Source organism: Acinetobacter sp. SM34 (genome assembly GCF_022012365.1).
Classification (GTDB): domain Bacteria; phylum Pseudomonadota; class Gammaproteobacteria; order Pseudomonadales; family Moraxellaceae; genus Acinetobacter.
Genome location: NZ_JAKLTP010000007.1, coordinates 1 through 56,320 on the forward strand (window position 1 = coordinate 1; position 56,320 = coordinate 56,320).

The 56,320-nt window shown below is 40.1% G+C and carries 60 protein-coding genes, 4 pseudogenes and 1 riboswitch; of the genes and pseudogenes, 39 read left to right on the forward strand and 25 right to left on the reverse strand.

All coding sequences use genetic code 11. The annotated features are described in order from the left end of the window. Positions 1 to 110 precede the first annotated feature (110 nt). Positions 111 to 687, forward strand: a pseudogene (locus LZZ98_RS07440) (DUF4256 domain-containing protein). Between the two features lie 53 nt (positions 688 to 740). Here LZZ98_RS07440 and LZZ98_RS07445 read toward each other — a convergent pair. The 7 genes from LZZ98_RS07445 to LZZ98_RS07475 all read right to left on the reverse strand — a co-directional run bounded on the left by LZZ98_RS07445 (position 741) and on the right by LZZ98_RS07475 (position 7,743). Beyond that, positions 741 to 1,232: a transglycosylase SLT domain-containing protein gene (locus LZZ98_RS07445; RefSeq protein WP_442862695.1), complete on the reverse strand. Its 492-nt coding sequence runs from the start codon at positions 1,230 to 1,232 to the stop codon at positions 741 to 743. 311 nt (positions 1,233 to 1,543) lie between these two features. Continuing rightward, positions 1,544 to 2,086 carry a type 1 glutamine amidotransferase domain-containing protein gene (locus LZZ98_RS07450; protein WP_237787295.1) on the reverse strand — a complete coding sequence of 181 codons (543 nt, stop codon included), beginning with the start codon at positions 2,084 to 2,086 and terminating at the stop codon, positions 1,544 to 1,546. Between the two features lie 391 nt (positions 2,087 to 2,477). Continuing rightward, entirely contained in the window at positions 2,478 to 2,963 is a 486-nt protein-coding gene (locus LZZ98_RS07455) for a GNAT family N-acetyltransferase (RefSeq protein WP_237787296.1), read from the reverse strand. Positions 2,964 to 3,056: 93 nt separating this feature from the next. Next, positions 3,057 to 4,256: an acyl-CoA dehydrogenase family protein gene (locus LZZ98_RS07460; protein WP_237787297.1), complete on the reverse strand. Its 1,200-nt coding sequence runs from the start codon at positions 4,254 to 4,256 to the stop codon at positions 3,057 to 3,059. Between the two features lie 25 nt (positions 4,257 to 4,281). Beyond that, entirely contained in the window at positions 4,282 to 5,568 is a 1,287-nt protein-coding gene (locus LZZ98_RS07465) for an acyl-CoA dehydrogenase family protein (protein WP_237787423.1), read from the reverse strand. 233 nt (positions 5,569 to 5,801) lie between these two features. Continuing rightward, on the reverse strand, positions 5,802 to 7,175 hold the full coding sequence (locus LZZ98_RS07470) for an ABC1 kinase family protein (RefSeq protein ID WP_237787298.1): 1,374 nt from the start codon (positions 7,173 to 7,175) through the stop codon (positions 5,802 to 5,804). A 262-nt stretch (positions 7,176 to 7,437) separates the two neighbouring features. Then, complete coding sequence (locus LZZ98_RS07475) at positions 7,438 to 7,743, reverse strand: hypothetical protein (protein ID WP_237787299.1); 306 nt, start codon at positions 7,741 to 7,743, stop codon at positions 7,438 to 7,440. A gap of 202 nt (positions 7,744 to 7,945) precedes the next feature. Here LZZ98_RS07475 and LZZ98_RS07480 point away from each other — a divergent pair, with 202 nt between their 5' ends. The 5 genes from LZZ98_RS07480 to LZZ98_RS07500 all read left to right on the forward strand — a co-directional run bounded on the left by LZZ98_RS07480 (position 7,946) and on the right by LZZ98_RS07500 (position 12,956). After that, complete coding sequence (locus tag LZZ98_RS07480) at positions 7,946 to 8,311, forward strand: lysozyme inhibitor LprI family protein (protein ID WP_237787300.1); 366 nt, start codon at positions 7,946 to 7,948, stop codon at positions 8,309 to 8,311. Positions 8,312 to 8,414: 103 nt separating this feature from the next. Beyond that, entirely contained in the window at positions 8,415 to 9,425 is a 1,011-nt protein-coding gene (gene prmB / locus LZZ98_RS07485; protein ID WP_237787301.1) for a 50S ribosomal protein L3 N(5)-glutamine methyltransferase, read from the forward strand. A 12-nt stretch (positions 9,426 to 9,437) separates the two neighbouring features. After that, positions 9,438 to 10,532: a chorismate synthase gene (gene aroC / locus LZZ98_RS07490; RefSeq protein WP_237787302.1), complete on the forward strand. Its 1,095-nt coding sequence runs from the start codon at positions 9,438 to 9,440 to the stop codon at positions 10,530 to 10,532. Positions 10,533 to 10,727: 195 nt separating this feature from the next. Then, on the forward strand, positions 10,728 to 11,297 hold the full coding sequence (locus tag LZZ98_RS07495) for a GNAT family N-acetyltransferase (protein ID WP_442862696.1): 570 nt from the start codon (positions 10,728 to 10,730) through the stop codon (positions 11,295 to 11,297). 176 nt (positions 11,298 to 11,473) lie between these two features. Continuing rightward, positions 11,474 to 11,563: riboswitch (glycine riboswitch) on the forward strand. Between the two features lie 148 nt (positions 11,564 to 11,711). Then, a complete protein-coding gene (locus tag LZZ98_RS07500; protein WP_237787303.1) occupies positions 11,712 to 12,956 on the forward strand; it encodes a D-amino acid dehydrogenase in 1,245 nt (414 codons plus the stop codon). Positions 12,957 to 13,034: 78 nt separating this feature from the next. Here LZZ98_RS07500 and LZZ98_RS07505 read toward each other — a convergent pair whose 3' ends face one another. Both LZZ98_RS07505 and LZZ98_RS07510 read right to left on the reverse strand, forming a co-directional pair. Further along, on the reverse strand, positions 13,035 to 13,583 hold the full coding sequence (locus LZZ98_RS07505) for a hypothetical protein (protein WP_237787304.1): 549 nt from the start codon (positions 13,581 to 13,583) through the stop codon (positions 13,035 to 13,037). Next, positions 13,576 to 14,226: an A1S_1983 family putative colistin resistance protein gene (locus LZZ98_RS07510; protein ID WP_237787305.1), complete on the reverse strand. Its 651-nt coding sequence runs from the start codon at positions 14,224 to 14,226 to the stop codon at positions 13,576 to 13,578. Before LZZ98_RS07510 ends, LZZ98_RS07505 begins: the two co-directional genes overlap by 8 nt. Before the next feature lie 99 nt (positions 14,227 to 14,325). On the opposite strand from LZZ98_RS07510, the gene ispF reads away from it, so the two are divergent. Next, positions 14,326 to 14,817, forward strand: coding sequence for a 2-C-methyl-D-erythritol 2,4-cyclodiphosphate synthase (gene ispF / locus LZZ98_RS07515; RefSeq protein ID WP_237787306.1), 492 nt, complete (start codon positions 14,326 to 14,328; stop codon positions 14,815 to 14,817). Here the strand turns inward: ispF and LZZ98_RS07520 are convergent. The 3 genes from LZZ98_RS07520 to LZZ98_RS07530 form a co-directional block, all read right to left on the reverse strand. Next, positions 14,805 to 15,329, reverse strand: a complete 525-nt coding sequence (locus LZZ98_RS07520) for a protein tyrosine phosphatase family protein (RefSeq protein ID WP_237787307.1) — start codon at positions 15,327 to 15,329, stop codon at positions 14,805 to 14,807. The two genes, ispF and LZZ98_RS07520, sit on opposite strands and share 13 nt — an antisense overlap. Positions 15,330 to 15,391: 62 nt before the next feature. After that, the gene (locus LZZ98_RS07525; protein ID WP_237787308.1) at positions 15,392 to 16,483 is read right to left on the reverse strand and encodes a 3-deoxy-7-phosphoheptulonate synthase; all 1,092 of its coding nucleotides are present in this window, start codon (positions 16,481 to 16,483) and stop codon (positions 15,392 to 15,394) included. Between the two features lie 126 nt (positions 16,484 to 16,609). Beyond that, positions 16,610 to 17,500, reverse strand: coding sequence for a sulfite exporter TauE/SafE family protein (locus LZZ98_RS07530; RefSeq protein WP_237787309.1), 891 nt, complete (start codon positions 17,498 to 17,500; stop codon positions 16,610 to 16,612). 852 nt (positions 17,501 to 18,352) lie between these two features. Here LZZ98_RS07530 and lpxB point away from each other — a divergent pair. Beyond that, positions 18,353 to 19,543, forward strand: a complete 1,191-nt coding sequence (gene lpxB, locus LZZ98_RS07535; RefSeq protein WP_237787310.1) for a lipid-A-disaccharide synthase — start codon at positions 18,353 to 18,355, stop codon at positions 19,541 to 19,543. A 1-nt stretch (position 19,544) separates the two neighbouring features. On the opposite strand, the gene LZZ98_RS07540 is transcribed toward lpxB, so the two are convergent. Then, the gene (locus LZZ98_RS07540; protein ID WP_237787311.1) at positions 19,545 to 20,471 is read right to left on the reverse strand and encodes an AraC family transcriptional regulator; all 927 of its coding nucleotides are present in this window, start codon (positions 20,469 to 20,471) and stop codon (positions 19,545 to 19,547) included. A 194-nt stretch (positions 20,472 to 20,665) separates the two neighbouring features. Here LZZ98_RS07540 and LZZ98_RS07545 point away from each other — a divergent pair, with 194 nt between their 5' ends. Further along, on the forward strand, positions 20,666 to 21,874 hold the full coding sequence (locus LZZ98_RS07545; RefSeq protein ID WP_237787312.1) for an alkane 1-monooxygenase: 1,209 nt from the start codon (positions 20,666 to 20,668) through the stop codon (positions 21,872 to 21,874). Positions 21,875 to 21,977: 103 nt separating this feature from the next. Here the strand turns inward: LZZ98_RS07545 and LZZ98_RS07550 are convergent. Further along, a pseudogene (locus tag LZZ98_RS07550) lies at positions 21,978 to 22,850 on the reverse strand (IS30 family transposase); the annotation flags it as partial. Positions 22,851 to 23,512: 662 nt separating this feature from the next. Here LZZ98_RS07550 and LZZ98_RS07555 point away from each other — a divergent pair. The 11 genes from LZZ98_RS07555 (at position 23,513) to LZZ98_RS07600 (ending at position 31,700) form a co-directional block, all read left to right on the forward strand. Beyond that, complete coding sequence (locus LZZ98_RS07555; RefSeq protein WP_237787313.1) at positions 23,513 to 23,755, forward strand: hypothetical protein; 243 nt, start codon at positions 23,513 to 23,515, stop codon at positions 23,753 to 23,755. Positions 23,756 to 24,037: 282 nt separating this feature from the next. Next, the gene (locus LZZ98_RS15605) at positions 24,038 to 24,154 is read left to right on the forward strand and encodes a hypothetical protein (protein WP_442862699.1); all 117 of its coding nucleotides are present in this window, start codon (positions 24,038 to 24,040) and stop codon (positions 24,152 to 24,154) included. A 402-nt stretch (positions 24,155 to 24,556) separates the two neighbouring features. Next, entirely contained in the window at positions 24,557 to 25,021 is a 465-nt protein-coding gene (locus LZZ98_RS07560; RefSeq protein WP_237787314.1) for a MarR family winged helix-turn-helix transcriptional regulator, read from the forward strand. Between the two features lie 462 nt (positions 25,022 to 25,483). Then, positions 25,484 to 25,951 carry a Cys-tRNA(Pro) deacylase gene (ybaK, locus tag LZZ98_RS07565; protein WP_237787315.1) on the forward strand — a complete coding sequence of 156 codons (468 nt, stop codon included), beginning with the start codon at positions 25,484 to 25,486 and terminating at the stop codon, positions 25,949 to 25,951. 300 nt (positions 25,952 to 26,251) lie between these two features. Then, positions 26,252 to 26,416 carry a hypothetical protein gene (locus LZZ98_RS07570; RefSeq protein ID WP_237787316.1) on the forward strand — a complete coding sequence of 55 codons (165 nt, stop codon included), beginning with the start codon at positions 26,252 to 26,254 and terminating at the stop codon, positions 26,414 to 26,416. 269 nt (positions 26,417 to 26,685) lie between these two features. Beyond that, positions 26,686 to 27,927 carry an MFS transporter gene (locus tag LZZ98_RS07575; RefSeq protein ID WP_237787317.1) on the forward strand — a complete coding sequence of 414 codons (1,242 nt, stop codon included), beginning with the start codon at positions 26,686 to 26,688 and terminating at the stop codon, positions 27,925 to 27,927. 207 nt (positions 27,928 to 28,134) lie between these two features. After that, positions 28,135 to 28,746, forward strand: a complete 612-nt coding sequence (locus tag LZZ98_RS07580) for a 2'-5' RNA ligase family protein (protein ID WP_237787318.1) — start codon at positions 28,135 to 28,137, stop codon at positions 28,744 to 28,746. Then, positions 28,743 to 29,261, forward strand: coding sequence for a bifunctional adenosylcobinamide kinase/adenosylcobinamide-phosphate guanylyltransferase (gene cobU / locus LZZ98_RS07585; protein WP_237787319.1), 519 nt, complete (start codon positions 28,743 to 28,745; stop codon positions 29,259 to 29,261). The genes LZZ98_RS07580 and cobU overlap by 4 nt, the downstream gene beginning before the upstream one ends. Beyond that, entirely contained in the window at positions 29,261 to 30,313 is a 1,053-nt protein-coding gene (cobT, locus tag LZZ98_RS07590; RefSeq protein ID WP_237787320.1) for a nicotinate-nucleotide--dimethylbenzimidazole phosphoribosyltransferase, read from the forward strand. Before cobU ends, cobT begins: the two co-directional genes overlap by 1 nt. Positions 30,314 to 30,331: 18 nt before the next feature. Continuing rightward, on the forward strand, positions 30,332 to 30,943 hold the full coding sequence (locus LZZ98_RS07595) for a histidine phosphatase family protein (protein WP_237787321.1): 612 nt from the start codon (positions 30,332 to 30,334) through the stop codon (positions 30,941 to 30,943). Between the two features lies 1 nt (position 30,944). Continuing rightward, the gene (locus LZZ98_RS07600) at positions 30,945 to 31,700 is read left to right on the forward strand and encodes an adenosylcobinamide-GDP ribazoletransferase (protein ID WP_237787322.1); all 756 of its coding nucleotides are present in this window, start codon (positions 30,945 to 30,947) and stop codon (positions 31,698 to 31,700) included. A gap of 49 nt (positions 31,701 to 31,749) precedes the next feature. Here the strand turns inward: LZZ98_RS07600 and LZZ98_RS07605 are convergent, their stop codons facing one another. Together LZZ98_RS07605 and LZZ98_RS07610 are read right to left on the reverse strand one after the other, a co-directional pair. Then, positions 31,750 to 32,442 (reverse strand): LrgB family protein, encoded by a 693-nt coding sequence (locus tag LZZ98_RS07605; RefSeq protein WP_237787323.1) that lies wholly within the window; start codon positions 32,440 to 32,442, stop codon positions 31,750 to 31,752. A gap of 1 nt (position 32,443) precedes the next feature. Then, positions 32,444 to 32,869 carry a CidA/LrgA family protein gene (locus LZZ98_RS07610; protein ID WP_442862697.1) on the reverse strand — a complete coding sequence of 142 codons (426 nt, stop codon included), beginning with the start codon at positions 32,867 to 32,869 and terminating at the stop codon, positions 32,444 to 32,446. Positions 32,870 to 32,973: 104 nt separating this feature from the next. On the opposite strand from LZZ98_RS07610, the gene LZZ98_RS07615 reads away from it, so the two are divergent. Beyond that, on the forward strand, positions 32,974 to 33,873 hold the full coding sequence (locus tag LZZ98_RS07615; RefSeq protein WP_237787325.1) for a LysR family transcriptional regulator: 900 nt from the start codon (positions 32,974 to 32,976) through the stop codon (positions 33,871 to 33,873). Positions 33,874 to 34,115: 242 nt separating this feature from the next. Then, positions 34,116 to 34,598 carry a winged helix-turn-helix transcriptional regulator gene (locus LZZ98_RS07620; RefSeq protein ID WP_237787326.1) on the forward strand — a complete coding sequence of 161 codons (483 nt, stop codon included), beginning with the start codon at positions 34,116 to 34,118 and terminating at the stop codon, positions 34,596 to 34,598. 15 nt (positions 34,599 to 34,613) lie between these two features. On the opposite strand, the gene LZZ98_RS07625 is transcribed toward LZZ98_RS07620, so the two are convergent. From LZZ98_RS07625 to tusD, 4 genes are read right to left on the reverse strand one after another with little or no spacing between them, the layout of a single operon-like run. Next, positions 34,614 to 34,925 (reverse strand): TusE/DsrC/DsvC family sulfur relay protein, encoded by a 312-nt coding sequence (locus LZZ98_RS07625; RefSeq protein WP_237787426.1) that lies wholly within the window; start codon positions 34,923 to 34,925, stop codon positions 34,614 to 34,616. Between the two features lie 13 nt (positions 34,926 to 34,938). Then, entirely contained in the window at positions 34,939 to 35,223 is a 285-nt protein-coding gene (locus LZZ98_RS07630; protein WP_237787327.1) for a DsrH/TusB family sulfur relay protein, read from the reverse strand. A 20-nt stretch (positions 35,224 to 35,243) separates the two neighbouring features. Further along, positions 35,244 to 35,594 carry a hypothetical protein gene (locus tag LZZ98_RS07635; RefSeq protein WP_237787328.1) on the reverse strand — a complete coding sequence of 117 codons (351 nt, stop codon included), beginning with the start codon at positions 35,592 to 35,594 and terminating at the stop codon, positions 35,244 to 35,246. Positions 35,595 to 35,637: 43 nt separating this feature from the next. Then, positions 35,638 to 36,006, reverse strand: coding sequence for a sulfurtransferase complex subunit TusD (tusD, locus tag LZZ98_RS07640; protein WP_237787329.1), 369 nt, complete (start codon positions 36,004 to 36,006; stop codon positions 35,638 to 35,640). A gap of 71 nt (positions 36,007 to 36,077) precedes the next feature. Here tusD and LZZ98_RS07645 point away from each other — a divergent pair, with 71 nt between their 5' ends. From LZZ98_RS07645 to LZZ98_RS07680, 8 genes are all read left to right on the forward strand, one after another. Beyond that, positions 36,078 to 37,085 (forward strand): SDR family NAD(P)-dependent oxidoreductase, encoded by a 1,008-nt coding sequence (locus tag LZZ98_RS07645; RefSeq protein ID WP_237787330.1) that lies wholly within the window; start codon positions 36,078 to 36,080, stop codon positions 37,083 to 37,085. Between the two features lie 118 nt (positions 37,086 to 37,203). Next, the gene (fumC, locus tag LZZ98_RS07650) at positions 37,204 to 38,598 is read left to right on the forward strand and encodes a class II fumarate hydratase (protein WP_237787427.1); all 1,395 of its coding nucleotides are present in this window, start codon (positions 37,204 to 37,206) and stop codon (positions 38,596 to 38,598) included. 199 nt (positions 38,599 to 38,797) lie between these two features. Then, positions 38,798 to 38,998 (forward strand): hypothetical protein, encoded by a 201-nt coding sequence (locus tag LZZ98_RS07655; protein ID WP_086175719.1) that lies wholly within the window; start codon positions 38,798 to 38,800, stop codon positions 38,996 to 38,998. A gap of 156 nt (positions 38,999 to 39,154) precedes the next feature. Beyond that, positions 39,155 to 39,295: a hypothetical protein gene (locus LZZ98_RS07660; protein ID WP_171264022.1), complete on the forward strand. Its 141-nt coding sequence runs from the start codon at positions 39,155 to 39,157 to the stop codon at positions 39,293 to 39,295. A gap of 216 nt (positions 39,296 to 39,511) precedes the next feature. Then, positions 39,512 to 39,871 carry a DUF3147 family protein gene (locus LZZ98_RS07665; RefSeq protein WP_237787331.1) on the forward strand — a complete coding sequence of 120 codons (360 nt, stop codon included), beginning with the start codon at positions 39,512 to 39,514 and terminating at the stop codon, positions 39,869 to 39,871. A gap of 724 nt (positions 39,872 to 40,595) precedes the next feature. Then, positions 40,596 to 41,735, forward strand: a complete 1,140-nt coding sequence (locus LZZ98_RS07670) for a GGDEF domain-containing protein (RefSeq protein WP_237787332.1) — start codon at positions 40,596 to 40,598, stop codon at positions 41,733 to 41,735. A gap of 259 nt (positions 41,736 to 41,994) precedes the next feature. Continuing rightward, on the forward strand, positions 41,995 to 42,486 hold the full coding sequence (locus LZZ98_RS07675; RefSeq protein WP_237787333.1) for a hypothetical protein: 492 nt from the start codon (positions 41,995 to 41,997) through the stop codon (positions 42,484 to 42,486). A gap of 281 nt (positions 42,487 to 42,767) precedes the next feature. Further along, a complete protein-coding gene (locus tag LZZ98_RS07680; protein WP_237787334.1) occupies positions 42,768 to 43,370 on the forward strand; it encodes a nitroreductase family protein in 603 nt (200 codons plus the stop codon). A 220-nt stretch (positions 43,371 to 43,590) separates the two neighbouring features. Here LZZ98_RS07680 and LZZ98_RS07685 read toward each other — a convergent pair whose 3' ends face one another. After that, complete coding sequence (locus tag LZZ98_RS07685; protein WP_237787335.1) at positions 43,591 to 44,796, reverse strand: MFS transporter; 1,206 nt, start codon at positions 44,794 to 44,796, stop codon at positions 43,591 to 43,593. Beyond that, the gene (locus LZZ98_RS07690; protein WP_237787336.1) at positions 44,789 to 45,232 is read right to left on the reverse strand and encodes a MarR family winged helix-turn-helix transcriptional regulator; all 444 of its coding nucleotides are present in this window, start codon (positions 45,230 to 45,232) and stop codon (positions 44,789 to 44,791) included. Before LZZ98_RS07690 ends, LZZ98_RS07685 begins: the two co-directional genes overlap by 8 nt. Positions 45,233 to 45,515: 283 nt before the next feature. On the opposite strand from LZZ98_RS07690, the gene LZZ98_RS07695 reads away from it, so the two are divergent. Genes LZZ98_RS07695 through LZZ98_RS07705 form a run of 3 tightly spaced genes read left to right on the forward strand, consistent with a single transcriptional unit; the run spans position 45,516 to position 48,079 of the window. Then, complete coding sequence (locus tag LZZ98_RS07695; RefSeq protein WP_237787337.1) at positions 45,516 to 46,955, forward strand: cytochrome ubiquinol oxidase subunit I; 1,440 nt, start codon at positions 45,516 to 45,518, stop codon at positions 46,953 to 46,955. Continuing rightward, positions 46,952 to 47,956 (forward strand): cytochrome d ubiquinol oxidase subunit II, encoded by a 1,005-nt coding sequence (gene cydB / locus LZZ98_RS07700; RefSeq protein WP_237787338.1) that lies wholly within the window; start codon positions 46,952 to 46,954, stop codon positions 47,954 to 47,956. The genes LZZ98_RS07695 and cydB overlap by 4 nt, the downstream gene beginning before the upstream one ends. Positions 47,957 to 47,965: 9 nt before the next feature. Continuing rightward, positions 47,966 to 48,079, forward strand: coding sequence for a DUF2474 domain-containing protein (locus tag LZZ98_RS07705; RefSeq protein ID WP_237787339.1), 114 nt, complete (start codon positions 47,966 to 47,968; stop codon positions 48,077 to 48,079). 125 nt (positions 48,080 to 48,204) lie between these two features. Here the strand turns inward: LZZ98_RS07705 and LZZ98_RS07710 are convergent. Both LZZ98_RS07710 and LZZ98_RS07715 read right to left on the reverse strand, forming a co-directional pair. Further along, a pseudogene (locus LZZ98_RS07710) lies at positions 48,205 to 48,758 on the reverse strand (thermonuclease family protein). A gap of 360 nt (positions 48,759 to 49,118) precedes the next feature. After that, entirely contained in the window at positions 49,119 to 50,036 is a 918-nt protein-coding gene (locus tag LZZ98_RS07715; RefSeq protein ID WP_237787340.1) for a LysR family transcriptional regulator, read from the reverse strand. Positions 50,037 to 50,129: 93 nt separating this feature from the next. On the opposite strand from LZZ98_RS07715, the gene LZZ98_RS07720 reads away from it, so the two are divergent. The 6 genes from LZZ98_RS07720 to LZZ98_RS07745 all read left to right on the forward strand — a co-directional run bounded on the left by LZZ98_RS07720 (position 50,130) and on the right by LZZ98_RS07745 (position 55,686). Then, entirely contained in the window at positions 50,130 to 51,377 is a 1,248-nt protein-coding gene (locus LZZ98_RS07720) for an acyl-CoA dehydrogenase family protein (protein ID WP_237787341.1), read from the forward strand. 134 nt (positions 51,378 to 51,511) lie between these two features. Then, positions 51,512 to 52,633, forward strand: a complete 1,122-nt coding sequence (locus LZZ98_RS07725) for a phosphotransferase family protein (RefSeq protein ID WP_237787342.1) — start codon at positions 51,512 to 51,514, stop codon at positions 52,631 to 52,633. After that, on the forward strand, positions 52,630 to 53,328 hold the full coding sequence (locus LZZ98_RS07730) for a histidine phosphatase family protein (protein ID WP_237787343.1): 699 nt from the start codon (positions 52,630 to 52,632) through the stop codon (positions 53,326 to 53,328). Before LZZ98_RS07725 ends, LZZ98_RS07730 begins: the two co-directional genes overlap by 4 nt. A 28-nt stretch (positions 53,329 to 53,356) precedes the next feature. Beyond that, complete coding sequence (locus tag LZZ98_RS07735; RefSeq protein WP_237787344.1) at positions 53,357 to 54,100, forward strand: SDR family oxidoreductase; 744 nt, start codon at positions 53,357 to 53,359, stop codon at positions 54,098 to 54,100. 251 nt (positions 54,101 to 54,351) lie between these two features. Beyond that, on the forward strand, positions 54,352 to 55,062 hold the full coding sequence (locus LZZ98_RS07740; RefSeq protein ID WP_237787345.1) for an SGNH/GDSL hydrolase family protein: 711 nt from the start codon (positions 54,352 to 54,354) through the stop codon (positions 55,060 to 55,062). A gap of 30 nt (positions 55,063 to 55,092) precedes the next feature. Continuing rightward, a complete protein-coding gene (locus LZZ98_RS07745; RefSeq protein WP_237787346.1) occupies positions 55,093 to 55,686 on the forward strand; it encodes a uracil-DNA glycosylase family protein in 594 nt (197 codons plus the stop codon). A gap of 10 nt (positions 55,687 to 55,696) precedes the next feature. Here the strand turns inward: LZZ98_RS07745 and LZZ98_RS07750 are convergent. After that, a pseudogene (locus LZZ98_RS07750) lies at positions 55,697 to 56,162 on the reverse strand (pyridoxamine 5'-phosphate oxidase family protein). Positions 56,163 to 56,320 lie beyond the last annotated feature (158 nt).

Consider the following 56,320-nt stretch of genomic DNA (forward strand, 5'->3'; position numbering starts at 1 on the left):
AAAAAAGCAAAAAATACCTTATAGGTACAATTTCTTATTATTTTGAAACTTGTTATTGATGAAAGAAATAATGCACAATATTTTAAAATAAAAAATAGAAGAGGTTTAAAATGAAAGAAGATAAGCCAAAAGACAAATTATTAAATGAACAACAATCTGCAAATTTTTTAAATATTTTAAAAGAAAGATTTGAACAAAATATGGAGAGGCATAAAGCTATGCAATGGTTGAAAATTCAAAATCAAACTGAAAGCAAGCCCTGATAAAGTATGGTCACTTCATGAAATGGAGCGAACAAGTGGTGAACCCGATGTGGTAATGCATGATCATATCTCTGATCATTATATTTTTATGGATTGTAGTGTAGAGAGTCCAGCTGGTCGAAGAAGTTGTTGTTATGATCGAGAAGCATTAGATTCTAGAAAAGTCAATAAGCCTGAGAACTCTGTGCTAGACATGATTTCACACATGGGTGTCGAATTGTTAACAGAGCATGATTATTATGAGCTTCACGCAATAGATTCAATTGATATGAAAACTTCAAGCTGGTTATTCACCGCAGAAAATATCCGTAAAAAGGTCGGGGCTTTATTTGGTGATAAGCGTTATGGTCGAGTTTTCATCTATCATAATGGAGCTGAATCATATTATGCTGCTCGTGGTTTTCGGGCTTTATTAAAAGTCTGACAAATAAAAAATCTCCTATGATCTGTCATTAGAGAGGAGATTTTAAGTTAAATTTATAAGGCACCTTTTAGTGTTTCATGATGTTGCTTAACTTGCTCTGCATACTTTTTGCCTTGTTTTTTCATCTTGTGGCTGGAGTTATAACCCGCAGGACCTACATTGTAGTAAGCTAAAGCCTTTGGCCAACTTCCAGCTTTGCTGTTGTATGTGGCTAAAATATAAGTCCCGCAATTGATATTATTATTTTCTTCAATCAGATTACCTGGACAAGTCTGTTGCCAATAACGTGGAATGACTTGTGTCAATCCGATCGCCCCAGCGGGCGAAATCACAGAGTTTCTATAGCTGGATTCTTGTCGAATTATAGCAGCCAATAAGATTGGATCCACATTGTATTTGTCAGCACTTTGAATAATCATCGGTGAAACACGGTTTGCAGTATCAGGTGCCACTGAATAGGCTTTTTGAATACTTGTTGATAATTTTGCAGATCGTTTAGCAACTGAGTGGCTAGATGAACATCCAGCAAAAGCTAAAGTAGTCATAATGATAGCTACAGATTTAAATGCATATAAATGATTGTTTGAATTTTTAGATGATAAATATGAGAAATGCTGTGTAAAAAACAAAGTTCAAAACCCAAAGTAAAATTTTATAGCGGCTATGCTAGTGGGCTGAAAAAGGGGAGTCAATAGTTGTTATTTTGCTGAATTAGAGAAATTTTATGGTTATTTTCAGAATCTCGATTTATATTAAAATAATTCAATTGCTTAAACTCTGAAATTTATTGTCCCATTATTTTAATGGGACTTTTCATTTAAACATATTTATTAAAAGACATTTATTAAAAGATATTTTAATGATCTAGTTCCTGCAAAATTGCTTGGTTGAATGTAGGAATATCGTCTGGACATCGTGAGGTGATCAAAGGCCAATTATTGGTATTGCAACGATGTACTTCTTCATCTAACCAGTTGGCACCCGCATTTTCCAGATCTAACTTGATGCTTTTATAAGAGGTTAAATTTTTATCTTTAATCCGCTGTGCATTGACTAACACCCAAGCTCCATGGCAAATAGCTGCAACCGGCTTGTGATTGTCAGTGAAGTATTGAATGATTTTATGTGCGTCTTCATTTAATCGAAGAATATCAGCATTTACGGTTCCTCCAGGAATTACCAAAATATCATAATCTTCAGCTGATACTTTAGCCAAGCTGGTTTGAGGAATATAAGAAGCCGCAGGTTCATTACCATGCTTAACTGTTTGTACTTCCTTTTGTTCTTCTGCTGCATGAATGACTTCAATGCCTTTGGATTGTAGAAATTCAAGAGGTTTGATCAGTTCATCTTGTTCAACACCGATATTGGAAGTAATAAATAGTGCTTTTTTAGTCATGTTAATGATCCTAAATCACATATTAAACTTTGACATTAACAAAGTGCCTAAATGAAGCTGTACAATTTTTAGCTTATTCTTGTTAAGGTTTGAAAGATGCCGACAAAAATAAGCCCCATATCTGGATGAGGCTTATTTTATTTAGTGACTGTGAATGACTTCTGTCTTAGTTTTATGCTTCCTGCTTACATCGTTTATTCTTTTTATTATGGAAACTTCCTGTTTCCTGATGCTTTTAGCATAAATTGATAACTGGGTATGCTGTAGAGGTTAATGAATACTTTCAGTGTAAGTAAAAGTAGACACCAAGGCATTTATATTAAGTTATAGCAACTCTGATGAGTTAAATGAATAGGGTCTCTGACAGAAAAAATGCATAAAATATGATTAATTACAGTCGCTTTTCCATCCAGATTTCACAGGCGTGGCTATGTCCGGTGTTACCCTTAGGTTGATCTAAATATTGAAAACCTAATTTTTCATAGAGTTTTACCGCTTGCCAGAGTTCCTTGGTCGTTTCCAGGTAACAAGACTTAAAACCTTGCAGGAGGGTAAACTGAAAGGCTTTTTCTAAAAGTCGTTTGGCAAAGCCTAAGCCGCGGACTTCAGGTAAAAAATACATTTTTTGAATTTCTAAAATTGTTGGATCACCTTTTAACGTTGATAAACCACCACCACCCACAATTTTACCTTGTTGATTTTCTATTACCCAATACTTTGCATTTGGTTGATCATAAACTGTATATAAATGATCCAAAATTGGATCAGCCACAGCAAAACCTGATTCAGGAGCAAGTCCAAATTCTTTGGAAACTTCGCGGATGATCGCTGCAATTTCAGCATTGTCTTGAGCTTGAATAGGCCTAATTTGGTACATAAAGTTAAAATGAATTAATTAAAAAAGAGATGGATTCTTATAACAAAAAATCCATCTCTTGTAAGGTGTTTATGTATTAAAAATGCTTCAAACCTATTTTAATTCACTTGAATTCTTACCTAATTCACGTCGTGCGATAATCAGTTGTTGAATTTGTTGAGTCCCTTCAAAAATATCAAGAATTTTTGAGTCGCGTGCCCATTTTTCCAACAATTCATCTTCGTTATAACCTACGCTGGCTGCAAGCTCTACGCATTTCAAAGTAATTTCATTACAGATGCGACCGGCTTTGGCTTTAGAAATAGAAGCTTCACGTGAGTTCGGCTTTTTATTATCTGCCATCCAGGCAGCCTTCATGGTAAGTAAACGTGCCGCTTCCCATTCTGCCTCCATACGGTAAATCTGCGCTGCAATATGCGAGGTCTGCAAATAGGGTGTCTGGTAATTTTCATCTAACTGATCTTTGAAAATTTCCTTAATTCTTTCCAGTGATGCTTTAGCACATCCTACTGCCATGGCTGCCACCAAAGGACGGGTATTGTCAAAAGTTTCCATGACTCCAGCAAAACCTTTGGCCACATCAATTTCAGCATGTCCCAACAGATTTTCGGCAGGAACACGGCAGTCGATAAAGCTAATGACAGCAGTATCGGATGCTTTGATCCCCAGTTTGTGTTCCAGACGCTCCACTTTCATTCCTGGTGTTCCTTTAGGAACAACAAACGACTTTATCGCTGCACGGCCGAGTTTTTTATCTAATGTTGCCCAGACCACTACAGCATCGGCACGCTCACCAGAGGTTACGAAAATCTTTTCCCCATTGAGGATGTAATCATTGCCATCTTTAATCGCAGTGGTTCGAATGGCTGCCGAATCGGAGCCGCAACCGGGTTCAGTAATGGCCATGGCTGCCCATGTGCCTTTAAAGCGTTCTAGCTGTTCATCATTGGCGACAGCAGCAATGGCAGAATTCCCCAAGCCTTGGCGCGGCATACTGAGCAATAAGCCGGTATCTCCATAGCACATCTCGATCACGCCGAGTACGGTGGACATGTTGACGCCATTTTTATTGCCTGTCTCTGTGTTGCCACGTTTGCCAACCGCAGCACCTGCATTAATCCCTTCACCGCCATCATTCATCCCATCAATGAGTGAAGCGAACATGTCGAGTTCCTTAGGATAGCTGTGTTCAGCTTTGTCATACTTACGTGAAATCGGGCGAAGTACATTTAAAGCTGATTCATGAGCCTGATCTATCAACATCTTAAATTTTTTAGGATTTTGTAAATTCATTTTTTATCATTCCTGATTTGACAGATTAAGCATGTAAGCCTGAATGTAAAATTGCTGTGGCACGTAAATCGCGATACCAGAGCTCAACAGGATGTTCCTTGGTAAATCCATGACCACCTAGAATCTGTACGCCATCGGTACCAATTTTCATGGATTTTTCTGCACAGAGCAGACGTGCTAAATAGGCTTCGCGATGGAAGGGTTTGCCGGCCTCTGCAAGACTGGCCGCATTTAAAACCAGCATGCGCATGGCATCAATCTCAATCGCCATATCTGCAATCATGAAGGCAATGCTTTGACGATGGGAAATAGGTTCACCAAATGCAGTACGTTCATTGGCATATTGAATGCAGTAAGCTTTGACTGCCTCACAAGTGCCGACCGCCATAGCACACCACATCAAGTTACCTAAGTCTAAAAATGCCAGATAATCAAAGTCATCATCGCCCAACAGTTCAGCAGGGGTATTGTTGAATTTTAAAGTAACCGTTTCGGTTGCTTTTAAACCCATGGCCGTACTTTTTTGAGCAGTAATACTGCTATCACGTTTAACAATAAACACTTCTGCTGAGCCATTGAGTTCAGCATTAACCAGAAATAAATCGGCAGTTTCACCCAAAATCACCAGAGTTTTTTCGCCATTAATACAGTATTTTCCATTGACTGAACTGGCTTTGGTTTTTAATTGCAGGGGATTAAAGGCGGGCGTGGCTTCTTGGATGGCAAAGGTAGCTTGTATCTCTGAATCATCTGCGAAGCTTGGCAAATAGGTAGACTGAACTTGTTCAGAACCCCATTGGGTAATGGCATTAATGACACTGAAGGTTGAAAGAAGTCCTGCTGTTAAACTGAAATCACCTTTGGCCAAATGTTCAGCGATCAAAATATTGCTTAAGATATTCTTTTCAGCGGCTACACCACCGAATGCTTCAGGAAGTGCGTAATAGTTAAGACCTAAGTCAGCAGAATGTTGCCAAAGCGTTGCAGGAAATTGTTCGTTATTGTCTGCTTCAGTTGCAAGTGGATAAAGCACTTCTGATGCAAATTGATCCATGGCATCACAGCTCATTTGCTGTTCTTCGGTCAGGCTCAAATCAAATAGCGATTTCTGCTGATTAGGTAAACGTTGCTTACTGACACCGGAATTGGCTTTAAAGACTTTTTGGGTTTTACTTAAGGTTTTAAAACCCATTTTTGAACTTTGATAGAGAGATTTTTCCAGAAATTTACGCAGTTTGAATTGGTCAAGTACATTGCTACCCGCAATTCTAGTAATGAGTGATAGCCCAAGTCCTTGAGCCTTGTTTACCATATTGGTCATTTTTTTCGTCCATCGATTTTCGATTCTGTATATTTTTATGCTGACACGCGAATATGAAAATAACTATGTCATCGCTGACAATTAAAATTGACTTGGATAAATGGTAGAAATTAATTTTAAATTTAATTAAATACTTGAATATTATTTATTTTTTAAAATTGAAAGCGCAGATTAAAAAGTGAGAATTGACTAGAATGACATAAACGCATTCTAGTCAGCATATATTATAAAAACTTTGCCACCATTTTTCGCACATTGGTTTTTGCATCAATCACGGTCATGAAAGTATAAGCACCAATGAATTTACGACTAATAAACATAAATTCTTTCGGTGGAACACTGAAATAACGTGATGCCATCGATTTGGAAGCACGTTGCATGACACGGCTATGAAGTTGGCTTTTTTTCCAGTCATAGCGCTGATTGTCATCCATTACGCCTTCAGGCAAGTCTGGATTATTCATTATGCTACTAAAGGCTTCGGTGGCCAATAAAAACACTTTAGCCATATCTGGCTTAATGCTTTGCGGAATGGAATCAAAAAATTCATAGCCGGTCATGGCATGAACCATTTCATCGATATTATGATCATAACCGGCTTTAATCAGGTTACGGGCGACTTTCAGCAAATGTTCATCAAACTGGCGGATTGCCCCGAAATCCAGTAATACAATCTTATCTTGAGTTTCTGCGCCATCTCCCAAACGGACCAGATAATTGCCAAAGTTTGGATCGGTTTGCATTTCGCCCCATTCAAAAATTTCACGAACCGCGATCTCGAGCGAGGCTTCACCTAACTGATTGCGGCGTTCTTGAGGAAGAGACAGCATCACCGGACTATTGATCGGTACGCCACGCTCAAAAGTCATGCACAGCACTTGATCGGTACAATATTCATCCACAATTTGTGGGACGATATAACGAGAATCATCTTTTAAACGTTCGGCAAAACGGCGAGTGGTCGCGGCTTCAATCTTATAATTGACTTCACGATGCATCATTTCACGAACTTCATCAAACCACTGATCAAATTCACGGGTTTGCGGCACCATACGGGTCAGTTTGAGCATGTTTCTAAACAGGCTCATATCTGAATCAATCGCATCAGCGACGCCGGGATACTGGATTTTTAATACAATTTCCAAACCATCTGAGTTGCATGTGGCACGGTGTACCTGGGCTAAAGAGGCTGTGCCCAAAGGTTCACGATCTATGGTCAAATCATGCAGCTTAGAGCCGAGTTGCTGTTCCAGTTGTTTTTTGATGGCCGGCCATGCAAGTGCAACAGTCTGATTGTTTAAAGTATTTAAAGCTTGGGTAATTTCTTCAGGTAAAAAATGTTCGCCATAGAGTGCCATCATTTGCCCAATTTTCACAATCGAGCCTTTCAATTTACCAATTTCAGAAACTAGATAGTCAGCTTGTTCCTTCATGGCTTTTTTACGTTTTTTTTCTTTTTCTGCTTCGCTTGAAAATATGGTGGTTGCACTTGATGCAGCCCAACGCGTTCCTGCGAGTAATGATGCTTTAGCGATAGATAAGCGTCGATCCATAGATGAGGTTTTGAGTTGTTTAAGCTTATCGTTCTGATTTGACATTAAACAAAATCCTTTAATCAGCAAGTCGCGGAATAATTAATTGTAGCGGATATTACCGTGTATTCGCGTATTAAAAAAGTTCAACGTGCTGAATGGAGAGTAAATATGTTTAATATTTAAGTTATTGCTCTGAAAAAGTGCCATTGTGCGCGACAAAATTAGCTATTCAGATGAATTTGGGATCACTCTTGGAGATAAGAGGATATTCACGCTGAATAGATGTTTATCTGGCAGGTATATACTGCTGCCAGGTTGGCAGTACTTACATGCGAAATTGAATTTTAATATCGCCTTTTTGCTTTAACAGATTTTTATGGTTTTGAATATGTTTAAAAATCATGGCTTGAACAGCATCATGCTGAAAACCAAGTGCATAACCTTTAACAATAATGATGCTTGGTAAACTAAAAAACAGATATTTGGCATCATCTTCTGATGGGCTGCTATGAATTGCCTGTTCAAGTAGCGTTTGTTGAAAGAATTTTTTTTCCTTCTGTACCTGTGCAGAATTGGTATCATTCCAGTAGCTTTCACGCATCGCCATTAAATTATTGTGTTTGTAGCTCATAACAATAAAAATATTTTGTAGAAAAAGAATTGAAAATATATGGGGATATTTTAGCCAGATTCAATATGCAATATGAATGATTTTTTTGAGTGGGGGAATAAATGATCGGGTTATAGGAATTTGCACATGATTGATGTAGTATCACGGCATAAACACAATAATAGTATTTGATATTAAGTCTTTTATAGGGCAGGGGAATATTATGCGATTGACAATATCAGTGATGCTGAGTCTGGCTGCTTTCTGGTCAAATTCAGTTTTAGCTCAAGGCTATTCTGACGAATATAATAAATGTCTCAACACTTCTTATGGTGAAATTGGAACAGTCAAAAAGTGTGTCGACAAAGAACTGAAAAATCAGGAAAAACTTTTAAATAAAGCTTATAAGGGCTATATAAATAAGAATGGGGTTAATCAAAGTAGTATTGAGCAACAGCATAAACTTTGGCTTAACCGTGTAGATCAAAAATGCTATTTAAAAGTAACTTCTGCCTATATGGCCGTTAAACAATCCAAGTGTGTACTCGAAATGACAATGGAGCGTACTTACTTTTACCAGACCAAATAAATTCGCCATAGATATTTGTTTTTAATCTGGTCGAAACATTATAAAACCCCGCAAAACAAGGTATCATAAGGCGTTTTAAAAATTGACCTTGGAGATGCCTTAAGTGGATCAACTGACTATTAGCCCTGAACATTTACAGGAAGCCGCTGAAAACCTAAGCACAATTCGCGATTTTATCCGTTTTGGTGTTTCAGCTCTACGTCAATACGATGCACACTTAGGTCAAGGTACAGAAGATTTTTTTGCTGAAAGCTCGGCCTTAGTTCTTCAAACATTGGCATTGGACTGGAATGCCAATCCTGAAATTTTAGATGCGAAATTACTGCCAAGCGAAAAAGCAGAATTTATCAGCTTGCTGGAACGTCGTATCAATGAAAAAGTGCCTACTTCTTATTTATTAAATTTGGCTTATTTCTGTGGTAAACCTTATTACGTTGATGAACGTGTACTGATTCCACGTTCTCCAATTGCTGAATTGATTAATCAGCGCTTTGCACCTTACTGCCTAGATGAACATGGCCAGATGCGTGAAGCGTTAAACAATCTTCCTGAAAATGATCAGCCACAAACTCCGCGTCGTATTTTAGATATGTGTACCGGTTCGGGTTGTATTGCGATTGCTTTGGCTTATGCATTCCCGGAATCTGAAGTGGATGCCACCGATATTTCTAAAGAAGCTTTGGAAGTGGCTTCTATTAATGCTGAACATCACAACATGCAATATCAGGTTGCGTTGATGGAATCAGATTTATTCGCAAAAATTCCTGCTGAAAATCAATATGATTTAATCGTGTCCAATCCTCCTTATGTCGATGCGGAAGATATGGCGGATTTACCTGCGGAATTCTTGCATGAACCTGAGCTTGCACTTGCTGCCGGCCAAGATGGTTTGGATCTGGTGCGTAAAATGTTGGCGCAAGCTGCGGATTACTTGACTGAAGATGGTTTGATTGTGATTGAAGTGGGTAATTCTGAATGGGCGATGAAACAGAACTTTAATACTGTGGATTTCCATTGGTTAAGCTTCCAGAACGGTGGTTCAGGCATTTTTGCTTTGACAGCAGAGCAGTGCCGTAAATATCGTGATTTATTTGAAAAATCTGTTCAAGCATAAGGAGTTGTGAACATGGCGGGTAATAGTATTGGACAACTGTTCCGTGTAACGACTTGCGGTGAATCTCATGGTGTTGGTCTCATGGCGATTGTCGATGGTGTACCGCCAGGGATCGAACTGACTGAAGCAGATTTACAAAAAGATTTAGACCGTCGTAAACCGGGTACCTCCAAGTTTGCAACACAGCGCAAAGAACCGGATGAAGTCGAAATTATTTCCGGTGTATTTGAAGGTAAAACCACCGGTACATCGATTGGTTTACTGATTCGCAATACCGACCAGAAATCAAAAGACTATGGCAATATTGCACAAACTTTCCGTCCGGGGCATGCGGATTATACCTATACCCAAAAGTATGGTTTCCGTGACTATCGTGGCGGTGGCCGCTCAAGTGCACGTGAAACGGCAATGCGTGTAGCTGCGGGTGCAATTGCGAAAAAATATCTGGCTGAAAAGTTTGGTATCGTGATTCGCGGTCATGTGACGCAAATTGGTACTGAAAAAGCAGAAAAGTTGGACTGGAATGAAGTTCCAAACAACCCATTTTTCTGTGGTGATATCGATGCCGTGCCACGTTTTGAAGCTTTAGTAACTTCACTTCGTGAACAAGGTACAAGCTGTGGTGCGAAGCTGGAAATTCTTGCTGAGAACGTGCCTGTGGGTTGGGGCGAGCCGGTATTTGACCGTTTAGATGCGGATATTGCACATGCCATGATGTCTATTAATGCGGTGAAAGGCGTTGAAATTGGTGATGGTTTTGCGGTTGCTGAACAGTTTGGTCATGAATCACGTGATGAATTGACTACAGATGGATTCCTGGCCAATCATGCCGGTGGTATCTTGGGCGGAATCTCAAGTGGTCAAACCATTCGTGTTGCGATTGCACTGAAACCAACTGCAAGTATTACCACGCCAGGTAAAACCATTAATATCGAACGTGAAGATACCGATGTATTGACCAAAGGTCGCCATGACCCTTGCGTGGGCGTACGTGCAACCCCGATTGCTGAGGCGATGTTTGCCATTGTACTCATGGATCACTTCATGCGTCATCGTGCACAAAATGCCGATGTGGTTGCGCCGTTTACTCCGATTGAGCCTAAGTGAAGAGCAAAGCACTGCTTTGCTCGAACGCAGTGGGTGAATAGCGTCAGCTATGAACCATAAATAGAAACAAAGCACTGCTTTGCCCAAATGCAGTAAATGATGAGCTTTTGTGATTCACTAAAAAAACCAGACACCAAGTCTGGTTTTTTTATTGCCTGATTTTTTATCTATTATCTATTATTTGTGGTAATTTCTATGAAACAGAAATTTTTAGAAAAAATGAAAGCATTAAAATATAGACTGGCAAATGCCAATGATGTTGAAACTCTTGTTGCATTGATCAATCAGGCCTATCGTACAGATAGCGGTAATAGCTGGACGAGTGAACAGAATATTGTTGCTGGAGATCGGATTAATGCCCAGCAACTGCAGAAAACCTTAGCACAAGAGAATTTTTATCTATTTATAGCAGAAGCTACTGAAGATTTTCAAACACATTTGGTGGCATGTATAGGCTTAACATTCCAAGCAGATCACGTAGAAATTGGAACGTTTTGTGTAGATTCACATTGGCAGAATAAGGGCATAGGAAAACAGGTTTTAAATTATGCCGAGAAAATGGCAGTAGAACGCTGTCCTACATTAAGTCATTATGAAATGTGGGTGCTGGATAGCAGAACAGAGCTGATTCAATATTATGCACGTTGTGGCTATGCTAAAACGCAGCATACCGAACCTTATCCCCTTCATGCCAATGTAGGACAACCATTGATTGATTTGCAATTACAACAGATGTCAAAGCCGGTGCTGAGTGGTATAAGTTAAGCACTCAAAACAGTACATAACCTTAAAATAATAGCCTAAGCTATACCATTTAATTAAACTGGTTATAATTTTAAGTAATTAAAAAATATATTTATTTATATTGCTATAACTGTGCTTAACAAATAAATGAATTTAGTGCTCGCGCATGGTATAAAAATTGCTCATATTAATATAAGAAAATTATTGCAGGAGAGACGTTCTTCTGTGAACGCGCCGAAGGAGCAACGACCCCGGAAACTCTCAGGCAAAAGGACTGTAGTAATTTCAAAAATCTGGAGAGAAGCATATTCAGCCAATATGCTCACCGAAGGGGATGGTCAGCGTTAAAATTTTAGCGTCATGATCGAAGCTCTCAGGTAACCATGACAGATGGGGCGCATAGAAATGTAGATCTACATTTCCAAGGAGTGTGCTATGTGTCATATTGTTGTGATTGGATCAGGCATTACAGGTGTTACCACTGCCTACGAGCTCGCCAATTTAGGCTATAAAGTCACGGTTTTGGATAAGCATTTGTATCCTGCCATGGAAACTTCATTTGCCAATGGCGGTCAGCTTTCGGCCTGTAATGCGGAAGTCTGGAATCAAAAAGCCACCGTACTGAAAGGTATCAAGTGGATGTCCAATAAAAATGCACCATTATTACTCAACCCATCTTTTGATTTGCATAAATATGGCTGGTTGATGGAATTCGTGGGCAATATCAAACATTATGAAGCCAATACCCGCGATACCGTTAAAATGGCTTTGCTGGCACGTCAACGCTTATTTGATATTGCAGAACAGGAAAATATTCAGTTCGATCTGGAAAAACGCGGCATTCTGCATTTTTATCACACCAAATTGGATTATGAGATCGCCACCAAAGTGAATGAACTGTTGAATCAGGGTGGATTGGAAAGAATGGCGATTAGCCCTGAAGAAATTAAAGCCATAGAGCCAAGTTTAAAGGGGGATTACTATGGCGGTTTTTATTGTCCGGGAGATGCAACCGGCGATATTCATAAATTTACCAAAGGTTTGGCTGAAGCCTCTGAAAAGTATGGAGTAAAATACCTGTTTGGTATGGAAGTCACGGATGTAAAACACCATAAAAAAGGTGTCACTGTGCTTTACCATGCCAGCAATGAAAATATGCACCTAGATGCAGCTGTGGTGGAGTCGCTGGAAGCTGATGCCGTGGTGGTTTGTGGCGGTGTGGGAAGCTATCACTTGGCAAATTTACTGGGTGATCGGGTCAATGTCTATCCAGTGAAAGGCTATTCTATTACCCTGCATCTGAATGATGAAGATAGTGTCAAAAATGCGCCTTGGGTCAGCTTGCTGGATGAAAGTGCTAAAATCGTTTCCTCACGTTTAGGCGCGGATCGTTTGCGTGTTGCCGGAACGGCCGAATTTAATGGTTATAATCGTGATATTCGTGCTGACCGTATTCAGCCATTGACCGACTGGGTGAACAAGAACTTTGATATTACCACTGAAGATGTGGTTCCTTGGGCAGGTTTACGCCCGATGATGCCCAACATGATGCCGATGGTCAGTCGGGGTCGCCGTGAACGGGTTTTTTATAATACCGGTCATGGTCATTTAGGCTGGACTTTATCTGCAGCGACAGCGGTGATGATTAGTCAGCAAATCGCTTTACAGTATCCTGTTTGAGAATACAAAAGCATGGAGTTATTTGGCTTCATGCTTTTTATGATTCTATCTATTTTGGTTAATTAAATTCTGTGAGATCTAAAAATGATAATTATAAGAACCTTTAAGCCAAATATTATTAAAATTTTCCCAGTTAAGTTTACCGTTTGGCGTATAGCCATTTAAAGAACCAATTTTGATTTTATCAAATAGGAGATCATAGTGAAGCTCTGTTAATTTATCGTGTTCATGTTTTTGTTTATCGGATGAAACTGGATATTTACCATTCCAAATAATGGATTCAGTAAAAAATTTTAAAAATTTAGATTCTTCATCAGTAATATCTATTTGTGCATCTTTTGCAAGAATGATTAAGTTGTGAGTGGATTTAAATTTTATATCTTTTCTCACACAGATAGCTTTGTAAAGAACTTCTAATGAAAGTCCACATAACATGGGAAAAACAGGATAACAAGCGATCCCCATAGAAAAGCCACTGCCTAATTTTAAATGTTCAGCAATATTATTATCTGAATCCCTCATGGCAAACCATAGCGCGCCAGCAGAGGCTCTTAAATCATTTGATTTGTTATACCAATATTGATGAGTCTTTTTTCTAAATTCAAAAGAACCGATATCTTCAATCATAAAGCCGGTATATACCTGCAAACCGTTCACAGCCTTTTTGTTTGGTTGTAACCGATAAAATTGCCTTATTAAAATCGAAATGGTATTTGCAATCGTGTTCGTTATCCACAATCTCACTTTTCTGGTCAGCCGTGGTGTAAGCCAAAAAAGGAATGGTTTGCGTTTCTAATTTATTGTTTGGATTACGGTAGGCCACGCCCTCAATTTTAATTTTATCTTTAGTGAGCTGATGCACCTGTAAATGTACAGGCTGACTGGCAAATTGACCATTTTCAAATTTTAAATAGTGATTGGTCAAAGTCTGGTTCAATGAAGTATAAAAATTCAGATCTTCAATGCGTATTTCAAATTGCTGCTTATAGCAGTCCAGGCTTTTACATTGCTGTAAGCGTTTAAACCATAAACGGTGTGTATCTTCGAGTAAATGTACCGGCGCATCGCTGACTAAAAAAGCCGTGATATAGTGATTAGAGAGTTTTTCTCGTGATTTTGCAAAATTGTCAGCGCAAATATTTTTCATTGAGGCTGTATCGGGCTGTGTACAGTCAATGTCTTGAGCATATACCATGGTTGAGCACAAACAGCCAATACTGAATAATGTGCCTAATGTTTTAATGAGATTAATATCGGTATTCACCAGCATGATCGCTTATAATTTCACTATGTTGCGCTGCTGTAACTATAGCGAAATAGAAAGCGTGAATACAACATCTCAATCATTTATTTCTTAAGGATGCTTAACGTGGTCGCACAAATTCGAATTGGTCAGGGAATGGATGTACACGCCTTTGAAGAAGGTGATTTTGTTACTTTGGCGGGTGTTAAGATTCCTCATACGCATGGCTTAAAAGCACATTCGGATGGCGATGTGATATTGCATGCACTTTGTGATGCAATATTGGGGGCTTTGGCTCTGGGCGATATCGGACAGCATTTTCCCGATACCGATGCAAAATTTAAAGGTGCAGACAGCCGGGTATTGCTGAAACATGTTTACCAGCTGATTTTAGACCGGGGTTATGTGTTAAATAATGCCGATATTACAGTCGCATGTGAACGTCCAAAATTGGCGAAACATAATTTAGAAATGCGTCAAAGTATTGCAGATGTTCTGGATGTACATGTCACACAAATTAGCGTTAAAGCCACAACTACAGAAAAATTAGGCTTTACCGGACGTCAGGAAGGAATTCTATCGATGGCAACGGTGCTGATTTCACATCAGGCAAAATGATCGGGATGGATCAACGACTGTTGTAATTCTTTGGTAGCTTTACGGCCTTGAAGTTGTAGGGCTACTGCATGAATGAGACCTGTCCATGTTTCATTTGGTTCCCAAATACTGTGCATCAGCTCTTGCGCAGTGGGCATGTCCATATCCATATAATATTGACGATATAAATACATCAAACTGCTGACATGGTAATTGGTGGCGCAATGCACCCACACCATCTGTTCCTGTACCAAATGATCTAGCATATCTAATGCCAGTAAGCATTGATCATCTGAAGGGGTTTCTGGAGAAAGGGGCAGCTGAATATAATTTAAGCCCAAATCCAGACAAATTTTATCTTCATGATCTAAATGCTGCGCTGCATCGGATAATCCCAGATTCACAATGCTAGTCACGCCGTATTCTTTAATCAGCTTTAACTGTTCCGCTGTAGGCTGAGCAGAAGTGAATAGGTGTTCGTGAATAAACTGGAAATTTTCGATATGACTGAGTGCATTTTCAATTTCATTCATAAGATAAAATTTTTCCTAAGGTTAAAGTAGAAACGCCATCTGTTTAGATGGCGTTTTAGCTCTTAGCGATTCGGCAAAATGTCTTTTAATGCTTCGTGCATGTCGAGTAGGGCTTTTTCTGTAGTTTCCCAATCGATACAGCCATCAGTCACTGATTTGCCGTATTCAAGATCATCCAGATTTTCAGGAATGTCTTGGCGACCACCTTTAAGATGACTTTCTACCATAATACCGACAATAGACTTATTGCCATCCTGAATCTGTTCAGTGATATTTTTCAAGACCAGCGGTTGCAAGTACGGGTCTTTGTTGGAATTGGCATGGCTGGCATCAATCATGATTTTGTTGCTGACTTTGGCTTTGGCTAAAGCATTTTCAGCTTCTGCAACAGAACCTGCATCGTAGTTCGGTTTGCCGTTACCGCCACGAAGCACTACGTGTGCGTATGGGTTACCACTGGTACGAATCACAGAAACCTGACCCTGGTCATTCAGACCAAGGAAGCTGTGACCATGTTTAACCGATTGCATGGCATTGGTTGCAACGGTTAGGCCGCCATCAGTACCATTTTTGAAACCTACAGGTGAAGATAAACCTGAAGACATTTCACGATGCGTCTGGCTTTCGGTGGTACGTGCGCCAATTGCTGACCATGAAATCAGATCTTGATAATATTGTGGCGAGTTTGGATCGAGCGCTTCAGTGGCACATGGCAATCCTTTTTCATTCAATTCAACCAAAAGCTGACGGCCAATACGAAGACCTTTTTCAATGTTGAAAGAGTCATTCATGTCTGGGTCATTGATTAAACCTTTCCAGCCTACAGTGGTACGCGGTTTTTCAAAATAAACACGCATCACGATATATAGGCTATCTTTAACTTTTTCGCTTAAAACTTTGAGACGATCAGCATACTCATGAGCAGCCACAGTGTCATGAATTGAACAAGGACCAATCACTACAAATAGACGGTTATCTTTACCATCCAGAATATTGCGAATCGTTTCACGACCTTTCAGGACGGTTTGATAAGCCTGTTCAGTCAAAGGCAACTCTTTTTTTAATTCAGCTGGAGTTACAAGAGGCTGAATGCTTTGTACATTCACGTCATCGATGTCAGATTGTGTAATAGGTTTTGACTGTAGTGTATTCATTGCCGTCACTGGTTTGATCATACAAGAGTATTTTTAGTAGCCTGAATATAACACGATTTCAGCAGTGAGTTGCTATACAAAACACCAATAAATCCGTGAAAAAAACCGATTAATCGCATAGATAGTTTAACCATTGGTTGATTTTTCAGCAGTTAAAATCATAGCAGTTGCAGGTTTTTCAACAGGTTTTGCTTTTACCGGATGAAGCATGAAATTCATGCCTAATGCGAATAGGGTAATACCGAGAATCTTACGGATAATTTTTTCTGGCAAGCGAGAACTGATTAAAGTTCCAACTACAATGGCAGGAATTGAACCGACCAGTAACCAACCGAGTAAATGTAAATCTACATTACCGGAACTCATGTGTCCAAGACCTGCGACTAAAGTCAAAAGTACCGCATGGACCACATCTGAACCAATAATTCGGATCATGGGTAAATTAGGAAACATTAAAACCAATGCCATGATTCCAAATGCACCAGCACCCACTGAAGATAAGGTTACGAATACACCCAATATAATGCCCATAATCACAATATAAGCACGTTTGTTTTTCGCTTGAAAATTAACCTTTTCTAAATCCTGGGTCATATCCAGAGGTTCATCTTTACGGAACTTGGTAAAGAAGCGTTCAATGTGCCCGCGGAACATGATGGAAACACCGGTCAGGGTCAGCATAAAACCGAGCACCATGGTCAAAACAGATTTATAGCTGCTAGATTGACTGAGGTAATTTTCTAAAACCCAGTGCGTGGCAAATGAAGCCGGAATACTGCCTACAGCAAGCCAGATCACAATCGGCCAGACAATATTCATTTTTTTGGCGTGAACCATAGAACCGCAAAATTTTGAAATGGCGGCATAAAGCAAGTCTGTTCCAATTGCGATGTGCGGTTCGATCTTAAAGAGACTGATCAGGATCGGGGTCATTAATGAACCGCCGCCAACACCTGTGATCCCGACGCAGAAACCAACCAGAACACCCGCTAAAATATATTCAATTGAACCAAACATGGTTATATATGCCAAATATCAAAAAACCTGCATATGTTATGACTTTTCAATATAAGACGTTGTCTTGATTATTGATTTGCTTATTCTAAAAAAAGATAAAGATGAAAAGTGTTTTATAAGTTTTGTGGTTTTAGCCTGAAATTTTGGAGGAATAAGAGGGTTAAACCTAAAAAATTGCATAAAATAAAGAATCTAAGTAAATAAATGGGCAAAGATATTACGCTTTGCCATTGCTACAAATACTGCTGCCATGGGTTAGATAATTGCATCGTATTGGAAGTTTTAGCATCCAGAATGATAAGGGTTTGCACAAAAACCTGTTTTTTACTCTAGCCATAATTCCATGTTGAACGGGTGAAGAGTTGAAGATTGGCGTGCACCACATTGAATTGTGTTTTATTAGGATTTTGCTGGCAAATAGTCTGAAGTGCTACGTGCATAAATGCACAATTGGCAAGCCATATTTTCTGTTGTTGTTTGAAAATAATCTGTGATAATCGCCCGTGCTGTACATAAGCAGTGGGATGATTCAGATGAACCATTTTGAGATGGACCGTTTTGGGAGGAGAAGAAAGCCACACGCTTGGAAAGACAATAAATAATACAATATGGATGAGTATGGATATAATAATTGCCCAGGCAGAATGGTTACGCCACTATTGCCAAGTAGCTTGTAGTGGCTGAATGACTTCTGTGTGAAGTTATTGCTGAATTAAACCCAACATAGATATTTTATAAAACAACGCTTGTTTTGAATTATTTTAAAAGCTTAGTGGCTGATCAATTAAATTGAAAGGCCTATGTTAAAATAGACCCAACTGCAAAATATACGGCATAAAGAGGATAAAAGTCTTGCAAAATCGGAAGCTTAAAATCGGTATCGTTGTCGGGGAAGTGTCTGGAGATACACTGGGCGCTAAACTCATCCGCCGTTTTCGAGAGCAAGGCATTGATGCTGAATTTGAAGGCATCGGTGGTCCGCAGATGATTGCTGAAGGTTTCAAAAGCTATTATCCGATGGATATTTTATCGGTCATGGGCATTGTGGAAGTGCTTAAAGATCTTAAAAAACTCTTTGCCGTGCGTGATGGACTGCTTGAAACCTGGAGCAAAGATCCAGTCGACGTCTTTGTCGGTATAGATGCACCAGACTTTAATTTACGTTTATCTAAAAGTTTAAAGCAGAAAAATCTGCCGATTAAAACCGTGCAATATGTCAGTCCTTCGGTGTGGGCTTGGCGTCAGGGACGGGTGCATGGCATTAAAGCCAGTATCGATCTAGTGTTGTGTTTATTTCCGTTTGAAAAAACCTTTTATAAAAAGTTTGATGTGCCCGCAGCTTTTGTCGGGCATCCATTGGCCAGTCAATTGCCTTTGCAAAATCCATTGATTGAAGCCAAGCAAGAGCTGGGCTTAAATGTAGAACAAAAACATATTGCACTGTTACCGGGAAGCCGCCGTGGTGAAGTTGAACGTCTCGGCCCTTTGGTGCTGGATGCAGCGCAAATCATCAGTCAAAAGCATCCTGAATATGTGTTTTTAATTCCTGCGATTAATGATGCACGCAAGCAGCAGATTGAGACATTGCTGCAACAATATCCGGCAGATTTTGTGGCTAAAGTGTGTTTGCTGGAAAATACCGATACGGAATCCAAAATTGGCCGTCAAGTGATGAATGCTTCCAATATTGTGGCATTGGCTTCAGGAACTGCCACACTGGAAGCGATGCTGTTACATCGTCCTATGGTTACTTTCTATAAATTGAACTGGCTGACTTATCATCTGGTTAAATTGCTGATCAAGATTCCGTATTATTCCTTGCCGAATATTATTGCTGGAAAAAAAGTCATTCGGGAACTGATTCAGCATGATGCTACCCCAGAAAATCTGGCGGCTGAAATTGAAAAACTGATGAACAGGGAGACTGCACAGATTCAGGCCATGCAGCACATCACCATGCACAAGCAGCTGCTGGCAGGCAATAGTGAAGATCCGGTTCAGGCGATTCTGAATACCTTGAATGCAGTCGCTGATCAGGCATAATTTACTGGAATTGCTGCCGATATTGGCTCGGAGTTAGATTAAACAGTCGTTTAAAGGTTTGACTAAAGGCTGTTTCGGAAGAATATCCGACACGATGGGCAATTTGCTGGATAGATAGTTGCCCTTCACGCAAATGCTGCGATGCCAAACGGAAGCGGTATTGCTGTAAATAAGCCAGCGGTGTTTCACCAACAATCGTGCTAAATAAAGTTGCAAATTTGGAGCGCGACATACAGCATTGTTCGGCCAGACTTTCAACGGTCCAGGGCTGTTCAGGTTTGCCATGAATGGCTGCCAGCGCATTGGCCAGTTCGGTATGGGAAAGTGCTCGCAGCCAGTTATTTGAGTCCTGTAACCGGGCAATATAATCGCGTACACATTCAATAAAAAGAATACTCACCAGATGGTCGAGAATTTTGTCACGACCCGGACGCAGCTGATAGGCTTCCACGGCCAAAAAATGTAGGCCTATTTGCAGCCATTCAGGCGCGGTACTGCCGGTAATATGCTGAATATGGATATAGTCGGGCAGGGCATTCAGTAAAGGCCGGGCCATAATAGTATCGATATGACAACGGATGGCCAAAATCAGCGCAGGTTCACCACTACTCTCACTGCCAAATTCAATGGTTTCTTGCCTTTTTTCATCAAAAAGCCCTGTAATATTAATTACTTCAATTAAATTTTTTTTATCATTACTGTGGCAGCTATGGGTTTGTCCCGAAGGGATCAAGATCAAATCTCCCGCTTCCAGTTGCAGCATTTTTTGCGATTCAAATTGTATGTTGAGCGTGCCCACCAGAACCACATAGCCAATCATGGCATCCTGTTCCTGATAAACATAGGCCCAGTGACCTTGCGGTTTTAAATAAATATATTCAGATTTATTTAGATGAATATCATCAAAAATTTTACTTAAGGCATCCATGTCTTATGTTTCTGTCTTCATCTTGATTAAAAATTATAAAAAGCCTGAATTTATTGCAGCATGTGTTTATAGGACAAATTTGGGCTATTTACGCCAAGAACGTTTGCATAGGTTTTTTGGACGTTTACAACTGTTCTTGATGCTGCATTTCTAGAAATATAAAGGGAGAACAGAAAATAAGGAAGATCGCGAGCATGAATGCACCAGTACAAATTGATCAAAAAACAACTTTAACCATGCAAACTGCTTCAGGTCTGGCACTCGATAAAAAACGTTATTGGTGGCTGCTGAGCCCGGGTTTACCAGTGATTGGCATGGGAATTTTGGCTGGTTACCAGTTTGGCCCTAAAGCTACGAAAAAAATATTTGCCTTGGGTGGCCCTTTATTGCTGCACGTGATTATTCCCAGTATTGATGCGTTGGTGGGCAATGACAGTAATAATCCCAATGATGACGAAATTAAATCGCTGGTGGCAGATCCTTATTATGACCGCATTGTAAAATTATTCATTCCTTTACAAATGGCTGCCAATCTTTTTGCCGGTTATGTAGTGAGCCGTAAAGAAACTTCTTTTGTCGATCAGATCCTGTTGGGAATTTCCATGGGGGCGATTAATGGTGTGGGCGTGAATACAGCACATGAGCTGTCACATAGACCGCATAAGAAAGATCATTATCTTGCCCATGCCACATTAAGCCCGCTGTTTTATAATCATTTTCGTGTTGAACATCCTTATGGACACCATAAGCGTGCGGCAACCCCTGAAGATCCGGCATCTTCAAAAATGGGGGAAAGTTTCTATGAATTCTGGCCAAGAACGGTGTTTGGCGGCATCAAGTCGGCCATTGAAATTGAAAAAAACCGTTTAAAACGCAAAGGATTATCTTTCTTTAGTGCGGAAAATGAGCTATTTCAAGGTTGGGCAATGAGTGCTGGTTTTCATGCCATCATGCTGAAATTATTTGGTAAAGAGGTTGTGCCTTATTTAGTCACGCAGGCTTTTTATGGGGTGAGCTTATTTGAAATTATTAACTATATTGAACATTACGGTTTAATGCGCGATAAAAAACCAGATGGGACTTATGTGCGTACCATGCCGGAGCATAGCTGGAACAATAACAATATTACCACCAACCTGTTTTTATACCAGTTGCAGCGTCATTCCGACCATCATGCCTATCCGACACGACCATTTCAGGCCTTACGCCATTTTGATGAAGCGCCTGAATTGCCTAGTGGTTACGCGACCATGCTCTTGCCAGCAATGATTCCATCGCTCTGGTTCAAAATGATGGATAAACGCGTATTCGACCATTATAAAGGCGATTTAAGCAAAGCTAATATTCATCCAAAACGCCGTGCCAGCATATTCAAGAAGTTTGGTTTGTCTCTACAAAGTTAAGATGGATTGAAAGAATAGGTGTGAAATACGAAACATCATTTTAAAAAGCCCAATTGTAAAGATTGGGCTTTTTAGTTAAGATTAAGCTAATGATTTATATGACTTAGATTAGCATTTGAAGTGCAACCCCATGTTCTTGGAATAATACCTGACTCGGGCTTTTAAATCCGAGTCTTTTTCTTGGGCGATGATTGAGCCGGTGAGTAATCTCAGTAATATAGTCGTCTGAATAGTCCCTTAAATCACTTCCTTTTCTAATATATTGCCTGATCAAACCATTGGTATTCTCATTCGTCCCTCTCTGCCATGCACTGTAAGGATCGGCAAAGTAGAATTCTATTCCTAACTCAGCAGCGATTTGTTCATGCAAGCTAAACTCTTTACCATTATCGGCAGTGATGGAGTGTAATTTCTCTTTGACTGGATCTAGCAAGTGAACCGTTGCTTCACCCACCTCCTGACTTTTACGAGTGCTACACTTCTTTAACCATAAGTAGCCGGTTTTTCTATCGACGATTGAAACCAGAGACTGATGATGATTCTTGCCGACAATCGTATCTATTTCTAAATCTCCAAAACGTGACCGCTGCTCAATGATCTGCGGTCTGTCATGAATACTTTTACGGTTATTGAGTTTCCCGCGCTTTTCTGGGTGTCCATACTTTCTTTTACGCTGGTTTCTAAAACGTAAATGCAAATACAGGTCACCTCCTTTTATTTTATCCTGTTGGATATAACGGTAGATCGAATGCATGCTGACAGCAACTTGAGAGGCGATCTGTTCAGGACTCCATTGCAAAGCAAGATAGCTTTCAACCTGTTTCCATACAGTGGAATTTATGGTTCTATGGTTCGAAATATGGCGTGTTTTAGCCAGTTTGTGAGCATGCTTGGCAAAGTAGCCATTTCGATTGCGTTTGATCTCCCTGGAAATCGTAGAGGGAGCACGGGTTAATCTGCGGGCAATATGACCTGTGGAAAAACCTTCACGTCATAAAGCATAAATCTGATATCTTTCTTCTTGAGTGAGATGAGAATAGTTCATTGTGCAACTTTGACTTTGGTCAGTCTGGAAGCAAAATGCTATCTCATCTTGCTTCCTCGCTAAATTAATTTCTGTTGCACTTCATCTGAGAATCTAAGTGATATAAATATATGGTTTTGGATAACGTGTATAAAGTTGATTTTAGAATGAATTCACAGTCATCAATTAAAGATACATGGAAATATAAGAGAAGTTAATGATCTTAGATCATAAGAGATAAGTGCAGACAGCCTTAATGAGGAAATAGGAAGGAACATTAGAAGGTATCTCAATTATTAAAGGAGGGGGAATATCAAGATGGTAAAAGACCTCACAAATCTAAGCCGTGATTTTATAAATAGTGATATGTTTAAACAAGCCATGGAAAAGCAGACCAATGATAGTTTTACGATTAATTATCAAAAAATACAGACATCAAATACATCCAATCATACTTGCTTTGTCGGTGGTACACTGGTTCTGAGCATAGGCTGGTTCAAATACAACAAATTCAAATAGGAGATCGGGTACTCAGTGCTGATCCAGTAACAGGACAGCAAAGCTTTCAAGCCGTAACCCAAGTCATAAAAACAGAACATCAGCCTGTAATCTTTATGAAATTTAAATATCAGATAAATCCAGAACTTTCTTTATTTGAAAGAATAAAATTAGATAAAGAGGTTCGGACAAAATTTGGTATTACAGATTTAGCACTTCCTCATGTAGACTTTGTCGTAACACCTGAACATCTTTTTGGGGTAGACGGAAAAGGTTGGGTTACTGCTAATCAAATAACAAACCAAGATGTAGTCGTAGATAAAGATGGAAATAAATATAGCCTAAATTTTGATGGATAAAATGCTAAACCTTATGCAGAGATTTATACAACTGCTGATCAAAATATAGGGATAATGCCGAATTATGGTTTGGAATCAAGTTGTGAGGGAATACCAGTTGATTTATTTACAGGTAATATTCTTTCATGGAATGAGACCATTAAGGATAATCCGAATTTAAGGAAGTTATATAGCAAAAATACCCATTGGAAAGAAGACTTACTTGAACAACTCCCTGAGGAAGACCGAGCCAATGCATATTTCCATGGCTTTAGTTAGGGTGACTGGGTAAATCCTGAAACCATTCAATGGGATGAAGGGGAAGGCTATGTCACCACAACGGTTTATAACCTAGAAGTTGAAAATACACACACTTATTTTGTTGGTGAATACGGTATTTGGGTACATAACTGTGGTTAAGAGGTTGTAGTAACTCATAATATAAGTAAAGTTTAATTTATTTACTATTCAATGAATGATTGGTGCAGCAGTATTTTCATCCTATGATCAAATCATACAGGAACAGGAAGTTCCGGAATAAAAAACAATTCTTGCACCAGGAACGTGAGGTATAACAGCAGTCATACCTAGTTTGAAAATATAAAAAAGCCCGGCCAGTTGTCGGGTTTTTTTATTTTATGTGAATTTTGTTAGACAACATTGAATATATTTTGTAGATTTTTTACTCAATTTATAAGAGACTCAAAATCTCAATAAGCGATAAAAATAATTTAATATATATTGCTAAAACAAGTCGTTTCGAATAGTATCTGATGCTTAAAAATAATTTCAATTACAACAATAAATTAGAGGTTTTTAACCATGTCAACTAAATACAGCAAATTTTTTTCTGCAGCATCTGAGTTTAATCTAGATAATTTTCCATACTACTGGATTACTCAAGTACATTCTCAATATGTGCAGAATGTGGATCATGCGTTAAAAAAATATGGTCTAGATAATTCTCGTCGTCGTATTTTACTGGCTTTAAAATCTAAACCCAACGCGAGTGTGTCCGATTTATCCGACATGTTGATTTTCAAGATGTCGACCACTACGAAAATTATTTACCGTCTGAAAGATGAAGGCTTGGTACGTACTTATTGTTGTGAAGATGACGCACGAATTACCCGGGTCGTTTTAACTCATTTGGGTGAGCAAATGGTGCAAAAAATTAATGATCTTAGTCACATTGTTCTAGATCAATCTTTTGAAGGTTTAACGCCATTACAAATTGAAAAAATGCTAGATAGTTTGAAACTCATTTTCAGAAACTTGGCACATTAATCTCAATTTAATTAAAAAAGCGTGGATGCAATGTCCGCGCGCTCTATCAATTGTCTGATCTATTTTTTAAAATTAAAAAATAACACTTTTAAGAAATCTGGTTTAAACCTCAGTATCTTGCTATAGAAGGTGGCTTGGATAAAACCAGTTTTTTAAGTAAAAGCATCCTGATTAAAGATAGATCGATTAAAGGAAGAAAGAGACCAACTATCACCATCAAGACTTTTACAGAAATGCTGAGTGTGGTCGACAGTAGAATAGGGAGTGCACTTAATACTTGTTTAGGCATAGGTTTTAGCCACATCTATAATTTGGTTTTAAAATATACGTCTTAAAACGATTTTCAGTGTTTTTATAGATTGATTAGAGATAAATATGAATCTAAAAATAGCCTAAGCATGCTAAACATTAATTTCTAAAAGGCATATAATTTACTTATCTCGTTCTTAATATCATCAAAAAATGACACCTGCTTGCAAAGTTTTAAAATCAAATAAAATTGAATTTTCTATCCATGAATATGAACACGATGCCAATGCCAAAAGTTTTGGTTTGGAAGCCGCCGAAAAACTGGGTCTAAGTGTTGAAGAAGTATTTAAAACCCTGTTGGTGACCGATGATAAGAACTATTTTGTGGCTGTGTTACCGGTAAATCACCAATTGAATTTAAAAAAAGTGGCAGCGGCTGTGGGCTGTAAAAAATTGCAGATGGCCGATCCTAAAAATGCCGAACGCTTGACAGGCTATTTGATCGGGGGAATTAGCCCGGTTGGACAGAAAAAGCGTTTAAAAACGGTCATCGATACTTCAGCACAGCAGTTGCAAAAAATATATGTCAGTGGCGGCAAAAGAGGCCTGGATATAGGAGTAAAACCACAAGATTTAGCACAGGTCTTGGGCGCAGAATTTGCAGATGTGCTAGATGTATAAAAATCAACTTCAATGCTTCTAATCAGCCCTAAAGAAATTTAGGGCTTTTTTATAGACGTTTAATTAGCTTCTCAATGCTAAATGAGAAAATTATCATTTAATTGATCATCAATAGCAGTTTAGAAGTTTTTTGAAAGGTTCTTATTTAACCGATTGTAGAGCCTAATGTGCTACGTGAGATACCGCAGAATTCGTGGTGAATAGTAAAAAAAATCAAATGTATGTAAGTTATAAGATTATGCCAGACGGGACGCTGGGTGGACACTGGCTAATACTCGTAATCAATAAAAAATACTCAGGGTGGCTTGGCAAGAACTGGATGAAATTTGTGTCGTGCCATTAAAGGTACCCGATCTAGCAGTCTTACAATTTAATAATATGATCTTGCGCGTCCAAGCTTTGGCGATTGGCGGTACTGACAAAGCCCGGCAAGATACGATTAAATATAGCTCGGCTACAAACTGAAACAATGGGCTTGCCACAATGGATGTGATTGCCAATACCCAAGTGGGCTTCGGGAACCTGCGATTGAGTATTCCAGCGTCTGAAATACTGACTATAAATCTTTTTATAATCAATTTATTGCATTGGTATTATCTGTCCAAGGCCGAACTTATGGCCTGAGCTATAGTGTGAAATCTTAAATTTCGTTCTGAAAAAGCACGAAAGAGCTAGTGTATGTTGCGTCTGGTCTCTTATAAATACAAACCGCAAGTGGGAATTAAAAATAAAGCATGGATAAAAATAACAAAATCTTCATTGCGGCAAGTCTGGCCAATGGGGCGAATTTTTCGATGATTTTACCTTTGCTGGCACCTCTGGTTCGCCAGTTAAAGCTGTCGGAACTGCAAGGCGGTGCCATGGTCTCGGGTGGGGCATTACTGATGGCGATAGCAGCCATTTATATTTCTAAAAATCAAAATAAATTTTCGATATACCAGTTGCTCAGCCTTGGTTTTATTGGCATGACCATTACCTGGGGTATTTTCACTGCCGTATTGCTCTATGGCCTATCGGTTCAGGTGTCGTTAATCAGCCTGTTTGGCATGCTCATGGCGGCGCGTGTAGGAACGGGGGTATTTATGGCCATGCCGAAAATTGCGCTACAAACCTATGTGATGACCCGTTATGGCGAAAAACAAGAACGCAGCCAGACCATGTCAAAATTTGGCGCGTTAAATAGCGTTGGGGTGATTGTCGGTCCATTTTTAACAACTCTACTTTTAGCGTGGAGCATTCTGGCGCCGTTATGGGCAGCGATGATCATTTTGAGTTTGATTAGTCTGGTGATTGTATTTGGATTTGAGCGTAGCAGCACGGTTCAATCTGCTAAACATGAACATACTCTAAATGCAGTCAATACAGACACAGATTTTTCCATTTATCAATGTTCTGCCTGGTTACTGCTTGGCTTTAGTTTATATCTGGCAATTGTGACTGTGAATTTGACTGCCGGTTTTTATATCCAGGATCATTTTCACATGAGTATTGCGCAAGGCGCTGTATATTTTTCCCAGTGTTCTTTAATTGTGGGTATTGCACTGGTGGTCATGCAAAGCCTGATTTCCAGATATCTGCAATGGTCAGTCTATCGTTTGTTGTGGGTAGGTATTTTGTCCCTGACCGCAGCACTACTCATTTCTGTACTGACCGAACATATCCGTATTTTCCAGTTGGTTTATATTCTTTATGGGATTACTGTCGCGTGTTTAATTCCTGCATTTACCACGGGGGCGGCAAAAGATGCACCGAAGTCTATGCAAGCTAAAGTCGCCAGTTGGTGTACCGCAACCCAGGCCCTCAGTTTTGTTTTAGGCCTCATCTTGAGTACCGGCTTGTATCAGTGGCATAAGACTTATCCTTATTATTTTTTGCTGTTGTTAATGCTAGGTTTAATGATTTATTTTTCTATGATAGTTATTGCGCAGGACAAAAAGAAAATATCGTTAAATCGGAATGATATGGCAGATAGTTAAAGGCTCATCGGTATGAACTGGATGCAATGACTCTCCTAAGTATATGTCTGCAAAAAAGCGATCAAATATGAATTTGGTTAAGGAACTGAATAAATTTCAGCATAAGCTGAATATTGTTAAACCAAAGCTTTGATTCATTTGGCAAAATTCATGGTTAAATAAGCCGATTGAATTTAATGTGAATTTTACGTGTTTCTGAAACCCTCTATGCCAGTTGTACCCACGCTTGCACAGGATTATCCTGAGTGGCATAAGGGGCGCATGCATTATTCACTCTGGTATCTGGAAATACAGCAGCCTGAATTACTGCATTATTTACATCATTTGCGTCAGCACTTTTCCGACCTACTGTATACGCCCAATACGCGCCAGTTTCATATTACCTTGTTTATTTGCGGATTTTTGACTGTCCACAAGCCTGCTTGGGATGACGATTTTAGCCAGCAGCAATTACAACAACAGATTGAAACTTTAAACTCAGCACAAAAATCTTTATTTAAATTAAAGACGGGTCACTTAAATAGTTTTGAAAGTGCGCTTTTTATTGAAATTGAAGATACTGATGGAGGTTTGGCCGAGATACGCCAACAGTTCTATACCTGTTCAGACGAAATTGCCCCCCTCCAGTATTGTCCTCATATTACTTTGGGCTTATATAAAGAGAATTTGAATAGTGATGCTGTTTTTGAGCGTATTGAAAAAATTTCACAGCAGCAATTTGAATTTCAAACCCGGCAATTAACTTTTGGGACTTATCATGCCCAGGTTTTGCAGGGGCCATTAACACCGTACCATCAATTTTTATTGGGTGATGCATGATCCAACTTATTTTAGGCGGCGTCCGTTCCGGAAAAAGTCGTCTGGCTGAACAAATCGCGAAAGATTCTGGTCTGGCTGTGAGCTATGTTGCAACAGCTCAAGCCTTAGATGCGGAAATGCAGCAGCGAATTGCCCATCATCAAACCCAGCGTCCTGAACATTGGCAGCTGATTGAAGAACCTTACTCACTGGCTGAACGATTGCAGCAAATTGATGCGCCGAATCAGCTGATCCTGGTCGATTGCCTGACGCTATGGATGAGCAATCTGTTGATGCATGAAGATGAAAATCTGCAAGCCATAGAATGTCAAAAACTACTCGATGTGCTGCCTAAGTTACAATCGCAGATCATTTTAGTGAGCAATGAAACCGGATTGGGCGTTGTTCCTATGGGCGAGATTAGCCGTAAATTTGTGGATGAATCTGGCCGTTTACATCAACAGCTTGGACAGATTGCCGATAAGGTGGCTTTTTGTGTGGCGGGTTTCCCGATGATTTTAAAAGGAGAGAAATAATGAACTGGTGGTTAGATGCGTGTAAAACGCCAAGTGCAGAAGCCAGACTACAGGCTACAGAGCGTCAATTACAGTTAACCAAACCTACCGGTTCACTTTCCGAACTGGAAAATGTTGCGATTCAACTGGCCAGTTTGCAAAATAATCCACGTCCCAATATCGACCATCCCTGGATCAGCATTTTTGCTGGTGATCATGGAGTGATGGAAGAAAATATCTCGGCTTATCCGCAAGCTGTAACACGGCAGATGCTGCAAAACTTTACTGGTGGCGGTGCCTGTATCAGCGTGATTGCCAAAGAATACAATGCCAAACTGCAAGTCATTGACTGCGGTTCTGTCGGTGATGCTTATGAATATGCGGGTGTAGAACGACATTGCATTATTCCAGGCACGGCCAACTTCGCCAAACAGCCGGCCATGACCGAAGTGCAATGTGCCGAAGCCATGATGCTGGGTGCAAAAAATGTGGAACAGGCTATTGCTCATGGGGCATCTATTTATGTGGCAGGGGAAATGGGCATTGGCAATACCTGTTCCGCTTCTGCGATCGCCTGTTTTTTACTGAATGAGCCTGCCGAGCAATTGACTGGTGTGGGTACAGGCATTCGTGCAGAACAACTTAACCATAAAAAAGATGTGATTAATCAGGCTTTGGCTTTACATCAGCAATATGTAGGTCAAGATGCTTTCAAGGCACTATGCGCCGTTGGTGGTCTGGAAGTTGCAGCTATGGTGGGTGCCTATATTCGTTGTGCGCAACTGGGTCTGGCCATGGTGGTGGACGGGTTCATTAGTACGGCATCGGCTTTGGTAGCGGTACGTTTAAATCCGGCAGTACGTGAATGGATGCTGTTTGGTCATCAATCGGCTGAATACGGGCATCAGCGTTTATTGCAGGAACTGAATGCCAGTCCCTTACTCAAGCTAAATTTACGTTTGGGAGAAGGCAGTGGTGCCGGTGCGGCTTTAGGAATCATCAAATTAGCCTGCAGCCTGCATAACAATATGGCCACTTTTGCTGAAGCGGCGGTGATCGGCGACAAGGTTTAATGGATTTGCATTGAGGATATGAACATGTATCGCATTGATCTGCTCCGTCATGGTGAAACCAGTTTAAGTCATACTTTACGGGGTTCTACGGATGATGCATTGACCGAATCCGGCTGGCAACAAATGCGTCAGACAGTAGAGCAAGCGTTACAGCAAGATCCTAAGGCTTTGGTTTGGGATGCCATAATCAGTTCACCTTTGCAACGCTGTCGTATATTTGCAGATGAATTGGCATTCCAGCTGAAACTTGAAGTGGTACTGGATGCCAATTTGCAGGAAATGTATTTTGGTGACTGGGAAGCACTTACCACCCAAAGCATTTATGCAACCCAACCGGAATTACTGGCGCAATTCTGGGAGAAACCCTCCCAGTTTAGCCCGCCGAATGCTGAAACCCTGCAGCAGTTTCATGCACGAATCAATCAAGCAATACAGCAGATTCAGACTTATATGCAGCATAAGCAATTTGAACATGTGCTGGTGGTCACCCATGGCGGTGTTATTAAACTGTTAAAATGTCTGGCAATGAATCAGCCTCTGGATAATATTCTGAAAATGTCGGCTGAACTGGGGCAACTGAACCGCTTTGTTTTACACGACAATTTAACGCTTCAATATCTGGAGCAATAACATGCCCCCATTTTTAATTGCACTACAGTTTTTAACCACCTTTCCCATACAACTCAAAGCGATGCCTACGAAACAGCAAAACGGGCAATCCTTGCTGTTTTATCCAATCGTGGGTTTGATGATCGGATTAATCCTGTTTGGACTCGCCCTGAGCTTGCAGGCAATTCCAGTCATCTTATTAAGCAGTTTGGTGCTGGTGGTCTGGATCTGGCTGACGGGTGGTTTGCATCTGGATGGTCTGGCTGATACTGCTGATGCCTGGGTAGGTGGATTTGGTGATCCTGAACGTACCTTGGCCATCATGAAAGACCCGAGTTGTGGCCCGATTGGTGTACTGAGCCTATTCATTGTGTGCTTATTAAAATGGTCAGCAATTTATGTGCTGTTAGAACAGCAACTTTATTCAGCGCTGATTTTATTTCCGCTACTCGGGCGTTTGGTACCTCTGATGTTATTTTTAAGCACGCGCTATGTACGTGCCAAAGGTTTGGGATCTTCCATAGCAGAATTTATTCCAAAAACTGCTGCAATTTTTGTGATTAGCCTGTGTTTAATGGCATCCGTATATTGGGGCTGGTCTGGTATTTTGAGCAGTATCTGTTTTATAACGACTGTACTTTATTTAAGATTCAAATTTATGCAGCGCATTGGGGGTATTACTGGAGATACCGTAGGGGCAAGTATTGAAATTACAGAAGCGATCAGTCTTTTGAGTTTTGTTATAGCTAGCTTCTATCTACCTCTTATTTGGTTCTAAAGTAGGAAATGATCATGCTGATCACTTCCACATTATTTGTACTTTTTATTTATAAATAAGTGACAACAATCGAAATAATTGCAGGCCCAAACAACACCATAAATACCCCTGCAAGTACCATGCTTAAACAGGCAACCACGCCTTCTTCTTTATGGCGCATGAAGGCCTTACTGGTACCAAAACCATGTGCCGAATTACCCAGAGCAGCACCTTGGGCAAAACGTGAATTGAGCTTTAAACTTAAGAGTACGAAATCTGCAAGTACGCCGCCAGCAATGCCTGTAATCATGGTAAATAAAATGACCAGTTCAACCGAACCACCTATATGTGAAGTTAATTCCATTGCGAAGGGGGTCGAAATAGACCGTGCCATGAGACTATAAGATGTTTCCTGATCAAACTGAAACAGTTTAGCCAAGTAAAAAGCACTCATCACACCTGCCAGCATGCCAATCACAATACCTAAACCAATTGAAATGGCATGCTCTTTAATAACCTGACGATACTCAAAAATTGGAATGGCAAAGGCAACGGTTGCCGGACCCAGCATCCACACAATCCAATGACTTTCTTGCATATAAGTGTCATAGGAAATATGAAATACGACCATGAAAATGATCAACAAAAAAGGCACAAAAAGTGCCGGGGAAAGCAGCATATAAGGAAACTTGCGATAAAGCTTTTTCGTCAAGATGTATCCCACGATAGTAAGAACAAAACAAAGCACTGCAATCATGTTCATATTATTCCCCGTGTTTAAGCATGGTTGCTTCTTGGCTGTGCTGACGCTGCTTTAAACGTGATTCAATTTTAAAGCCAAGGTGTACGCTATATGCGGTAATTACCATCACGCACAGGGTTCCCAGGACAACAGCCAAAACCAGTTGCCAGCCTTGAGCGAGAAATAGGTTTTTATATTTGACCAGGCCGACCACGCAGGGAATAAATAATAAAACCAGTTCTGCCAGAATAAAGTCAGTACCGGTTTTGACCCATTGCACTTTAAAGAACCCTGTCAGCAATGCAGCCAGTAACAGCAATAGTCCGATCACACCCGCGGAAATTGGCAAATTGAAGGCATGCTGAATGACTGAGCCTAAAAACCAGATTGCGATTAAAATGCAGAGTTGCAGCACAATCAGCAAAAAGTGCGAATATCGTTGTGACATAGCCATCGTCTTAATATAATAGGAGAATTTTCATATATTTTAAATTTGACTGACTTGGTCAATTATGAATAATAAGAAAAAGATTATGCTTATTTGGAATATTTATGGATATTAAGAGCCTGAATATTTTTGTCAAACTTGTGCAATTGCAAAGCTTTACCCGTACAGCTGAACATCTGTGCGTGACCCAGCCCACCATCAGTAAAGCAATTCGCCAACTGGAAGAAGAAACCGGTGTAGCCTTATTTCACAAGGGACAAGCTGGACGTAAACGTGAAGTTTTACTTACTTATATGGGCGAACAGATTTATCAACATGCTTTGGTGATTATAGAAGAACAGCAGCGTATTTTTGACTCCATTGAGCAAGTTCGGCATTTACGGAAGGGCAAGCTCATACTGGGCTTGCCGCCACTGGGTTCGGTACTTTTAAGTAGCCTGATTGCCAAATTTCACAAACAATATCCGCATATAGAATTAAGGTTTCTGGAAGTTGGGGCATCTGGCATTGAAGAGGCGATTTTGGCCAAAAAAGTCGATGTCGGGATTTTACTGGGGCATTTAAAACCGCAATTCAGTGGAATTCCAATAATGGATTCACCATTATGTCTGCTTTCACGTAAAGCAAGCCATTGGAAAGACCGGAAAAAAGTTCAGCTTATTGAATTAAAAGAAGAGACATTTTTGCTCTATGACGACACCTTCAGTTTAAACAATATGATTATTCAGGCCGCAAATTATGTCGGTTTTGAACCGCATGTGGTGTGTAAAAGCAGTCAATGGGACTTTATTGCCAAAATGGTCGAATCGGATGTCGGCATTGCCTTATTACCCAAAATTTATTGTGATCAGCTCGATCAGGAAAAATATAACATCAGCCTACTGGAAAGTCCCAACCTGAACTGGACCTTAAGCATGGCCTGGAATACCACGGTTGCCATGAATCCTGCCACGCGGGCATGGTTAAAAATTATTGAAGAAAATCAGGATAAAATTCATTTTTAAGGTATGTTTGCTACCTTCATTCCAGTATTGTTTTTTTGATTTTTATGGATACATTCTTATTATTTTAGGAGGAATCATTGTCCTGATTTAGGCTCATGTATTTCCGAATAGCCAAAGTTGAACAGCGGTATTGAGCCATGAGGATGGATTACGATTCAGACATGCGAGCAGCTACAAATTCCTTGCAAAAATTCGTAAACCGATTCATTTTAGTATCAATTTAAGCGCGGTGACTCAACACAATGAAATGGGACGAAATTGGCGAACAACCCTGTTCAATTGCCAGAACCTTATCGGTGATTGGCGACCGCTGGACTGTGCTGATTTTGCGAAATGCTTTTTTAGGCATGCGCCGTTTTGAATCCTTTCAGCAAAATCTGGGTATTACCCGCCATGTGCTGTCTGACCGTTTAAAGCATTTGGTCGAGCATGGTATTTTAGTCAAAAAGCCCTATGTACAGCGGCAAGAGCGATATGAATATTGCCTGACGGAAAAAGGGCTGGCACTTTATCCCATTTTAATGTCTATGGCACATTGGGCAGACCAATGGATGAATAAAGATCTGGGACAGCCCATGCAATACATTCATCAAAGCTGCGGGCATAGCATGACGCCACGTCTGGTCTGTTCAGAATGTAATGAAACCATTCACGCCAAGCACATTAAAGCTGAACTGACTCCGGATTATTTCAATTATCTGCAACAACACAAGATCCAGTCTTAATCCCTCCGTTGGGCATTATAGACAATTCGGTGGTTTGGGAATTCCTGCCAGACGGCTTAAATGACGTGCCACTAAACCAGTCTGAAATTTATCTTGTAATAGCGCATTATTGATGTCGGAACTGACTGTTTTCATTAGAAATTTAATCAGCGGACGGGTGGCCGGTGAATGTCCAAACTGCTGATAGAACTGGCGCACGGCATGCAAGACTTCAAAATGCCATGTTGTAAGTTCTAAACTTAAAGTGTTTGCTAATTCTTGCGCAACCTGTTCATTCCAAATGGTGTAATCGACTAAGTGACCATCTTGGTCAAGCTCTAAATTCATCATTAATCTCAAATTAGTTCAAACGGATACAACGGCTATAATTCAGGCAAAGATCTGCAAATTCGGCATAAGAAATAATCTGCAGATGTTGTGATGATTGTCCTGCCAAAATTTCTGCATCTGTATCCAGCACATAGATACGATTCAGCTGTTGCAAAAATGGCTGTTGAAACTGTAAGACCGATTCGCCCATCAGTACAACACTATCTTCAGGGCCGTAGAGTTGTGCTAATTTTTCCAGAGCAGCAGGTGTCGCTGAAAAACTGCTTTGTAGCAAATATAAACTTTTATGCGTCATTATTGTTTCACTCGTCATATTTACCAGTACAGCACAAAATCGAAACTTTGAATCAGCTCAGGACTGAATTCAACAAATTCAATCTCTTGTTGAGCCTGAGCAACGAAGATGGAGTTACGGTTTTTATTTTCCACCAGCACCGGACTTAAATCGTAAAATTCAAAGCTATCGACCATGTTCGAAGCAACTTTAAAGGCATGTTTAAGCTGATCAAATTGCACTTCTGAATGCAGTAAACTTAGGGCGGCATCTTGCAACAAAACTTTGACTTCACAGCCAAACGTTGCCAGTACCATAGTGGCAGACAAGCTTTCATGCACTTGTAAATTGGCAAGATTTGCTTGAGTTAGAATAACGAGTACAGATTTCACACAATTTACCTTTTAAAAGCAACAAATTCCCAAAAATAACATCTTAGAATTGAATCAGACGTTGTGTTGATTGTACTGCATCGGCAAGTTCACCCAGTCCAACCAGTTCAAAGCCTTGAGCAAGATTATGTTGGCTAATCTGATGTCGTTTAGCATTTTCCTGATCCGAAATACCCCGCGTCAAAGCAGCACTGACACATACCGGTAAGCGAATGGCCAGCTTCTGCCATTCTTTAGTCAAATTACGCTGGTCATCTGGAACCCATTGTAAGGCATTCGCAACAGCGACTCCGTCCTGATAGAAAAACACGCGAAATGGCTGCTTTTTAGCCTGTAAGGCCTGTGCCAGACCTAGCGCGTGCCATGCATAGATCGAGGTTGGAGCGGAGGTAATTAGTAATAAGGTGCTCATCGAAATTCACTTGAGGAATGCCCAATCCAATATTGATGCATCCAAACTTCATAAGAAAAGGGTAGTATACAATGATTTTAGTGACTGGTGGTTTAGGCTTTATAGGCTCACATATTGCGTTAAGCCTGATGGCTCATGGACAAGAAGTCATCATTGTCGACAATTTATCCAATGCAAATTTACAAACCTTAGAACGACTTGAATATATTTCGGGCAGCTATGTGCCCTTTGTCAAAATTGATATTCGCAACACCCCTGCATTAAACAAAGTTTTTGAACAATATTCTGTAGAAGCGGTCATACATACTGCCGGTTTTAAATCGATAGAAGAATCGGCACTGAAACCGCTGGAATATTATAACGATAATGTCAGTTGTATCATGAGTCTGCTGCGCGCCATGCAGCGCACAGGAATCCGAACACTGATTCATTTATCCAGCTTGGCAGTCTATGGGCAGTCGAGTCTGATCCTGACCGAAGATGTGCCTTTTAACTATTCTTATCCGAACCCCTATGTAAAATCACAACAAATGGTGGAAGAAATCATCCGTGATACTGCTTTGACCGACAGTGAATGGAAAATTGCCATTTTAAGATTGTGCAATATTGCCGGTGCTTTTGAACACGCCGTGCTCGGAGAATTCGTTGCACCTTTGCCGAAAAATATTATTCCATTGGCCTTACAGGCAGCAGCCAGACAGCGTGAATATATTGAGCTGCGTCAGCAAGCGCAGACCTTGGACCGCACTGTAGAACGTAGCTTCTTACACGTGCTGGACTGCTGCGATGCCATTATGGCAACTTTAAAGTGGCTCAGAACTCAGCCCTATACCTGTGATGCGTTTAATATAGCCGGGCAGAATATGTCCATTCGCGCTTTGCTGAGTGAAGTGGCTAAAGTTACCCAGACTGAAATTAAAACCATTGATGCCCCATTTTATAGTTATGCTGAAATGGATCAGGTCGGTGCAACTGCGGAAAAAGCCCATGAAATTTTACAATGGCAACCGAAACGCAGTATTACCCAGATTGTTGAAGATGGCTGGCGTTTTTATCAGCAAACATTAAAAGGACATTAATAAATAAAACGCAAACAATAATCATTTACATTAAGAAAATGTTTGATTAAGATCATTGAATATGTCAAAACAGATGAATTGGCTAAAGCTATAAAACTACATGGAAATGAGGTTGATGATGCAGACACGTATTGAACATGACACGATGGGCGATGTAGAAGTTCCCAGTGAAGCAATGTGGGGTGCGCAAACACAGCGTAGTTTGCAAAACTTTAAAATTGGACAGGAGCGTTTACCACGGCCGATGATTCGTGCCATGGGGCTGGTAAAAAAGGCAGCAGCCATTACCAATGCCGAGTTAGATCAAATTCCTCATGAATTGTCGCATTATATTGTCGATGCTGCAGAAGAAGTCATTAGCGGGAAATGGGATAGCCAATTTCCGTTGGTGGTTTGGCAAACCGGTTCAGGCACGCAAAGCAATATGAACTGCAATGAAGTGATTGCCAATATTGCTAACCAGAAACTGGGCAATCCTTTAGGGGCACAAAAACCGGTGCATCCCAATGATCATGTCAATCGTGCGCAGTCGACCAATGACTCATTTCCAACTGCCATTCATGTGGCAGCAAGTTTGCAGATCAATGAACTGCTGATTCCTGCGGTCGCACGTCTACGCGATACATTAGAAGCGAAATCAAAAGAATTTTCAGATATTGTTAAAATTGGCCGTACTCATTTACAGGATGCCACACCTATAACACTGGGTCAGGAATTTAGTGGCTATGTGTCACAACTTGAGCATGCTTTAAAGCGTTTGCATTATGCCTTATTGGGTTTATATGAATTGCCTTTAGGTGGTACAGCGGTCGGAACGGGATTAAATGCACATCCTGAATATGCGGTCAAAGCAGCAGCACAGTTGGCTACATTAACCGGTTTACCTTTTGTGACTGCACCGAATAAATTTGAAGCCTTAGCTGCGCGGGATGCCGCAGTATTTGCATCGGGTGCCTTAAAAACTTTAGCCAGCAGTTTAAATAAAATTGCCAATGACATTCGCTGGTTGGCCAGTGGTCCGCGTTGTGGCTTTGGCGAAATTTGCATTCCTGAAAATGAACCAGGTTCAAGCATTATGCCGGGCAAGGTCAATCCAACCCAAAGTGAAGCCATGACCATGGTGGTAGCGCAAGTGCTGGGAAATGACACGACCATTAACGTGGCAGGGGCTTCGGGTAATTTTGAGCTGAATGTGTTCATGCCGGTGATAGCATTTAACTTATTGCAATCGATTCAGTTATTGGGTGATGCATGTAATAGTTTTAATGATCACTGCGCGATTGGTATTGAGCCAAACCGGGAAAAAATTGATCACTTCCTGCATAACTCACTGATGTTGGTGACCGCCTTAAACCCGGTAATTGGTTATGAAAATGCAGCGAAGGTGGCAAAAACGGCTTATAAGGAAGGTAAAACCTTAAAACAGGTCGCGGTCGAATTGAATCTGGTGACTGCGGAACAGTTTGATGCCGTGGTGATTCCTGAAAATATGGTTTCACCTAATGTGAAATAAGTATCTAAGGACGGGAACAGCTATCAATTGATCATCAGTGGTTTTTTATCTGGGGCATATATGCGTACAAGATATGGAGAAATTAACTGCCGATGATTGATTATGCTTGATGTTTTAATTTAAAAGCTCGCCAAATGGTGGGCTTTTTTGATCTTTATGGTAAATTAATTGCACAATTAAAAGCCCATGGGGATTGTCTGTGAAAGAAGCACTAAAAGAATATCGCATTGAAAGAACCAAGCTTGAAGATGAAATACAAGAATTTCTTACCCAAAAATTCGCAGAATTTAAAGAAAAGACTGGGGCTGAAGTTATTCATTTAGACGTAAACATTGAAGTACTGGATGATCATGAAGCAGATGCTTTTATTGAAAGTGTGTTTGTTAGTACAGATTTATAGTGAATAGTCAGAAAGTAGAAGCTCATCAAAAGGTGAGCTTTATTTAATACACATAAATTTACCTACCATACAAAAAGCTATCGAACTGGGCTTGGAGTGCAATCGGTATAAGTGATAGTTATATATGCTTGGATTTCTGATTGGTTGAGGTGAAATATGAAATTATTAACTTTAATTGGTGCAGGTGTGGCAGCCGGATATTGTTATAAGAAAGTTAAAAATAGGAAGAAAAATACAAAATCCAATGACTTTCGAGAAATAGAGGAACAAACCAAGGCACAGAATATCACTGTTTAATTTATGAAAAGGTCTCACAACGTTGTGAGGCCTTTGTTAATTTTCCACAGCCATGATTTTGATTCACAGCTAAATTTTTTGATTCGTAATACAACTTAAATCGATGACAAGAATGATAAATTCTTTGTTTATTTAGTAATCTATAGATCGAATAAAGCGTGTAGGTGATTTAAACGACCTATAAAATAGAGTTTTTATTTCATATAGGAAATGCATATGGTTTGGCTTATTGCTAAATATGCTATAACTGCTGGGATGGTCATACTAATTTCAGAAGTGGCCAAACGTAGTGACCGTGTGGGGGGATTGATTGCAGCCTTACCTATGGTAACGGTACTGGTGCTGATATGGATGAAAATTGAAAATCAAGATCCCCAGAAAATTTCCAATCATGCTTGGTATACTTTTTGGTATGTAGTCCCGACCTTACCTATGTTTTTAGCATTTCCAATACTTTATCAGCATTGTGGATTCTGGCTGTCTCTAGCCATGTGTTGCGTAATGACTATCCTTATTTTTCTTGCCTGGGCTGTCATTTTGCGCCATTTCGGTATTGATGTAATGTTAAAGTATTAAAACGATTACTCACCTTGAATCAGAAGGAAGACTTGATAGAGAAATGCTAATTTCCTGTTGGAAAACCATGAAACATCCATTGGATTCTATACAAAATAACGAGGATTAAAATTACTGAAAAGATGATTTCTAATTTCTTCATTTTTAAGTATTTCTAAAATTAACTTAATATACCCTATACGAAATGAAAAATTATTTGGATATAAATCATTTTCTTAACCTTTATGTTAACTTCAATTACCTCTGATTGGATTTTTTATTTAAGAAAAGTATCTGTGGTTTTGGAGTGATAAGTTAAATGTCGGTGTCCTAAGTAACCAGTAAACCAAATGCCAGGAATTAGAAGTAGACCCAAGCCAATCCATAAGGAAAGAGTAACTGGTCAAATAATTGATGAAGAGTTAGTACTGTTAGGTTTGGTAAATCATTTAGATGTTCACGAAAGTGATCAGGATTTACATCCTTTAAAGCCCTATAGAAAAACGGAAGAGTAAATAACCAGACCATACTGGTAGTCACAATTTTAATTATGATTACATATTTCATTATTGGACAGTTCTTAGCATTCCTACCCGGCAATCAGATAAAATGTGAATTAACGAACTTCTTAAGAGCAGGAATGATAAAAAATACAGCTTTTATTATTAAAAATAAATATTTATTGAATAATTTTAGCTAAACAATTTAGAATAAAAACTACACAGCTCTAGGTGTCATTCAGTCCGTGAACTTACCAGATACCCAGTATTTTTTGTTAGTTTACCCGATTTGCTTAATGCTCATTGGTGCCGTCTTTGTTGTTGCACATTTATGCTTTAAAGCTCCCCAATATTTATTGTGGATGGGTCTGAGTTGTATTTTGCCATCAGTAGCATTAGGTGCACAGACTCTGATGACCAATGTACAACTGAAACTGACTGCACCCTGGTTTGCACTTTTCTATTTAGGCGGGGCGTGGGCAGTCGCACATGGAATGCTGTTAAAAGCCAATTCCAGGTTAAATATATTTGTAGCTTCGCTTTTTGTGATAGCGGCTATGGCTTCACTTTTATATTTCAAGTATATCGATGAGCAGTTATGGCTACGCATAGTCATAATTAATATTGTGATTTTATGTTTAGAGGCCTTAGCACTTCCGAAAGTGTATGCTTTATTGAAAAGAACAGAGGTCTTGGAAAAGCTTTTATGCTTTAGTTACTTTCTCTTAGTTGCTTATGCGGTTATCAGAACTTTAATAGTCATTGTATACCTTCAAAATGTGCAAATGGTCACCTTAGCCACAACAAAGTGGTGGATGATGATGATTGCAGTAAATATACTCCTCAGTCTGTGGTTTGCAATTGTCGTTTCAGCTGTAGCTGTAAAAGAAAGGTTTAGTATCATTAACGAAGAAAGGTTGAAAGATCCTTTAACGCAGCTGTATAACCGTAATGGTTTTCTAGAAAAAACAGAAGATTTGTTTAAAAAAATGCAGCATGGTGAAGTTTATCTTGTGATGTGTGATGTTGATCATTTCAAGATTATAAATGATACATGGGGACATACCGTAGGGGATAAAATCTTGTGCACAATTGCGGACATATGCAGATCCAACATTAGGGAAGGTGATGTTATCGGCAGATATGGCGGAGAAGAATTTATTATATTGCTGCAAAGTTCAGATGAAAAATCTTCATTAGCTTTAGTTGAGCGCTTACGCAAAAAAATTGAAGATCAACTTTTTATTAATAATATTAAAGCTACTGTAAGTTTTGGTGCAGCTCGAATAGATACAGAATCTCAGTTCATTAGTGCTTTAGAAATTGCAGATAAACGTTTATACAAAGCTAAAAACGCTGGCCGAAATAGGGTTTGCTTTAATTGAGCTTTTTAATTGTATGCCCAATATAGAAATAGAACCAAGTTTTGATTGTTTTGTCTTAAGCTTTTTTATTTATATGTCGAAATAAGAGCGTATGTCCCCAATTAGTGAGATTTATAAAGCTTAATTTAGCGTTGAATAAATTGGCATAATTGCTAAAATGCATTTCGTTTTTTATTACTGCTTTGCTCTTATTTTGCATTAGTTTTGCAAGGTAAAAATAAATGCTTGTAAAACAGTAATCTATCTAGGAAAATTTTCAATGTTCGATATTTATTTAACAGATGTTCAGAAAAAGGTGCAATTCAAGGATTATCCGGGTGAGCATCCTGTTAAATTTATTTTGAATTTTAAGAAGATTTTCCCAAGTGTGATGGAGCTGCTACTTCCGGTACTTCCTAATGATGAAAATCTGGATGAAATGACCTGGGAATCAACCACTGAAGATTTTGAACTGTTCAAATTATTGGTGGGTGGCTGGGGGATTATTGAATTACGTTTAAATGCAATTTCCCAATTTAAAAATAAAAATTATGCAGATCAATTGGTTAAAACTGCACAACAAAAGCGTAAAGCCTTTGCCAAAAGCCAGCCAAAATTGAAAACAGTTGAACTTGATTATCTATTTATGCATGAAGTTCATGCATTGATTGATGCCGAGTTGGTCGAAATTGGTGAAAAATTCTATTTGCCAACTTTACGAGATCTCTGGAAGAATAAAGTGGCACAAAATGTGTTGAATGCTAAATTCTAAACTTTGCTGAAATATAGTAAAAATCCTCCAAATATTGGAGGATTTTTTTATTAAGATAGAATATCTTAAAACTGCTTTGAGTGAATTAAACCTTTGCATATAAAAAATTAAAGATTTAATTATCAATAAAATATACTAGAAATTGTAATAGTTATTGCATATGGTAGGCTCACTGCAAGTATTTGTCTGCATTGTTGTAAAAGTTGATATTTCACATTTGCTTAACAGTGTGGGCAGCTTGTCTAAAATCTTCCCGAAGAAATATCAAAGGATTTCATCAAATGTCGAATCAGTTTTTAGATTTAATTAATAAACGCCGTACCATTTATGCCATAGGTAAAAATGTAGAGCAAAGTCCTGAATATTTAACTGATTTGATCAAGCATGCCATTAAGCAAAGTCCATCATCGTTTAACTCGCAATCTTCACGTGCAGTGATTTTGTTTAATGAGCAGCATGAGAAATTTTGGGGCTTTGTAAAAGAACAACTTAAGGCCTATGCAAAAGACCAAGAAAGTGCAGTAAAAACCAGTGCCAAAATGGACAGCTTTGCTGCGGGCGTGGGTACGGTTTTATTCTTTGAAGATATGGATGTGATTCAAGGTTTGCAAGAGCAGTTCCCGTCATATGCAGACAACTTCCCGGTTTGGGCGGAACATTCAACCGCGATTGCCCAGTTTGCCACTTGGACGGCCTTACATACCGATGGCTTGGGTGCTTCGCTTCAGCATTACAACCCGATTGTCGATGAACAGGTTCATGCAGAATGGGATATTCCAGCCAGCTGGAAACTTCGTGCCCAGCTCGTGTTTGGTTCGGTAGAAGGTGAAGCCAAAGACAAAGGTTATATGGATGATGCAGCCCGTTTTAAAGTGTTTAAATAATTTTTAGATCAGCATCCTTTCTTGCGCCAAGTCATCAAACTGTATTTTATGATTGGCTCAAGGAGGGTGTGGTTTATTTTTTATAGCATATAATTTTTTAGAAGATAATCTTCGAATATTGCTTTTTTTTCTTTCAGCTATTTATAAAAAACGGGGCTCACTCCTTGGAGTATCGCCGCCGTTTGAATTACAGATTTAAATTGAATGTGATACTTAAGCTTTAAGCAGCAGCCTGCTGGCGTTTGCTTGCAGTACGTCCATGCAACAGAAAATAGATAACGATACAAGCCAATACAGCCATAGCACTATAAAAATACAGCTGTGCATAGGAAATATAATCGAGTGCCTGACCAATGAAATAAGGACCAAAACCTAGGCCTGCATCGAGGAAAATGAAAAAGGTTGAGGTGGCAAAGCCCATTCGTTCAATGTTGGCACTTTTCACTGCAACGGTTTGGCAAACCGACTGAATGTTGCCATAGCCAAAACCGAGTAAGCCTGCACACAGTAACAGCATAAATGAACTGTGTGCCTGACTTAATAAAACCAGGGCAATGGCCATGATGATAAAGGCCGGATACATAATGATGTTTTCACCTTTACGATCCATCAGTGGGCCAGTAAATGGTCGTGATATCAAGATGGCAATGGCATACATCAAAAAGAAGAAAGAAGCGGTTTCAACCAGATCGATTTCTTTGGCATAGAAATTGATAAAGGACAGCACACCCGAATAGCAAATCGATGCCAATAGCATAATGATTGAAATAGGCAGGGCCTTCATTTCAATAAACTGGGAAATAAAACTTGGTTTTTTTACACTGACTTGAGTTTCAACTGTTTTGGGATGTTGTGGTAAGTTGGGAACTTGAATCATCAACGCCACAATTAAACAGCACACAGCAATGAGGGTAGATAAGGCAAAAATCGCGTTATAACCGACATGCAGCATCATCCAGATAGCCAGAAAAGGGCCAATTGCGGTACCCAAAGTACTGCTCATGCTGTAGTAGCCAATACCTTCACCACGACGGGTTGGCGGTAAAATCTGGGCAATGATGGTTCCCAATACGGTCGATGCCATGCCCATCATAAAACCATGCATGAAGCGTACACCCAGCAAGGCAGCGACATTCAGGGGAATGAAATAGAATCCGGAAAAAATCAGAAATCCAATTAACCCTACAATCATGGTGGTTTTGCGGCCAAAACGTTCCAGAAACTTACCCACAAGCAAACGGCCAATCAGGGTGCCAACAATAAATAATCCGGAAACCAGACCTGCCTGAGCAGTCGTTGCACCCAGTTCAGCAACGGCATAACCGACAATGACCACCACAAGAAGATAAAAGGTCAGTACCAGCTGAAAGTTAATGGAACTGACAAGAATAAAATTTCTTGTCCATAAGGGGGCATTATCACTCATGCTGTTCACCTGTTCTGTTGATTTCAAGATCATTCATGATGGCACGTAAAATTTTGACGGAGCGTTGAATATCTTGCTGATCCAAGTTTTGAATCAGCTGTCTTTCAAAGTTGTCTATTTCGGCAGCACACTGTTGAAAAAGCGCTATGCCTTGATCACTCAGCATCAGTTTTTTTTGACGTTTGTCTTCAGTTTCGATTTGGCTCAAAACACCCATTTGCATCAGCACATGTATACGCTTGGCAATCGATGGCTTGGACACATTTAAATAGTCTGCCATTTCTATAGAGGTACAACCATGCTTTTCCTGAATCACAAAGAGGATTTGCCATAAGGAATAATTAAGCTGATAGGGAAGTAAAATTGTATTGATTTCATCACTCATCATTCGTGCGCAGCGCAGGAGTGAAGGACGAAACCCGAGTAAGGAATTCATAATAGTTAACCAGGGTAACTAACTATCTGCAATTTTATGCTTCTTTATATGATTGTTCAAGTTCAAATCAGGCCGGGATCAAGATTCCTAGTCAAAATACAGGTCAATGGAAGCTAGCATGTTAGGCTTTATTTCGGGTTAGTTAATTGGGCTGGAAATATTAAAGCAACATACTTTGCTTAAAATTTAGGCGTATTCTAAAAACTGTTCAAAACAACAAAATGACATCTCTAAAAATCTGCATGATCAATCATCAGCCGAACAAATTAAAAAAGGTGAGGTTATGAATTTAGGATTAACAGCACTTGAGCTTGCGCGAATTCAGTTCGCTTTTACTGTCTCTTTTCATATTATTTTCCCGGCTATTTCCATTGGCCTGGCAAGCTTTCTGGCGGTTCTAGAATGGCGCTGGCTAAGAACCCAAGATCCGGTCTATCAGGACCTGTTCAAGTTTTGGGTCAAAATATTTGCCATTGCCTTTGGTATGGGCGTGGTTTCCGGTGTGGTCATGAGCTACCAGTTCGGAACCAACTGGAGTGAATTTTCACGCATCTCCGGTAGTGTAACCGGGCCACTTCTAGCCTATGAGGTGCTCAGTGCATTCTTCCTGGAAGCCGGATTCCTGGGCATTATGCTGTTTGGCTGGGGGCGTGTTGGTCCTCGAGCACATTTCTTTGCCACGGTCATGGTGGCTCTCGGAACCTGTATTTCCATGTTCTGGATTCTATCATCCAACAGCTGGATGCAGACACCGCAAGGCTTTAGTATTGAAAATGGCATTATCGTTCCGCAGGATTGGCTAGCCATTGTTTTCAATCCTTCTTTCCCGTATCGTTTGGCGCATATGGCAATGGCTGCATTTCTGGTGTCAGCCTTGCTGGTGGCAAGTACAGCAGCGTGGCACTTATTGAAAGGACGCCGTGATGCCATGGTTAAAACTTCTTTTTCCATGGCCTTATGGATGATATTGGTGCTTACCCCTTTGCAGGTTCTGATTGGCGATCTGCATGGTATTAATACCTTAAAGCATCAACCTGCAAAAATTGCAGCAATTGAAGGACATTGGGAAACCAACCATAACCAAGGCATGCCGCTGTATTTGTTTGGTATTCCGGATATGCAGGCAGAGCAGACCCGTTATGGATTGACCATTCCAAATGCCGGTAGTCTGATTCTGACTCATTCCATGAACGGTAAAGTGCCGGGCTTGAAAGAATTTGCACCTGAAGACCGTCCAAACTCAACCATTATTTTTTGGAGTTTCCGGGTCATGGTGGGCCTGGGCGTGTTGATGCTGTTATTGGCGCTAGTCGGTTTATGGCTCAGAAAAACTGGCCGTCTTTATGAAAGTTCGGGGTTTCACCGTTTTGCCCTGATTATGGGACCTTCGGGTTTTATCGCAATGTTGGCTGGCTGGTTTACTACAGAAGTTGGACGTCAACCTTGGGTCGTGTATGGGGTATTAAGGACTAAAGATGCACTGTCCCCGGTGTCGGCAGAACAGGTTGGTTTAACCCTGATTATTTTTGTACTGGTGTATTGCGTAGTGTTCGGGGTTGGCATCTATTACATGCTCCGAATCATGCATAAAGGTCCGGAATTTGTTCATTATATGCCGCATAGTGAAGAGAAGGTTATTCAGGCTTCACATCGTCCATTGGGCAGTACCGATGAAGAGCTGGATGGTCAGCCTTTAGACAACCACCAGGAGAATGACAAATGATTGATTTATCTTTTATCTGGATTGTAATTATTGCGGTTGGTGTGCTGATTTATGTGGTACTGGATGGATTTGACTTAGGTATCGGCATCTTGTTTCCTTTCTTTAAAGCGCAACAAGAACGTGACGTGATGATGAATACCGTGGCTCCAGTATGGGATGGCAATGAAACCTGGATGGTATTGGGCGGGGCAGGCTTATTTGCCGCTTTTCCCCTGGTGTATTCGACGGTACTTTCTGCGCTATATCTGCCTATCATTTTGATGGTTGTTGCCCTTATTTTCCGCGGAGTGGCTTTCGAATTTCGTTTTAAATCCAGACGCAACCGGCATCTTTGGGATATGGCCTTTATTGGAGGCTCTATTCTGACTGGATTTTTCCAGGGCATCATTCTGGGAGCATATATTCAAGGCATTAAAACCACCAATGGGGTTTACACTGGAGGCGGCTTAGATTGGCTCACGCCATTTTCGGTTTTTACCGGGGTTGGAGTGGTGGTGCTGTATGCCACTTTGGGCTGTGGCTGGCTCATTTTTAAAACAGATGCAGACTTACAAAATCGAATGTTTCAGCTCATGCCAAAGCTGATTATTGCCTTATTCATCATTTTTGGCGCCGTCAGTATTTATACGCCTTTGGCCCATCCTGCAATTGCCGAGCGCTGGTTTAGCCAGCCTCAGCTTACCTATTTCAGTCCGGTGCCCATTCTGGTTTTAGTGTTTACCTATCTGGCTTTACGTGCCTGCAAGCAACGTAAGGAACTCAGTCCATTTGTTTATACTTTGGCACTGGTTTTCTTAGCCTATACGGGATTCCTGATCAGTTTATGGCCATATATCATTCCACGTTCAGTCACGATTTGGGAGGCAGCAGCACCTCAAAGTAGTCAGTTATTTACCCTGATTGGTGCATTACTGTTGATTCCAATCATTATTATTTATACAGGGTTGTCTTACTGGGTCTTCCGCGACAAAGTACGTATTGGTGATAAAGGTTATCATTAGGGAGTAAATATGAAACTTTCACAGACGCAGTGGTTTATTGTGCTGTGGCTGGGTGGATTTTTTGCTTTAGCCCTTATTGCCGGGGTATTCCGGTTGCTGGTTCAATTGGCTTATTATCTTTAACTCTCAAGAATAGCTATTAAAGTGGCCAGCTTAAAACAGGCCACTTTATTTTTATAGAGAAAATTTGATGTGATCATACCCACTCAAATCCCTTTTTAACGTCATTGTTGTTCTATACTTGAATGCTATTTATTTTGCTTACGATAAACGCTGGGACGTACCGGATGTGAATTTTTCCATAAGCCTTTTTTCTGCTTTTTGGCCTGGTTTTGTAGCGCCAGCCATTTTTGTTTTTGAGTCAGATTTTTAATATATTCCTCGTATACCCAGGCCGCGCCGCGTTTGACCAGTTCCTGATTGATATTGCGTCTAAAACGATGAATCACCCCAACGCAGCGGCCATAGTGATCGACATCGGTAATCTCGACACGGACCCATTTGTAATAGACCATTTTTTAACCAGACGCTGTGATTCCTTGCCATAAGTTTGCGTCGATTCAGGGGCATCTACATAGGCAAAGCGAAGTTTGGTTTCTGAACGCCGTAAGTTAAAACGTGTGCAGGTGAGGGTATCGCCATCACTGACGGCAATGACTTTACACCAGTATTTTTTCCCTTTTTTGAAAGGTTTAAATAGTTGTGTCAAATACAGGTTAATTTTCCGGAAAATAAAAAATAAAACCGCACACAGCAGCATGCCCAATAGAATGAGCCAGAAAGGGGAGAGATTTGCCAACATAGAAAGATTTTGGATAAATGAGCCGGAAATTTCAGCGCCCATTCATCTATAAAATGAGAAAAATAAGGAGGTCAAGTTTAAGTGAATTGGCATAAATTAAAGGCTGAATAAATAACCAAATAGCACTCAATCCCTTGCCAATTCAGCATTTCGTTTATTTATTCGGCAATAGCTTATATTTGAATCACAAATAACATAGATCAATTTTCCATGCCAAAGATAATATAAATAGCCTAAGTTGATTCTATGTTTTTTTCATGCGGAAGCTAAGCTATAACAAGACCCTTTTTTTAGAAATGACATATATTGATTTCACGTTTAAATAGCCTAAGCAAATTAATGACCTTAACCATAAATAGCCTAAGTAAAAATTTTAGAAATTTCGCTTCGCAAAAAATGATGCCGTGAATTTTCTTTCAAATCATTATGCCAATACATCCCCAAATAAATAAGCGGCATGTCTACAGGCACCGGAAAAATATTTAATGCTGGAGAAACTTGCAAATGGGTCAGCAAATTTTGAGGAATAGTTAAAACCGATTTTGGATTTTGCAGCAAAATCTGTAAAGCAGTTGAATAGTGCTGGCAGCGTAAAGAAATCTGTCGTGATAGTTGTTGACGGTTTAAATAAATATCTTCAACTAAAACACCAGTACGCCGTGATGAAACGCCAATATGCGACGAGGCGAGATAGATTTGTTCATTCATATTTTGCTGCTGTGTACACACCACAAAATGGTCTTGCACGAGTTTTTGGAATTGAATTTTTTCACCAAAATTTTGCTCCAGATCAATGACAAAATCTATTTGCTGGGTAGCGAGGTCAGTCACAATGCTTTTACGGTCGAGCTTGCTACTAAAAAATTGAATATCCAGATCCAGGCTTTGGAAGTGTTGTACCAGTTTGGGAAAAATCATCGGTTCAATTTCATCATGTACCGCAATTTTTAGGCTTTGCACCATGCTGGGATCAAAACTTTGTTTTTGTATGGATATATTTTGAATGGCAAATAGTGCATTTTTAATGACCGGATAAATTTGCTCGGCAAAAGGTGTAGGCAACATTTTACTGCCGGCACGAGCAAACAAGTCATCCTGCAAATGCTGTCTTAAACGCTGTAAGGCATGGCTGGCAGCAGATTGGCTAATACACAAAATTTGCGCAGCCTTAGAAATGCTTTTTTGCTCATAAACTGCAATAAATAAGGGATATAAGTTAATGTCTATGCGATGAAAAACAGCTATATCGATCACGGCTTTATTATGAATACTGTTCATGATGTTCTATTGAATTAAATCATTTTATTCATAATAGTTTTCAGGTTATGTTGTTGTAAAGATTAGATCACATAATATTTTAAGGAAGTTGCCATGTTTGAATTGTCAGCACGCGCACAGGATTATATTGAAAGAACAAAAAAGTTTATTAAGGAAGAAATTGAACCGGTTGAAACCGAGTTTTGGAATGATGTTCATGAACTCAATCAAGGTGGCGACTGGACAACATGGCAATGGCCGACTCAACTTGAAATATTAAAAAATAAGGCCAAGGCAGCAGGTCTCTGGAATATGTTTTTGCCTGATCCTGTTTTGGGGCAAGGACTTTCAGTTCAGGAATATGCACATATTGCCGAACTTTCCGGTCGTAGTTTAATTGTGCCAATCGTATTTAACTGTAATGCGCCTGATAGCGGTAATATGGAAGTATTATGGCGTTATGGTTCTGAACAACAGAAGCAACAATGGTTAACGCCACTGCTTGAAGGAAAAATCCGTTCAGTCTTTTGCATGACTGAACCTGCTGTGGCATCCTCTGATGCCACCAATATGCAGGCGACGGCGATTGTCGAGGGAGACGAAATTGTTCTGAATGGCCGTAAATGGTGGTCATCGGGTCTAGGTGATCCAAATGCCAAAATCATCATCTTTATGGCACATACGCCCGACGCAAGCAAAGACCGTCATCATCAACATTCTATGGTTCTGGTTCCTATTGATACGGCGGGGGTGAAAATTGAACGCATGCTACCGGTTTTTGGCGATTATGATGCTCCGCATGGTCACGGTGAAATCAGCTTTAACAATGTACGCGTACCGGTAGCCAATTTTATTGGCGGTGCAGGTCAGGGTTTTGAAATTGCCCAAGGTCGTTTAGGGCCGGGCCGTATTCACCATTGCATGCGCTGTATCGGCGCGGCGGAAAAATCACTTGAGCTGATGATTGACCGTGGTATGAGCCGCACTGCTTTTGGCAAGGAAATCTTAAAACTGGGTGGCAATCTGGAACGCGTTGCAGAAGCACGGGTCGCCATTGACCAGGCACGTTTACTTACACTTTATGCTGCTTATAAGATGGATACTTTGGGTAATATGGCAGCACTGACTGAAATTTCAGCAATTAAAGTGGTTGCGCCAAGTGTACTGGAAAAAGTGGTGGATATGGCCATGCAAATTCACGGCGGTGCCGGCGTTTCACGTGATACACCACTGACCGGTTTCTTTGCTCAGGCACGTAGTTTACGTTTGGCCGATGGTCCGGATGAAGTACATAAAGGCATGATTGCCAAACTTGAACTGGCAAAACGCGGTTATAGCTCACGTCATAAGAAAGAATCGTAAAAAGATTAAATAGAGAAATATGTGTTGAGACTTCTTACAACTTGCCTGAAAATTTTGCTGTTTATGAACAATGAATTAGCTATAAATAAGCAAGCGAAGAAGTCTTTTGAAATTGAAGATGTAGGGAAATAAGAATGTCAGTTATTGATGTGGGTGGAAATGTCCGTCAAGGTGAAGAGTTAGATGTCATTGCGGTTGAACATTGGCTCAAAGCACAAGGCATTGATTTACAAGGTCAGGTAGAAATTACGCAATATTCAGGCGGGGCATCCAACTGGACTTATCGTTTGAAATACGATAATGCTGACTTAATTTTACGTCGCCCACCTAAAGGAACTAAAGCCAAATCTGCCCATGACATGGCACGTGAATATAACGTGCAAAAAAATCTGGCCCCTTTCTATCCGGTCTTGCCTGAAATGCTGGCGCTGTGTCAGGACGAATCCGTAATTGGCTGTGACTTCTATGTGATGCAGCGCGTGGAAGGCATTATTCCACGTGCCAATTTACCTAAAGAGCTGAACTTTAATGAAGCCCAAGTTCACGAATTATGTATTAATGTCATCGACAAACTGATCGATCTGCATCAAGTACCTTATGTCGGTACAGAACTGGAAAAATTGGGTAAAGGTGAGGGTTATTGCCGTCGTCAGGTTGAAGGCTGGGATGCGCGCTATGAAAAAGCCAAAACCTTAAATGTGCCTTCTTTTAAATATGTTCGTAACTGGCTGAAAGATAATATCCCTGCCGATTCAAAAACCTGCGTCATTCATAATGATTGGCGTTTTGATAATGTGATTTTAGACCCAAACCATCCGACTAAAGTTATTGGGGTGCTGGACTGGGAAATGGCTACACTTGGTGATCCTTTAATGGACTTGGGTTGCGCACTGGCCTATTGGGTGGAAGAAAGCGACAACCACATTTTTAAAGCCACGCGTCGTCAGCCGACCAATTTAAAAGGCATGTTTACGCGTCAAGAAGTCGTGGATTATTATTTGGAAAAAACCGGCTTGCAACCTGAGAACTGGACCTTTTATGAAGTGTTCGGCATTTTCCGTTTAGCCGTGATTGCACAACAAATCTATTATCGTTATTTCCACAAACAAACCAATAATCCAGCTTTTAAGGATTTCTGGATTGTGATTCATGCCTTGCATATTCGTGCTTTAAAATTGATTGGTTTACAGAAACTTGAAGCCAATGAACTGGCGCAAAAATATATCGCCAAATTTAAGGAGCTGATGCCATCATGACCACAATTTATCTGATTCGTCACGGACAGGCTTCTTTTGGAGCGGAAAGCTATGATCAGCTTTCCCCTAATGGTGAATTACAGGCGAAATTATTAGGGCAATATTTCGATCAGATTCTAAAAGAAACGCCCTATGTGGTGGCTGGTTCGATGCAACGTCATCAGCAAACGGCGCAACTGGCTTTAGCAGAATGTTTTCCCGAAGCTGAAATTCAGACTGACAATGCCTGGAATGAGTTCAATCACCAGCAAGTTTTTGCCAAGTACGAACCACGCTTTAATGAACCACACTTGTTAAAGCAGGATGTGGCCAAAGAAGAAAATCCGCGTGCTTATCTGGCGAAAATTTTTGAAGGGGCGATCGAGCGCTGGACAGGTGGTGACTATCACCATGAATATGATGAATCTTGGCCACATTTTAAAAACCGGGTTGAAACAGCATTGCAAAATTTATGTGATGAACTGGCTAAGATAAAACCGCGTTATGCCGTAGTGTTTACCTCTGGTGGGGTGATTTCGGTAGCTGCCGGAAAACTATTAGAGCTGAATGCTAACCGGACTTTTGCCCTGAACTGGGCCATTGCCAATACCAGCATGACCACACTGCGTCTGGTGGGAAATGAACCACAATTACTGAGCTTGAATGAACACCATTTTATTAAGGCGGAAGATTCCAGGTTACTGACATGGATCTGATTTAAAAAAAATAGCAAAGGAAGAAAACATGGCAAAAACAATTTTAATTACCGGGGCAAGTTCAGGGATTGGTGCAGGTATGGCACGTGAATTTGCACAAAAAGGCTATAACCTTGCCATCTGCGCCCGTCGTTTGGAGCGTCTGGAAACTTTAAAACAAGAGCTGGAAAGCAAATACGGCGTAAAAGTCATAGCCAAAACCTTAGATGTGACCCATTACGATCAGGTCTTTGAAGTGTTCCGTGCATTTAAACAAGAGTTTGGCACGATTGACCGTATTATTGTGAATGCGGGTGTGGGTGAAGGTCGCCGGATTGGTAAAGGAGACTTTGAAATTAACAAGGCGACAGTAGAAACCAACTTTATTTCAGCTTTGGCACAATGCGAAGCTGCAGTGGAAATTTTCCGTGCGCAAAATGCAGGTCATCTGGTGATGATTTCTTCGATGAGTGCAATGCGTGGCATGCCTAAACATTTAACGGCGTATGGGGCAAGTAAGGCAGGGGTTGCACATTTGGCAGAAGGCATCCGTGCCGAACTGATTGATACCCCAATTAAAGTCACTACCATTTTCCCGGGATATATCCGTACTGAACTGAATGAAGGTGCCAAAAAACTGCCTTTTGAAGTGGATGAAAAAACCGGTTCGCATTTACTGGTCAAAGCCATTGAAAAAGCCCCAGTTAAAGCTTATGTGCCACAGTGGCCTTGGTTGCCACTCGGTTTGGCCATGAAAATTTTGCCGCTGAAACTGGTCAACAAATTAGGTTGATTTTAGAATCTTAAAAAGCCCATTTAATGGGCTTTTTATACGCGGGAAAAACATTGTAAAACTAAGCTCGATAAAAAATAACATCATCAGCAGATTCAGCAGATATCGACCACCCTCAGCCCTAGATAACTACTGACCTAATACAGCACATTTACTATTTAATTAGATGAAACTTATTGTAATTTAAGTCAATGCTTCTCACCCCATAAACTCCTATATTGATACAAATATCATTGTGAATTTTATTGTTTATGCTGTTAAAAATTTCAACCATCGCCCTGATTCCATCTTTAATTATTCAGGGTAATGCCGTTAAGAAAAATACGTTACGCTTACCCGAACCGGAAGGAAAGCGTTTTGGTACAGTAGGAACGGGAAAAACTTTATCTCTTTTGATTGTAGGAGATTCCGCTGCGGCAGGTGTAGGCGTTGAAATTCAGGACGATGCTTTACTCGGGGCAGTGCTGAACCAGTTACAAGCTGGATATGAAATCAGTTATCAACTTGAAGCAACAACCGGTCATACCAGCGGACAAGTGATTAAAACGGTAAAGAATATGCCGGCTCAACACTTTGATGTGGTGATTACCTCTGTCGGGGTAAATGACATTACCAAACTGACCTCGCCTAAAGACTGGATCCAAAAGCAGCAACAACTTTATGCAGCGATTAACCAGAAATTTATGCCTGAATTGATTATTGCTGCTGGTGTGCCGCCAATGAACCTGTTTCCAGCTTTACCTAATCCACTGGCATGGTTATTTGGACAATATGCCAAAGGCATGAATAAAAATCTTGCAAAATTTGTACAGCAGCAAGCCAATATGCAATGGATTGAATACGATCTGGAGCGTTTTAAAACCTTAAACTTGGAAATGGCGGCGGATGGCTTTCATCCCAGCAAGGAAATTTATGCACTTTGGGCTGAACAGGTAGCAGATAAAGTCCGCCAAATGTTTTAAATTAGTACCAAGGTTTATGAATAGATTGCCATGTCAACTGAATACCAAATTGAAACCCATCCACTGAAACCATTTTTACCTAAAAATGCCAAATTACTGATGATGGGCAGTTTTCCTCCGCCTAAAACACGCTGGAAAATGGATTTTTATTATCCCAATTATCAAAATGACATGTGGAAAATTTTTGGCTTGGTTTTCTTCCAAGATAAAGAACACTTTTTAGAGGTAGCCAACAAAAAATTCAAGGAACAACTGATCCGTGACTTCTTGGCTGAAAAAGGCATTGCAATTTTTGATACGGCATATCAAATTATTCGCCTAAAAGGCAATGCTTCGGATAAATTCCTGCATATTGCCCAAGCGACGGATTTAGCCCAGCTGTTACAGCAGATTCCGCAGTGCCACAGCATCATGACCACAGGCGATAAAGCTACTGATACCCTGATGCTTTCCATGTCAGCAAATACTGAAAAACCGCAAATTGGACAGCCGTCAAAAGCATATTTTGCTGAACGCGACCTGACTTTATATCGTATGCCATCTTCATCACGTGCTTATCCACTTACTGTGGAGAAAAAAGCCGGAGCCTATAGTCAGTTATTTAAAGAAATAGGCTTACTATAAGTAAGTTTTATTAACTAAAAGGCATCATTTTGGGGTATTTGACCCATCTAAAAGAATGCACAGTAAAATCGGCCCAGATGAGCTGGCTGCCTTTCGTCCATTTTAGGCTTTGAATGCGTCGTGAAATCTGAGCCAGTTCTTCGGCGTTGGCAAGACGAAGATCGCCAATTTCTACATACAGCCGCACGTCAGGATAATCACTAAACTCGCCTTTAAATAAGGCTTTCAACCAGAATAAGCGGCTACTGTTGACTGCCTGAATGCAGGCTTTGCTATTTTGCGGCAAATTCTGTTGCAACGATTCTGTATAGGTGTCAAAGAAAAAACCGCCTGGATTTTCTCTAAGAAATAGAGTCCCGATAGGACTAATGGTAGACTGCAAGTTTGTTATCTACCGTAGCAATAGAACAGTGCATAGCGGCTTTTTGAGCGTCATTTACCACCTTGCGAATGTGTTGCCATTCTTCTGTTTTCATTTTTGTTTTTCCATTTTATTATTTTTAATATTATTCAGCAGGATAGCAAAAAATTGAATACAGTTTTAGCAATCTGACTGGACATTCATACCAATATTCTGTTTTAAAAATTAAATGAGCAATGTTCAAAATAAAACAATGCCTAAGTGGATGGACAT

Bases quoted from the DNA above. Each gene is read 5' to 3' on its own strand.
- LZZ98_RS07685 (WP_237787335.1), bottom strand. From the start codon at position 44,796: ATGAGTGATAATGCCCCCTTATGGACAAGAAATTTTATTCTTGTCAGT.
- LZZ98_RS07525 (WP_237787308.1), bottom strand. From the start codon at position 16,483: ATGAATACACTACAGTCAAAACCTATTACACAATCTGACATCGATGAC.
- LZZ98_RS07660 (WP_171264022.1), top strand. From the start codon at position 39,155: ATGAAATTATTAACTTTAATTGGTGCAGGTGTGGCAGCCGGATATTGT.
- LZZ98_RS07495 (WP_442862696.1), top strand. From the start codon at position 10,728: ATGAAACAGAAATTTTTAGAAAAAATGAAAGCATTAAAATATAGACTG.
- LZZ98_RS07720 (WP_237787341.1), top strand. From the start codon at position 50,130: ATGTTTGAATTGTCAGCACGCGCACAGGATTATATTGAAAGAACAAAA.
- tusD (WP_237787329.1), bottom strand. From the start codon at position 36,006: ATGAGCACCTTATTACTAATTACCTCCGCTCCAACCTCGATCTATGCA.
- LZZ98_RS07500 (WP_237787303.1), top strand. From the start codon at position 11,712: ATGTGTCATATTGTTGTGATTGGATCAGGCATTACAGGTGTTACCACT.
- LZZ98_RS07470 (WP_237787298.1), bottom strand. From the start codon at position 7,175: ATGTCAAATCAGAACGATAAGCTTAAACAACTCAAAACCTCATCTATG.
- LZZ98_RS07445 (WP_442862695.1), bottom strand. From the start codon at position 1,232: ATGACTACTTTAGCTTTTGCTGGATGTTCATCTAGCCACTCAGTTGCT.
- LZZ98_RS07460 (WP_237787297.1), bottom strand. From the start codon at position 4,256: ATGAATTTACAAAATCCTAAAAAATTTAAGATGTTGATAGATCAGGCT.
- LZZ98_RS07575 (WP_237787317.1), top strand. From the start codon at position 26,686: ATGGATAAAAATAACAAAATCTTCATTGCGGCAAGTCTGGCCAATGGG.
- LZZ98_RS07475 (WP_237787299.1), bottom strand. From the start codon at position 7,743: ATGAGCTACAAACACAATAATTTAATGGCGATGCGTGAAAGCTACTGG.
- cobT (WP_237787320.1), top strand. From the start codon at position 29,261: ATGAACTGGTGGTTAGATGCGTGTAAAACGCCAAGTGCAGAAGCCAGA.
- LZZ98_RS07605 (WP_237787323.1), bottom strand. From the start codon at position 32,442: ATGAACATGATTGCAGTGCTTTGTTTTGTTCTTACTATCGTGGGATAC.
- fumC (WP_237787427.1), top strand. From the start codon at position 37,204: ATGCAGACACGTATTGAACATGACACGATGGGCGATGTAGAAGTTCCC.
- LZZ98_RS07480 (WP_237787300.1), top strand. From the start codon at position 7,946: ATGCGATTGACAATATCAGTGATGCTGAGTCTGGCTGCTTTCTGGTCA.
- LZZ98_RS07645 (WP_237787330.1), top strand. From the start codon at position 36,078: ATGATTTTAGTGACTGGTGGTTTAGGCTTTATAGGCTCACATATTGCG.
- LZZ98_RS07520 (WP_237787307.1), bottom strand. From the start codon at position 15,329: ATGAATGAAATTGAAAATGCACTCAGTCATATCGAAAATTTCCAGTTT.
- cobU (WP_237787319.1), top strand. From the start codon at position 28,743: ATGATCCAACTTATTTTAGGCGGCGTCCGTTCCGGAAAAAGTCGTCTG.
- LZZ98_RS07545 (WP_237787312.1), top strand. From the start codon at position 20,666: ATGAATGCACCAGTACAAATTGATCAAAAAACAACTTTAACCATGCAA.
- LZZ98_RS07615 (WP_237787325.1), top strand. From the start codon at position 32,974: ATGGATATTAAGAGCCTGAATATTTTTGTCAAACTTGTGCAATTGCAA.
- LZZ98_RS07465 (WP_237787423.1), bottom strand. From the start codon at position 5,568: ATGGTAAACAAGGCTCAAGGACTTGGGCTATCACTCATTACTAGAATT.
- LZZ98_RS07715 (WP_237787340.1), bottom strand. From the start codon at position 50,036: ATGAACAGTATTCATAATAAAGCCGTGATCGATATAGCTGTTTTTCAT.
- LZZ98_RS07455 (WP_237787296.1), bottom strand. From the start codon at position 2,963: ATGTACCAAATTAGGCCTATTCAAGCTCAAGACAATGCTGAAATTGCA.
- LZZ98_RS07695 (WP_237787337.1), top strand. From the start codon at position 45,516: ATGAATTTAGGATTAACAGCACTTGAGCTTGCGCGAATTCAGTTCGCT.
- LZZ98_RS07680 (WP_237787334.1), top strand. From the start codon at position 42,768: ATGTCGAATCAGTTTTTAGATTTAATTAATAAACGCCGTACCATTTAT.
- LZZ98_RS07740 (WP_237787345.1), top strand. From the start codon at position 54,352: ATGCTGTTAAAAATTTCAACCATCGCCCTGATTCCATCTTTAATTATT.
- LZZ98_RS07510 (WP_237787305.1), bottom strand. From the start codon at position 14,226: ATGCTGGTGAATACCGATATTAATCTCATTAAAACATTAGGCACATTA.
- LZZ98_RS07690 (WP_237787336.1), bottom strand. From the start codon at position 45,232: ATGAATTCCTTACTCGGGTTTCGTCCTTCACTCCTGCGCTGCGCACGA.
- LZZ98_RS07620 (WP_237787326.1), top strand. From the start codon at position 34,116: ATGAAATGGGACGAAATTGGCGAACAACCCTGTTCAATTGCCAGAACC.
- LZZ98_RS07450 (WP_237787295.1), bottom strand. From the start codon at position 2,086: ATGACTAAAAAAGCACTATTTATTACTTCCAATATCGGTGTTGAACAA.
- LZZ98_RS07505 (WP_237787304.1), bottom strand. From the start codon at position 13,583: ATGATTGAAGATATCGGTTCTTTTGAATTTAGAAAAAAGACTCATCAA.
- LZZ98_RS07560 (WP_237787314.1), top strand. From the start codon at position 24,557: ATGTCAACTAAATACAGCAAATTTTTTTCTGCAGCATCTGAGTTTAAT.
- LZZ98_RS07610 (WP_442862697.1), bottom strand. From the start codon at position 32,869: ATGTCACAACGATATTCGCACTTTTTGCTGATTGTGCTGCAACTCTGC.
- LZZ98_RS07725 (WP_237787342.1), top strand. From the start codon at position 51,512: ATGTCAGTTATTGATGTGGGTGGAAATGTCCGTCAAGGTGAAGAGTTA.
- aroC (WP_237787302.1), top strand. From the start codon at position 9,438: ATGGCGGGTAATAGTATTGGACAACTGTTCCGTGTAACGACTTGCGGT.
- LZZ98_RS07745 (WP_237787346.1), top strand. From the start codon at position 55,093: ATGTCAACTGAATACCAAATTGAAACCCATCCACTGAAACCATTTTTA.
- LZZ98_RS07625 (WP_237787426.1), bottom strand. From the start codon at position 34,925: ATGAATTTAGAGCTTGACCAAGATGGTCACTTAGTCGATTACACCATT.
- LZZ98_RS07735 (WP_237787344.1), top strand. From the start codon at position 53,357: ATGGCAAAAACAATTTTAATTACCGGGGCAAGTTCAGGGATTGGTGCA.
- LZZ98_RS07530 (WP_237787309.1), bottom strand. From the start codon at position 17,500: ATGTTTGGTTCAATTGAATATATTTTAGCGGGTGTTCTGGTTGGTTTC.
- LZZ98_RS07595 (WP_237787321.1), top strand. From the start codon at position 30,332: ATGAACATGTATCGCATTGATCTGCTCCGTCATGGTGAAACCAGTTTA.
- LZZ98_RS07675 (WP_237787333.1), top strand. From the start codon at position 41,995: ATGTTCGATATTTATTTAACAGATGTTCAGAAAAAGGTGCAATTCAAG.
- cydB (WP_237787338.1), top strand. From the start codon at position 46,952: ATGATTGATTTATCTTTTATCTGGATTGTAATTATTGCGGTTGGTGTG.
- LZZ98_RS07540 (WP_237787311.1), bottom strand. From the start codon at position 20,471: ATGGATGCCTTAAGTAAAATTTTTGATGATATTCATCTAAATAAATCT.
- LZZ98_RS07630 (WP_237787327.1), bottom strand. From the start codon at position 35,223: ATGACGCATAAAAGTTTATATTTGCTACAAAGCAGTTTTTCAGCGACA.
- ybaK (WP_237787315.1), top strand. From the start codon at position 25,484: ATGACACCTGCTTGCAAAGTTTTAAAATCAAATAAAATTGAATTTTCT.
- LZZ98_RS07600 (WP_237787322.1), top strand. From the start codon at position 30,945: ATGCCCCCATTTTTAATTGCACTACAGTTTTTAACCACCTTTCCCATA.
- LZZ98_RS07665 (WP_237787331.1), top strand. From the start codon at position 39,512: ATGGTTTGGCTTATTGCTAAATATGCTATAACTGCTGGGATGGTCATA.
- LZZ98_RS07705 (WP_237787339.1), top strand. From the start codon at position 47,966: ATGAAACTTTCACAGACGCAGTGGTTTATTGTGCTGTGGCTGGGTGGA.
- LZZ98_RS07730 (WP_237787343.1), top strand. From the start codon at position 52,630: ATGACCACAATTTATCTGATTCGTCACGGACAGGCTTCTTTTGGAGCG.
- LZZ98_RS07580 (WP_237787318.1), top strand. From the start codon at position 28,135: ATGCCAGTTGTACCCACGCTTGCACAGGATTATCCTGAGTGGCATAAG.
- LZZ98_RS07555 (WP_237787313.1), top strand. From the start codon at position 23,513: ATGAAATTTAAATATCAGATAAATCCAGAACTTTCTTTATTTGAAAGA.